The organism is Polynucleobacter sp. IMCC30063 (assembly GCF_021395235.1).
GTDB lineage: Bacteria > Pseudomonadota > Gammaproteobacteria > Burkholderiales > Burkholderiaceae > Polynucleobacter.
The window spans coordinates 57,672-115,342 of sequence record NZ_JAJVCQ010000006.1; the positions used below are offsets into that span (position 1 = coordinate 57,672).

The following is a 57,671-nucleotide window of genomic DNA, read 5'->3' on the forward strand; positions in this document are numbered from 1 at the left end:
GAAAGCGAGCCTTGATTCAAGATGATGACATGATTAGCTTGCAACGCATACGTAATATCATGCAATACCGTAACAACGGTGGTACCCTGCTGGGTTAGGGATTGAATTAAGTCGATAAGATCAGCCTGATGTGGTGGGTCGAGATTAGCGAGGGGTTCATCCATCAGGATAATTTCAGCCTGCACTGCTAAGGCACGTGAAATTAAAATCCGTTGACACTCACCGCCTGACAATTCGTTAATGGGGCGATGGCGCAAGTTCCATGCTTGGGTAGACCGTAATGCTTGTTCGACAATATGGTGATCTGTGGCACTGGGACTACTAAACCATTGTTGATGTGGTAATCGCCCCAGCATTACTAAGTCGTATACCAATAAATCATCACTAATAACTTCGTTTTGTCCAAGCCAAGCAATTTTTTTAGCACGTTCCTTAGCTTGCATGGTGTGCAGGGGTATTGAAAAAATATTTACAGAATTGGTATGCGGTAACAAACCCGCGATTACTTTTAAGAAAGTAGACTTTCCTGCGCCATTAGGCCCAATAATGCTTGTCCATTGCGCTTGTGGAATTGCGGCAGATATATGATGTAAGACTTCGACACCTCCGAGTTTGGCGCTAATATTTTGAGTGTTAATGGCAATCATTTATACCTGCCAACGGGTTGTTTAGCATGCATTAACCATAATAAGTAACTGCCCCCTAGAATTGCTGTTAATAAGCCAACAGGTAATTCTTGGGGGGCGATGAGTGCGCGCGCAAGAATGTCAGCTGCAAGTAATAAGCCTCCACCAACACCGCTCGAAAGCAGTAAGAGCATGTGATGGGTTACGTTAGTTTGCGAGCGTACCAAATGGGGAGCAGCTAGGCCAACGAAAGCGATGATGCCAACTTGGCTCACCGCAGTACCTGTAGCTAAGGCTAAGATGAAAATGAATATCGCGCGCGCTAAGTTCAAATTAATGCCAAGACTAAGTGCTGTTAATTCGCCTAGCGCTAAAGCATCAAGCGCTTTACCTAGAGGCCAAGCTAGAGCACAGCTAAAGATGAGCGCAATACTCATGATGACACATGCAGACCACCCTGCGAAACTAGTGGTTCCCAACATAAATGCTTGCATTGCTTGCAATATTTCTGGGTTCATGATGGAAATAAAGGAACCCAGCGCCCCCAAAATTACACCTACTATTACCCCAGCCAAGAGTAGTCTAAAAGTATGTTGGAAGCCTTTCGCAAGAAAAATAGTGATAAGCACGCCGGCTAGAGCGCCAAAAAAAGCAGCGCTCGTTATGCCAATTCGCATAAACCAATTTTCAGCATATAGACTTGTACTTAACAAGATTAAACTCAATGCAACTCCTAAGGTAGCCCCCGAGGCACTCCCTAATAAATAAGGATCAGCGAGAGGGTTACGAAAGAGTCCCTGGGCAATTGCGCCAGCAAGACCTAAGAGGGCACCGGCTAGCCAAGCAGCGAGCGTGCGCGGTAAACGGATATCAAAAATGATTTGCCATGCGCCAGCGTCGCTAGTATTCAATATAAAAGACTTGATCCCAGTGCTTCCTACGCTCATACCGATGATGAATAAAATACTAGTAGTAACTAGTAAAATAACGCTTAGGCGCCACACTCGGACCCGAGAGGGGAAATTCGCAGCTTGGATAGTAGTCATGGATATTTTGCGCTAATACAGTTAGCCATAATTTGCGCTCCCTCAGCAAGGCGAGGACCTGGACGAGACAGAATATCGGCTTCAGTGGGAGTAAAAGTGCAAATACGTTGCTGACTTACCGCACTCATTTTTTTCCATCCAGGCCTACCTTCAATTTGACCACTTTGTTTATAACCCATCATGATGAGGTCGGGATTTTCTCGCACGATAAATTCGGGATTTAATTTCGGGAAAGGACCCAAAGAACTTGGAATAATATTGGTCAGATGTAAGCGCTTAAGGGTTTCGCCAATAAACGAAGATTCACCCGCGCCAAAGGGTGTACTGCTGACTTCAAAGTAAACTCGTTGACCGTTAGCGGCTTTGGGTAAGGTGCTGGCAATCGTATGCACTTGTGTTAGCAAATTAAGCCAAATCGTTTCAGCATCCTTTGGGGGAGCTCCGAGTATTAAAGTCAGGCGTTGCAAGGCTTGGTGTACATCAGCATAGTCCTTCACATCAAAAGCAATGACCTTTATTCCCAGTGAACGCAAGCGTTCACTGGCGCGCGAATTTTTTCCTACCAGTACTACATCAGGCTTTAAGGCAGCAATGGCTTCAATATTTGGATCTAATCCCCCACCAACAGATGGTAATGATTGAATGCTTTCTGGCCAATTTGAATACCGATCAATGCCTACTAATTTTTGGCATTGTTTTAATACGCAAATTGTTTCCGTTATAGAGGGGAGTAGCGAGATAATTCGTAGCGGAGATTTTTGTAGACTCGTCGTATATCCTTGATCATCAGTAATTTCGATGGCCCATGCGCTTGAAGTAACCATTACTAAAGCAAAAATAAGAAGCCAGTGGACTTTCATGCTGTCCCTTTAATATATATTGGGCAACCTGCCACCATGAGGGTGACGCGTTCACACGCTTGGGCAACTACCTGATTTAATAATCCGAGTTGATCTACAAAGTAACGCGTTTCAGCGCCAAGCGGAATGACACCTTGACCAATTTCATTGCTAACTAAGACTATTGGACCCCTGCAAGCATGAATTGCATTCAGTAGAGCGGAATGCGCCTGCAAAAATGAAGCCGCTAAATCTGAAGGGCTGGCATTATTTTGTTCTGGGGGTGGGCTAAGATAGTTACTTAACCAAAGCGTGAGGCAATCAATCAGCAAAAATCGTTTTGGGTCAGAATATTGTTCAATCACTTTTGCTATCTCGATTGTTTCTTCGATAGTTTGGCAGCGTGGTAATTTTTTCTGACGTAGGAGGCGATGTAACTCAATGCGCACTTTCATTTCGGCATCCCCTGCTTGAGCGGTTGCAATCATCATGACCTCATGCTGTGGATCGCTGATGGACCACTCTGCAGCCAGCTGTTCTGCGCGTGAGGATTTACCACTTTTTTGCCCGCCCAGAATGAGTTCACTACGGGCAATAGTCATAGTCGAGGTAGTCATTGCTGGCGATCTTGTGGCAGAAATAAAGCTGCAGTGGCTTTGGGGTTCGACGCAAACCAAGCATGAAAATAGCTAGCCTGTAGAGAGTTTTTTTGGAAGAGTAATTCGCCAGATGCATTGTTAATTGCTTCCGTTTTTTTTAAACATTGCGTGTGAGCTTTTAATGGACTTATGCAAGTTGAATAATGAAAGGTGTGACCACGTATCTCTTGGCCATATAGGCGTAAAGATTGCAAGCCAAGTCCGCCAAGTCGTTTTTGCATCGTTACGGTACCTGGCAATACACCCCACATAGGATACGGTTGACCGTCAGTAGTTATGAGCGTTTCAAATAAAGCCATCATGCCACCACATTCAGCCCAAATGGGCCGATTGTTTTGCATGTGCATATGTAGTTGACGTTTCAATTCCTGATTATTACCTAATGCTTCTGCATATAACTCTGGATATCCACCCGGCAGCCATACTGCATCACATATTGGCAGAGGATCACCTCGTAAAGGAGAAAAAAACTGAATACGGGCACCTAATTTTTCGAGTACATCTAAATTGGCTTGATAAATAAAACAAAAAGCAGCATCTTTAGCGACCGCAATGATTTTATCGTCAAGTAATTTTTGATTTAACTCTTTTTTTATATTGGTAGGATATTCGACTACTAAACTTGATAAGCGTTGCAAGATCGTTTCACCAAAATTACTGGCTTCGATTGCATTAGCAATCAGGTCCAGTTTTTGTTCAGCATTCACAATTTCTGCACTCATTTTTAGGCCAAGGTGTCTTTCAGGAAAGCCCATTTCGGTATTGGCAAAGATGGCACCTAAAAAATGATGGGGATTGGCGATGGCTGACTCTAGCATGGCTGCGTGCCCAGGAGATGCGACTCGATTAGCTAAAACGCCTGCCCATTTCATATGGGGTTGATATTGTTCTAACCCTAAAGCAAGGGCACCAAATGTGCCAGCCATAGCAGAGGCGTCGATGACTGCCATCACCGGAACATGAAAGCGTATTGCTAAATCTGCGGCACTCGGGTCACCATCGAATAGCCCCATGGCACCCTCTATCAAAATAACGTCAGCAGATTCTGCCGCCTCTCGAAGTCTAGCTTGACAATCATCTTCGCCTGTCATCCAGAGATCAATTTGGTAAACGGGGTTTCGGCTAGCAAGACTTAGCCAAAATGGATCTAAAAAATCTGGACCACATTTAAAAACACGGACCCGCTTACCTTGCTTGGTAAGGAAATGGGCTAAGCCGGCTGTGATCGTCGTTTTACCTTGACCCGATGCGGGAGCTGAAATCAGCAGAGTGGGACATGAATTCGGTTTCATAGATAGGCTATTGACTAGGGGGTGTACCGTACGCCAGCAAAAATATTAGAGCCGGGAGTGAGATAGCCATATGAGAGCTGGTATTGGTTATTTAAGGCATTATTCCAGCGGGCAAATAAGGACCATTTTGGCTGAATTTCATAGCTCGCGAATAAATCAAGCAGGGCATAGGAAGACATGGTCACCGTATTTTTTGCATTGCCATAACGTTGCCCAGCGATCGTTATATTCGCGCCCGCATTTAATTTTCCCCGACGGTATTCGCTGCCTAAATTAGCCAATTGTTTAGCTCGATTAGGCAAAGCTAACCCCGTATTTTGATCTACTGCATTGAGTAAGTCGAGTGCAGCTTTTAAGTTCCAGTATTCAAGTCGCGTATTGGCACCCAATGATGCGCCGGTAATGTTGACTGAGGCAAAATTTGTGGGGCAGTAACCGCTGGCTTGGGTTGTACAAGGCAGGGCTTGAATTAAATTTTGTACTTTATTTTGATAGCCTACTAAGTGAATTTCATAATTACCTGGCTCGTAATGTAGGCCTACTTCGGCGTTGCGATTCGTTTCTGGTTGCACGTTCGGAGTGCCATAGCCAGGATAGTAAAGGTCGTTAAAGGTCGGCGCTCTAAAACCGGTACCGTAGTTCACATTGGCTCGTAAACCTTTAGTTAAAAAATAACCATAAGCTCCGCTATAGGTAAAGATAGGGCCGTACCCCGTAATCGTGTCATTCCGTACCGCTACTGTGGCTAAATTATTGCCACGATTTAATTGATACGATCCTGCAGCTGAATTAGTAGTGCGAGAGGCATTAATATTCGTGGTATTGGCGTATTGCACTAGCCGCTCGACCATTAGCTGTAAATTATCGGGACCAACTTTGATATCGTTTTTCCATAAAAAATCATTTTGTGGAGACTTAATGCTGTCGTTACTATTTGTAGTTAAATTCTGGCCAAAATTTGAAGTATTTGAAAGTTGAATGAAGCTCTGCCAATTTTCCGTAATTTGATTTTTAGAAAAGACAGTAGCGATCGATAAATTATTAACTTGAGAATTGACCTCTGGTAGGGAGACATCGTAATCGTAGCCAGGGTACTGGTAGTTGGTACGGCTGGCCAGTACTTTGACGCCAAACTCTTGACCTTTTTGCCACTCATGCGAAACCTGTCCCGTAGCACCAAGACGGGTATAGCCCGTGCGGGTTGTAGGGTAGCCTGGCGCACAATAATTTTTCGTGGCATTCGCAGCGCTACAGGGGTTTGTAGATGCCACGGTATTGAAGCCCATTGAATTTTCTTGGCTTAAACCAAGGTTATAACGTGTGGGCTTATCGTCACCAACCGAGCCTGATACCGAAGCAGTATTAATAGTGGTGCCATATGTACCATAACCACTTGAGGCACTAAATTGCGCTGGACCATCGCCCCGTTTGGTAAAAATTTGAATGACACCACCAAGGGCATCTTGTCCATAAAAAGTACTTTGCGGTCCAAAGATAATTTCAATATGGTCAATTAATTGAATTGGAATTGCGCTCCAAACTGCACCACCTAAAGTGGATGATTCGGTACGCACACCATCAATTAAAACTAAACTTTGATTATTGCTAGTACCACGTAAATAAACGCTGGCCAGACCACCGGGTCCACCATATGTCGATATTTGTACGCCACGCTGCTGTTGCAAGAGCTCGGGTACGCTCATTTGCCCAGCCTGAGCGATTTCTTCGGGACCAATATAAACATAGTCAGCCAACACATCCGCACCTTTGGTGGGCATACGGGTGGCTGTTACGATGAGTGGTTTAGTGGAATTCGGGGAGTTAATCACCGCTACTGAACTATCTCCTGAAGATTGCGCTTGGGATGGGTTTTGAGCTTGGGCAGCAGTATTCGAAATCAGGCCCGTGATACTCAGCAGCGCCAATAAAATGAAACGAAGAAACGCAATCCTCTCGCAAAATGAAGAAGTAATAAAAGAACAATACTGCATGGTTTAAATCCTGTACTAAGAACACTAAGCCAACTTCCCCGTTAGCCGAGTCGAACAGAATTTTGAGTTGAGAAACAGCACGTCAATAGAGCAGGGCGCGATGCAATGCAAATAACTTACGCAACCATTGCTACGATTGGCGCGCGAAGTTCCCCGTCCGCAAAAATTCCACCTGTCTTGGCCGGTATCCGGGCTGACGAGTTTCAGAAATTTGGCCTTCCCATGTATTGACTCACACAGTGGCTTATTCAAATTCTGCGTCTCAAGGAAGATTGCCTTCAATTGGGACACTCGCTTACCGTTGCGGGGGCAGCACACGTTTGTTTAGTGTTTCCCGTTTAACCTTCATTGCTAGCTTGCACTAGCCAAAAAGGCACCACGACCTAAGCAGTTTACCTGATTGCGTAAAGGGTTTTACAATATCGCTTACAGACCGCTAAAGCCCCCCAAAGGGATTTTCCATAGCGCTTCTGTAGAGCTTGTGAGGGAGATCTAAACTCTAGAATTGATGACCATACTCGAAAACCACCCTGAAAAAAACGTGATTCGCTTGCAGTTGAGTCAAAATGTGATTTTGCAGCATCTTGACCCTAAAAGCATGTCAGAACTTTTGGGTCTCCTTGAGATTGCTGATTTAAAGAAAACTGAAATTTTGCTTCATCAAGGCGACACACAAATGGAGCAGTACTTTGTCTTGGATGGCATCTTAAAGCGAATTGTTTCTAGTGTCGATGCAAAAGAAATGATTTTGCGTTTCGCAATTGAAAAAGATATTGAAACTAGTTACGCTGCCTGGCGACTGAAAACCGCTGCCCCTTACAGCATCGCTTGCGTTACTAAAGCGCGAGTTGCGCGGATGCCCTTAAAAAAATGGGTTGATTTCTTAGATCGACATCAAACTATTAAAGATAGTTTTGAATTTGAAGTTATGCGCCTGATGAGTGAAATCATGGCCCATACTATTACCTTGCATATGCTTGATGCCCCAGGGCGGGTAGAGCGATTTGTGCGGAAGTATGCTTACCTCTTTGAGTTATTGCCCAAAAAAGAGCTTGCGGCCTACCTCAACTTGTCTCCCGAGACCTTGAGTCGCTTAAAAAATAAGCATAAAGAACTTTTTTTGTAGATTCTTGATTGGGCCAAAATAGCCAATATTGGCGATTTCGGACTAACTTGACGTAAGTCAATGCGCCTCATGGCGCCTCAGCCTAATATTCTCGATATTGCATTAAGACCCTTTAGAATTGGGCTTTAAACGCGGGCAAATAGACTAAAAAATATATGACAAATGACACTCAAACCCCAGCATTAACTGACGGCTTTCATCTGGTAATTGATGCCCTTAAACTCAATGACATCCATACTATTTTTGGTTTGGTTGGTATACCCATTACCGACTTAGCGCGCTTGGCACAGGCTGAAGGCATGCGTTTCATTGGCTTTCGCCATGAGCAGCATGCGGGAAATGCCGCAGCAATTGCCGGCTTTATGACCCAAAAGCCAGGTATTTGTTTAACTGTTTCAGCGCCTGGTTTTTTAAATGGACTTACCGCTTTAGCGAATGCTACGACCAATTGCTTCCCAATGATTTTAATTAGCGGGTCGAGCGAACGTGAAATTGTGGATTTACAGCAGGGCGATTATGAAGAAATGGATCAACTCAATAATGCGCGACCCTATGCTAAAGCTTCTTACCGAATTAATAAGGCTGAGGATATTGGTATTGGGATTGCCCGAGCCATACGCGCAGCGGTTTCTGGGCGGCCGGGCGGCGTTTATTTAGATTTGCCAGCAGAGCTCTTGGGCCAATCGATTGATGCTGAAAAAGGAAAAAAATCCTTAGTAAAAGTGGTTGATCCAGTGCCTCGTCAAATTCCTGCTCCCGATGCAATTCAACGGGCAGTTGATCTGATTAAAAGTGCAAAACGCCCCTTAATTTTATTGGGAAAGGGTGCGGCTTACGCCCAAGCCGATGCCGACATTCGGCAATTTGTTGAAATGTCTGGAATTCCATACCTTCCCATGTCAATGGCTAAAGGTTTATTGCCCGATACCCATCCGCAATGTGTTTCTGCGACTCGTTCTTATGTTTTGGCAGAGGCCGATGTGGTGATCCTGATTGGCGCGCGTTTAAATTGGTTATTAGCGCATGGCAAAGGAAAAACTTGGGGTGGTGCACCAAAACAATTTATTCAGATCGATATTTCACCTACAGAAATTGATAGCAATGTTGCCATTGCCGCGCCGCTTATTGGCGATGTGGGTTCGTGTGTGGCTGCGTTGCTAGCAGCGATGGGGCCAAACTTCCCAAGACCAAGTGATGCTTGGATTGGTGATATTACTGATCGTAAAGATAAAAATATTGCCAAGATGGCGATCACCTTGGAACAAAATCCAACGCCAATGAATTTTCATAGCGCTTTGCGCGCAATTCGGGATGTATTGAAAACACGTCCCGATATTAATGTGGTGAATGAAGGCGCTAACACGCTTGATTTTGCTCGCAGCATTGTTAATATGTACCAGCCCCGCAAGCGTTTTGATTCCGGCACCTGGGGCATTATGGGAATTGGCATGGGTTACGCCATTGGCGCAGCCGTTACTAGCGGGCTGCCAGTGGTGGCAATTGAGGGTGATAGCGCTTTTGGTTTTAGTGGTATGGAACTAGAAACAATCTGTCGTTATAACTTACCCGTGACCACCATTGTGTTTAATAACAATGGTGTATATCGTGGCACCGATGTAAATCCTACTGGTGGAGCGGATGTTGCGCCTACCGTGTTTGTAAAAGGTATTCGTTACGACAAAATGATCGAAGCCTTTGGCGGCATTGGTTATAACGTAACGACTCCAGAAGAGTTAACTAAAGCACTCACCGCGGCGATTGCCGCAGGTAAGCCAGCTTTAATTAATGCGGTAATTGATGAGACTGCGGGCACTGAAAGTGGTCGCTTAACGAACCTGAATCCATCTAGCGCTGCAAATAAGAAATAACTATTTTTCACTTAATTGATTTAAACCAAGGAACTGCATGATGACTAAACCATTAGATGGCATTCGGATTATTGACTTCACCCATGTGCAGGCTGGGCCTGCTTGCACCCAGTTATTAGCTTGGTATGGCGCTGATGTTATTAAGGTGGAACGCCCAGGCTCTGGCGATGTTACCCGCAGTCAATTGCGCGATATTCCCGATGCCGATGCTTTGTATTTCACTATGTTGAATGGCAACAAACGTTCATTAACTTTAGATACTAAAACACCAGAAGGTAAAGCTGTTTTAGAAAAAATGATTAAAACTTCCGATGTCATGGTAGAAAACTTTGGCCCTGGTGCGTTAGACCGCATGGGCTTTAGCTGGGCACGTATTCAAGAGTTAAATCCTAAAATGATTTTGGCTTCAGTTAAAGGTTTTAGCGATGGCCATTCTTATGAAGATTTGAAAGTTTATGAAAACGTAGCCCAATGTGCTGGTGGCGCTGCTTCAACAACAGGTTTTTGGGATGGCCCGCCAACCGTATCAGCCGCCGCCTTAGGTGATAGTAATACCGGTATGCATTTAGCGATTGGTATTTTGACTGCCTTGATGCAACGCCAAAAAACTGGTAAAGGCCAAAAAGTATCCTGCTCGATGCAAGATGCAGTCTTAAATTTATGCCGCGTTAAATTACGCGATCAACAACGCCTTGATAAAATCGGCTATTTAGAAGAGTATCCGCAATATCCCCATGGCACATTCTCCGATGTCGTGCCTCGTGGTGGCAATGCTGGCGGTGGTGGACAACCGGGCTGGGTATTGAAATGTAAGGGCTGGGAAACGGATCCTAATGCCTATATTTATTTTACGATCCAGGGTCATGCTTGGGAACCCATTACAGCTGCTATTGGCAAGCCAGAGTGGGCTACAGATCCGGCCTATATGACAGCCCAAGCTCGGCAAGATAAGATTTTTGATATCTTCGCCACAATTGAAGATTGGCTAAAAGATAAAACAAAATATGAAGCAGTCGATATCTTGCGTAAATTTGATATTCCTTGCGCGCCTGTTTTTTCGATGAAAGAATTAGCTGATTCACCCGATTTACGTAAGAGTGGATCAATTGTTGAGGTGGATCACAAAGTGCGAGGGAAGTATTTAACTATTGGTAGCCCAATTAAGTTCTCCGATTTGGAAATTGAAGTTAAGCCTTCGCCAGTCTTGGGAGAGCATACCGATGAAGTTTTAGCCGATCTAGGCTATGGCGCTGAAGAAATTTCCCAATTACACGCCGCTAAGGCAGTTTAAATTGCTTAGTTCATGATCTAACACAAAAAGGCGCCTTTTATAGGCGCCTTTTTTATCAAATATCCACTATGCTCTTGACACAATGAAAACATCAGTAGATTTGGAGCAGTTAGTTGAAGTCATGGGGGATGCCGTGATTGTTGCTGATCGTGCCGGCAAAATTACTCTATGGAATGCTGCGGCCACACGAATTTTTGGTTTTACTGAGGCTGAGGCATTGGGCCAATCGCTTACTTTAATTACCCCCGAGCGTTTACAACATCGCCATAATGTCGGCTTTGATAAATCGATGGAAACAGGCACGACTCGTTATGGCAGTTCCCTGTTAAAGGTTCCCGCGAATCATAAGGACGGCCGCACCATTTCAATTGCTTTTACCGTAGCCATGCTTTTTGATGACGCCCATCAAGTAACAGGGGTGGCTGCGGTCATTCGCGATGATACTGAGCGTTTTTTAGAAGAACGACAACTAAAACAGCGTCTAGCAGCTCTTGAGCCTAAATAGCCTGCAAAATACCACCTCAATCCCTTTATATTAGGCTTCACACGCTTTAACTTACTAAGCTAAAATAGCATTTTTGTAACATTTTAGGATTAAGGCAATGGCAAAAGCGCTGGATGGTGTAAAAATTTTAGATTTCACGCATGTGCAATCGGGTCCGACCTGCACACAATTACTAGCTTGGTTTGGCGCTGATGTAATTAAGGTGGAGCGGTCGGGTGAGGGCGATGCAACGCGCGGACAACTGCGGGATGTTCCCGAAGCTGACAGCTTGTATTTCACCATGCTCAATCACAATAAACGCTCGTTGACGGTAAATACCAAAACCCCCGAAGGGAAAGAAATCCTCGAGCGCTTAATTAAGCAGTGTGATGTGCTTGTCGAAAATTTTGCTCCAGGCGCACTTGATCGGATGGGTTTTACTTGGGAACGTATTCAAGAGCTGAACCCCAAAATGATCATGGCTTCTGTAAAGGGCTTTGGACCTGGTCCATTTGAAGATTGTAAAGTTTATGAAAACGTGGCCCAATGTGCGGGTGGCTCGGCCTCAACTACGGGCTTTGATGATGGGCCGCCTACGGTTACTGGTGCACAAATTGGCGATAGCGGTACGGGTTTACATTTGGCCTTAGGAATTGTGACCGCTTTATATCAACGCACCCATTCTGGCAAAGGTCAAAAAGTATTGGCAGCCATGCAAGATGCGGTCTTAAATTTATGCCGCGTGAAGTTACGTGATCAGCAGCGTCTAGAGCGTACTGGAGTGTTAAAAGAGTTTCCACAATTTCCGAACGGCCACTTTGGCGACGCAGTACCCCGTTCAGGTAATGCTTCTGGCGGCGGGCAGCCAGGCTGGATTTTGAAGTGTAAAGGTTGGGAGACTGACCCGAATTCCTATATCTATGTAGTTGTGCAAGCGCCGGTTTGGGAAGGAATTTGCAAAGTGATCGGTCGTGAAGATTGGATTACTGATCCTGATTACGCTAAACCAGTAGCCCGCTTACCTAGGCTGATGAGTATTTTTGCGGAAATCGAAAAATGGACGATTCAGCACTCGAAATTTGATGTCATGAATACGCTGAATAAATACGATGTACCCTGTGGCCCAATTTTATCCATGAAAGAATTGGCTGAAGAACCTGCTTTGCGGGCCACTGGCACGATTGTTGAGGTAGATCATCCAGTACGAGGCAAGTACCTGACGGTTGGCAATCCAATTAAAATGTCGGATAGCATTACGGAAGTCACTCGCTCGCCTTTACTAGGCGAACATACCGATGAAATTCTCCGCGAGCTGGGCTTTAGCTTAGAAGAGCTGACTGCTTTACGTGCTAAGGAAGTTATTTAACTAATAATTTCATTTGGTAGCTTAATCCAAGGGGTGTTGTATGCGCATAGCCTTAATTGGTAGTCAAGATTTTGGTAAGGCCGCTTTAGAAGCTTTTCTAAAGCGCGGCGATGAAGTTGTCGCAGTTTTTTGTCCGCCTGATAATCCCAAGTCGAGCAAGCCCGAGGTGCTTAAAGAAGCCGTGGTGGCTCTGGGCTTAAAGCCCTTGCAATTTGCTTCGCTCAAATCTCCCGAGGCTGCGCAAGCCTTAGCTGATAGCAAGGCGGAAATTGGTGTGATGGCTTATGTTTTGCAATTTGTACCGCAAGATTTTGTACACATTCCCAAATTTGGCATGATTCAGTATCACCCTTCATTACTGCCCCGATATCGCGGGCCCAGTGCGATTAATTGGGCGATTGCCTTGGGTGAGACTAAAACGGGCTTGACGATATTTCGGCCTAGTGATGGCTTGGATGAGGGCGCTGTTATCTTGCAAAAAGAGGTTGCCATTGGGCCCGATGACACTTTGGGCAAAGTTTATTTTGAGCGCCTCTTCCCATTGGGAGTTGCTGCATTAATGGAGGCCGCTGATTTGGTCGTAGCAGGCAAACATCACGAGCACATTCAAGATGAGTCACAAGCCAATTACGAAGGCTGGTTTGATCAAGCCGCAACACGCATCCATTGGACCTCACACTTACAAGGGGTGTACGATTTGATTCGTGCCGCCAACCCAGCGCCAGGTGCATGGACGACCTTTGGTGGTGAAAAAATTGCCATTTTTGATGCAGCTAAACAGGTGGCCCGTACCTTTTCAGCAGTACGCGGCAAGCCTGGAGTGGTAACAGAAATTAGTGCACAGAGTATTTTTATCGCCTGCCATGGCGGAGAAATAGAAGTGTTAAAAGCTAAGTCAAGCAAAGTAGCGAACGGTAGCAAAGTTAGTGGTGCTGAATTGGCAGCTGGTTTAGGCTTGCAGCTTGGCCAAAGCTTAGATTAGCCCTAGTAAAATTTGTTAGTAAAAAATCAAACAAATTTAGTAGCAAACTCAGTGGTGAAACCGCTTGCGCTCGCTATTTTTTTCATTACTTGGTTTGCCATCTCTTTATCGGTCGTAGGCCAAAGTAAGTTACCTGAGGAAGTAGTTTTTGTCCCCAAAAAATTATTTTTAGGTTCTGTCAGTCTTGAAACTACCATCTTTAAGCCTAGCGGTGATGGTCCATTTCCTTTGGTGATTATTAATCATGGTAAAGCAAATGGATTAACGCAGTTTCAGCCGCGGTATCGACCCCTGTCGCCCGTTCGATTTTTCTTAGAGCGCAATTACATCGTCTTGGTACCAATGCGCCAGGGATTTTCTAAGTCGAGTGGACATTACATGGGCGGTGGCTGTAGCTTGGAGGCGAATGGACTCAATCAGGCAGAAGATGTTCCGCCAGTGATTACGTTTGCGCATCAACTTCCCTACGTCGACAAAACCCGGACTTTAATTGTTGGTCAGTCGCATGGGGGTTGGACCACTCTCGCTTATGGCGCGTCTAAACCCGACCCTTCTGTGAAGGGCTTGATTAATTTTGCTGGTGGCTTAAGAAGAGAAGGCTGCGGCGACTGGCAAAGTGATTTATATAAAACGGCCGGAACTTTTGGTAAGGAAACTACTCTGCCAAGCCTGTGGTTATATGGCGATAATGATAGTTATTTCAGTCGATTTGTTGCCGATAGAATGTTTGAAAATTATCGGTTGGGTAACCCCAATGCTAAATTCATTGCCTATGGTAGCTTTGGCTCAGATTCCCACATGCTTTTTACGAGTAGTGAGGGCAAAGTAATTTGGGCACCATATGTTGATCAATTTTTGGAAGACATTGGGTTACCGAATAAAGTAGTCAATCCACTTTGATAACTTGGGAGACAAAAATTGCTAAATCATTTGATTAATATAGTTCTTGTACTTGCTTTAAGTTTTTTAAGTAGTTTTTGTGTGGCTCAGGCGCCCACAGGCAATACTTTTCCAACTCGTACTGTGACTTTGGTTGTGCCTTTTCCGCCTGGTGGCGGAACCGATGTGGGTGCACGTTTAATAGCGCAAAAATTATCAGCCAAATGGGGTCAATCGGTCGTGGTTGAAAATAAGGGCGGTGCCGCTGGCATGGTGGGCTCTGACTATGTCAGCAAAGCAAAGCCAGATGGCTACACTCTTTTAGTGGGTAATGTTGGCACCTTATCGATTAACCCTTCGCTCTATAAAAAAATGCCTTATGACGCTGAAAAAGCGTTTACACCCATCAGCATGATTGCCGAATTACCCTTTTTTTTGTTGGTTAACCCCAATTTTCCTGCGAAGTCGATTAAGGAATTGATCGCGCTAGCAAAAGCAAAACCTGGCAAAGTCAGTTATGCCAGCTCGGGTAGCGGGGGTGGCCCGCATATTGCTGCTGAAGTATTTGAAAAAATGGCAAACATTCAGCTACTACATGTTCCCTACAAGGGCGGGGGCCCTGCTGCAGCTGACGTGATGGCTGGCCACGTAGACATGTATTTTGCCACGGTACTAGAGTCGCTTGGCGCGGTTAAAACCGGCAAGTTTACGGCACTCGGGGTCAGCACCTTAACAAGATCGCCAGCCCTACCTGACTTACCAACCATTGCTGAGTCGGGCGTACCGGGATATGACTCTGGCTCATGGATTGGGGTAGTGGCACCTGCGGGAACACCGGTCGCAATTATTGATAAAGTTGCTAACGATATGCGCGATGTGATTGCCGAACCCGATACCCGCCAAACGCTGATTCAACAAGGGGCAACTCCATTATCGCTGAGCCCTGCTGCCTTTAAGGCGCGTATTGAAAATGATCGACAGCGCTATAGCAAAGTAATTAAAGATGCGAATATACAAATTGAGTAAAAAAATTGCTTGGCCAAAAGCCCCGAAATTAAACTTCTAAATTATCAATTAGCCGCGTTTTACCTAATTTCGCTGCGGCTAATATAACCAAAGGTGTACTGTCAATAGCGCTTGGAATTAATAAGTCTTTTTGCTGTCGAATGGCGATGTAGTCGGGCTTCCACCCGCGGGCGATTAAGGCCTCTTTCGCTTTTTTTTCAAGAGCCAATAATTGTTTTGGATCGCTTGGCCCTAAACTCAATATTTCTTGGCGTAAAACTTCTAGGGCCATTCTCAACTGCGGCGCTTCTGCGCGCTCGTTTTGAGAAAGATACGAATTGCGAGAAGAAAGCGCTAAGCCATCGTCAGCACGAATAGTTTCAGCGGGAATAATTTGCATCGGCAAGGCAAATTGTTGCACCATTTGCCGAATGATCATTAGTTGCTGATAATCCTTTTTGCCAAAAATAGAGACGCTGGGTTGTACACAGGAAAATAGTTTCATCACCACAGTACACACACCGATAAAAAATCCTGGTCGAAACTCGCCCTCAAGAATATCGCCTAATTGTTGTGGTGGATTAATGCGGTATTCCTGTGGCTCGGGGTACAAATCTTTTTCGTGCGGCGCAAACAAAACATAAACCCCTTCTTTTTCGAGTTTAGCGATGTCGGCATCCATTGTGCGCGGATAGGAATCAAAATCCTCGCCGGGGCCAAATTGCAAGCGATTAACAAAGATGCTCGCTACAACGGGGTCGCCATATTGCCGAGCTAAGCGCATTAAAGAGAGGTGCCCTTCATGTAAGTTACCCATCGTGGGTACAAAAGAAGCGCGATTTTGGCCGCGCAACTGCGCGCGCAGCTCTTGTATATCGCTAATAATTTTCATGTATTTGGCGAATAGGCCAAGCGCACATAAATTGGGGCATAGGGCTCTGCTTGGGTGATTTCGATTAAGGCCTCACGCGAGAGCTCTAACATGGCAATGAAGTTAACGATGATGACTGCCACCCCCATGCCAGTAGCAATGGCTTCTTCAAATAATTCACCAAACTCAACGAAACGGGTATTTTGTAGGCGCCGTAAAATTCGGGTCATAAAATCGCGTACCGATAACTCTTCACGCATAATAGTGTGATGCGCATTAAGATTAGCGCGATGCAAAACGTCACGCCAAGCTATTTGTAAGTCACTAATATTCACATCAGGCCAAACGACGGCTACCGTCGTATCAATGTGACCATGAGCTATTTGAAAGTCGCGACCTTGTTGGGGCATCCGCTCTAATTCTTGGGCAGCCAATTTCATCCGCTCATACTCCAATAAACGGCGTACTAATTCAGCGCGGGGATCTTCAACCTCTTCATCGCTGTCCGCTTTTTTCATTGGCAAAAGCATACGCGATTTAATTTCAATCAACATGGCTGCCATTAATAAGTATTCAGCAGCTAGTTCTAAATTAATATGGCGAATTTGATCAATGTAAATGAGGTACTGTTTAGTAACCTCTGCCATTGGAATATCAAGCACATTGAAATTTTGTTTGCGGATGAGGTACAACAATAAATCGAGCGGCCCCTCGAAGGCTTCTAAAAAAACTTCCAGCGCATCGGGCGGAATATACAGATCGGTGGGGAGCTGAAAAAGAGGCTCGCCATATAACTTGGCAAATGCTGCCGACATGCCATCGGTGACTGATGGTGTGCTGTCGTTTTCGCTAGCGACTGAATCAATCATTCGAGTAGACGTACGCGCGTTGCCTTATTTTTGCTTCCAGGGCGCGACGCTGATCTTCTGCGCTTACGGGTGCTTTATCCCAGAGCAAGGCTCGCCCCTCTTGTTGGCCCGCCTCTAAATTCGGCCGAGCCGTCTTCAGTTGCGTTAAAAAGCGGGTGATATCAGACTGATATTTTTTCATAGGCTACAAATTTTCTGAATATTTTCAATGACTTATGCTATTTAAATTGGCTTTACTACTACTTCAGCCCACCATTATTAACGATTTTAAGATTGCTCAAGGAGCTTATTGATTTGCTGAAACTAAAGCGTCAATTTGGCTGGCTTCTACTCGACTCATTAAATGCTGATAAGGACGAACAGGATGTTTGCTATTTAAGGGCACAGCAATATCGTGCCATTGTTGTGGAGGCAGATTTAAAAATTGTTCGACGTTAATCGCAACGTGGGGAAGCACTGGTTTTAAATAAAGACTTAGAGCACGAAAGGCTTCGAGGGTAACGCTACAGACGGTATGTAACGCTGCTTTATGAGCTGGATCTTTTGCTAGGTCCCAGGGTTTTTGTTCGTCGACAAAAGCATTGACCATATCCGCTAATTCCATCACGAGTCTTAACGCTTTCGCAAATTCACGTTCCTCATAAAGTGTCGCAATAGGTTCGCTAGCAGCGCGAATTTGTTGGAGTAAAACATGTGACATAGCGCCATCATTTACTTGACCAGCAAAATGCTTAATTAAAAATCCTGCGCTACGGCTCGCAATATTGACATATTTCCCAATCAGGTCGCTATTCACGCGGGCAATGAAATCTTGTAAATTAAGATCTAAATCTTCCATGCTGGCATTCAGCTTGGTCGCAAAGTAATAACGCAACCATTCTGGATTAAAGCCAGTTTCAATTACGCTCTGTGCAGAAATTAAGGTGCCACGTGACTTACTCATTTTTTCGCCATCAACCGTCAGAAAACCATGTGCAAAAATATTGGTAGGAGTGCGGTAGCCTGAAAAATGGAGGGTTGCTGGCCAAAAAAGGGTATGAAAATAAAGAATATCTTTGCCAATAAAATGATACTGTTCGGTGGTGGTGTTGGGCCTTACCCAGTCTTCGAAATCCAGCCCCTTTTGTTGGCAGTAATTAAGAAAGCTGGCGTAATACCCAATTGGGGCATCGAGCCACACATAAAAATATTTGCCGGGTGCGTCGGGAATTTCAAAGCCAAAATAAGGGGCATCTCGGGAAATATCCCAATCACTTAATTTACTTTCGCCAGCTTCACCCACCCACTCTTTCATTTTATTGCGCGCCTCTACTTGCAAGGGAGTTTTAACCTGAGTCCATTCACGTAAAAAAGTCTCACAGCGGGGATCAGACAGTTTAAAGAAATAATGTTCCGAGGCCTTGCGAATTGGCGTGGCACCGCTGACTACCGAATAAGGGTTGAGTAAATCTGTGGGCGCATAAGTGGCACCACATTTTTCGCAAGAATCACCGTATTGGTCGGCGGCATTACATTTAGGACAATTCCCTTTAATAAAACGATCGGGTAAAAACATTTCCTTGACGGGATCATAAGCTTGTTCAATCGTGCGCTTTTCAATCAGGCCGGCTTCACGTAACTGCAGATAAATTGCACTTGCGAGAGTTTTATTTTCAGGGCTATCTGTGGTGTAGTAGTTATCAAAGGAAATTTGAAAGGCATCAAAATCACGTTTATGCTCTTGCCAGACTTTGGTAATTAAGGCTTGTGGACTAATGCCCTCTTGTTCAGCACGTAACATAATGGGGGTGCCGTGGGTATCATCGGCACAAACGTAGTGCACTTCATGACCCCTCAGGCGTTGAAAGCGCACCCAGATATCGGTTTGCACGTACTCCACTAAATGACCAATATGAATTTGTCCGTTGGCATAGGGCAGCGCAGAGGTGACCAACATGCGTCGCGGCGAGGGCAAAGGCACCTGCGGTTGGGAAGTCAAATTATGTTGGGGGTTACTCATACAGGGTCAATTCACTTCTCTTCATATCGGGATAAAGCACTAAGTTGCAAAAGCTCAATTATGCTGGGTCAGCAGCAATTTTAGACTGCGGTTAAAGTGATGAGCCATGAGTTCGCAAATCATCCTCTCAAAAGCCACGGTGCCAGTTGTCCAGGAAGTGGGCATTACGGATGAGCTTGGGCGCAAAAAAACCACTTTCATCCCTTGCGAGCGTTCTCTCACGATTTATTTAGATAAGCGTGAGGTTGTGACCTTAATGACCCTTGGAGCCGCGCCAGAGGCCTTAGTGCTGGGATATTTGCTGAATCAACGTTTGGTCGAGTCACCTGATGATATTCACAGCATTCAGGTCGATTGGGAGACTGATTCAGCAGCTATCAAAACCCACCGCAGTTCGGTTGATATCGATGCCCTGACGAGCAAACGGGTCGTAACCACGGGCTGTGGCCAAGGCACCATGTTTGGCAACTTAATGGAGGATATGCAGCAAATTCGTTTGCCTGCTGGCCCGAAGTTGGCTCAAGCGGCCATTATTTCTCTTCTTGAGACGGTGCGTGGCTTGGAGACGATTTATAAACAAGCCGGCTCGGTACATGCCTGTGCGGTGTTTGAGCGTCTCGCTGAAGATCAGCTCAATTTGCTCCATTTTGTTGAGGATGTTGGGCGACATAATGCCGTCGACTCGATTTCGGGTTTACTTTGGCTGGCAAACCTACCTGGACGTGATTTAGTGTTTTATACAACAGGACGGCTCACCTCTGAGATGGTCATTAAGGGTGCGCAGATGGGTATTCCATTTCTTTTAACCCGCTCAGGCGTAACCCAAATGGGTCTGGAGTTAGCCCAGAAAACCAATTTAACCTTACTAGCACGTTGCTCGGGTAAGCATTTTGAGATCTATAACGCTGCTGAACGGGTTGTTTTAGCCAATCCAGCCGGCTAATTTACCCCTTGAGGGTAGGTTGGTTTTACAATGCCGCCATGACTATTAAATCAGATACATGGATTCGGCGCATGGCTGTAGAGGGCATGATTAGCCCCTTCGAGCCTGGCCAAGTGCGTCTTAACGCAGCGGGTCAAAAAATTGTGAGCTATGGCACTTCAAGTTATGGCTACGATATTCGTTGCGCTAATGAATTTAAGATTTTTACTAACATCAACAGTACGATTGTTGATCCAAAACAGTTTGATGAAAAATCATTTGTCGACTTTAATGGCGACGTATGCATCATTCCGCCAAATTCATTTGCCTTGGCACGCACCGTTGAGTATTTCAAAATACCGCGCAGCGTGTTAACTATTTGCGTGGGTAAAAGTACCTACGCACGCTGCGGCATTATTGTTAACGTCACCCCTTTTGAACCCGAGTGGGAAGGTTATGTCACACTCGAGTTTTCCAACACTACGCCATTACCAGCAAAAATTTATGCGGGCGAAGGTTGTGCCCAAGTACTCTTTTTTGAGAGTGATGAGGTTTGCGAAACATCGTACAAAGATCGGGGCGGTAAATATCAGGGTCAGCAGGGCGTAACCTTGCCTAAGGCCTAAGCAAGCTTAATCGATCTCGGTAAGCCATCAGAAAGTCACCATGAAATTTCGCTTTCCAATTATTATTATTGATGAAGATTTTCGCTCAGAAAATATTTCCGGCTCGGGCATTCGCGATCTTGCCGAAGCAATTGAAGGTGAAGGTATCGAGGTTATTGGCCTGACCAGCTATGGCGACCTTACTTCTTTTGCGCAGCAAGCCTCGCGGGCATCTTGTTTTATTTTATCGATTGACGATGAAGAGTTTTTAACTGATTCCGAAAGCACTGAATTACCTGCATTAAATAATTTACGTGCTTTTATTGTCGAGGTGCGCAAGCGCAACGAAGATATTCCGATTTTCTTGTATGGCGAGACGCGCACTTCACGTCATATGCCCAATGACATCTTGCGTGAATTGCATGGCTTCATCCATATGAATGAAGATACCCCCGAGTTTGTAGCCCGGCATATTATTCGCGAAGCCAAGGTCTACCTCGATTCCCTGTCACCGCCGTTTTTTAAGGCACTAACCCATTACGCCTCGGAAGGTTCTTATTCTTGGCATTGCCCTGGTCATTCTGGCGGCGTCGCTTTTCTTAAAAGTCCAGTTGGACGCATGTTTCACCAATTCTTTGGCGAGAATATGTTGCGTGCCGATGTCTGTAATGCGGTAGAAGAGCTTGGTCAACTTTTAGATCATACCGGGCCTGTATTAGCGAGCGAACGTAATGCAGCCCGTATTTTTGGTGCCGATCATTTGTTTTTTGTAACCAATGGCACTTCAACTTCAAACAAAATTGTTTGGCATTCCACGGTTGCTCCAGGCGATGTGGTGTTAGTCGATCGCAATTGCCATAAGTCAGTTATTCATGCCATTACGATGATGGGTGCGATCCCGGTTTTCTTAATGCCAACACGCAACCATTTGGGCATTATTGGCCCCATTCCCAAAGAAGAATTTGAGTGGGCCAATATTCAAAAGAAAATTAATGCCAACCCATTTATTAAAGATAAAAATGTGGTGCCCCGCGTGATGACCTTAACGCAAAGTACCTACGACGGCATTATTTATAACGTTGAAATGATTAAGGCTATGCTCGATGGCAAAGTCGATTCTTTGCATTTTGATGAAGCTTGGTTGCCACATGCTGCTTTCCATCCCTTTTATAAAAATATGCATGCTGTAGGTGATGATCAACCGCGACCGAAAAAGAGCTTGCTGTTTTCTACTCAATCAACTCATAAATTGTTGGCTGGGTTATCGCAAGCGTCCCAAGTTTTAGTGCAAGATGCAGAAGAGCGGAAGCTAGATCGCGAGTCTTTTAATGAGGCGTATTTAATGCATACCTCCACGAGCCCGCAATACGCCATCATTGCTTCTTGTGATGTCTCAGCAGCAATGATGGAGTCACCAGGCGGTACAACCTTGGTTGAGGAGTCGATTGCAGAAGCAATGGACTTTCGGCGCGCAATGCGTGAAGTGGATGCAAAATTTGGTGCGGACTGGTGGTTTCAGGTGTGGGGCCCCGACCAAATTGCGGAAGAGGGTATTGGTGAGCGTGCCGATTGGATCTTAAAACCTCATGCTCAGTGGCACGACTTTGGTAAGTTAGCACCCGACTTCAATATGCTCGATCCGATTAAAGCCACGGTAGTAACCCCCGGCTTAAATATCGAAGGGGTGTTTGGAGAAATGGGAATTCCAGCTGCCATTGTTACCAAATATTTAGCGGAACATGGAGTGATTGTCGAGAAGTGCGGGCTCTATTCTTTCTTCATTATGTTTACGATTGGCATTACCAAGGGTCGCTGGAATACCCTCGTAACTGAACTGCAGCAATTTAAAGATCATTTTGAAAAAAATCAGCCTTTATGGAAAGTCTTGCCTGAGTTCGTTGCCAAATATCCGCGGTATGAGCGTATTGGTTTAAAAGAAATTTGTGCGCAAATTCATGATTTTTATAAAAGCCATGATGTGGCACGGATGACGACGGAAATGTATACCTCGGATATGGTGCCAGCGATGGTGCCAGCTGAAGCCTGGGCCAAGATGGCGCATAAGGAAGTAGATCGAGTATCAATTGATGATTTAGAAGGGCGCGTGACTGCCATGTTGGTGACACCTTATCCACCAGGCATACCCCTGTTAATCCCAGGCGAGCGTTTTAATCGCCGCATTGTTGATTACCTCAAATTTGCCCGTGACTTTAATCAGCGCTTCCCAGGTTTTGAGACTGATGTGCATGGCTTGGTGAAGCGCGAGGTCGATGGAGGTAGCGAATACTTCGTTGACTGCGTAAAAACCACCGCCGTCAAACAACTCAGCTAAGTGAGCTCGCTAAGTCAGCCTGCTAAGTCAGCCTGCTAAGTCAGCCTGCTAAGTCAGCCCGCGCTTGCAGAATGGCAGCAAGCACCTGTTTTGGCGCAGTGCCGCCGAGATGAGCGCGAGCCTCAACAGAACCCTGCACTTGCAATAAAGCAAATACATCTTCAGTCAATAAATGAGCCTGCCCCTGTAAGCCGCAGGCGTTTTGTAATTCAGCTAAGGAGAGCTCACTAAGGGCGCACGACTGATTAACGCAGGCTTTCACGGCAAGAGCTACCGCTTCATGCGCATCACGAAATGGCAAGCCCTTTTTGACTAAATAATCGGCTAGGTCGGTTGCAGTGGAAAAGCCTTGCTCTGCTGCCGCCAACATTACTGGCACATTCACCACAATATGCGGTACTAGCTCGGCAAAAATACGTAGGGTATCTAAGAGGGTATCTGCTGCATCAAAGAGGGGTTCTTTATCTTCTTGATTATCTTTGTTGTAGGCTAAGGGTTGGCTTTTCATCAGCGTTAATAGGGCGATGAGATCACCATAAACCCGACCTGTTTTGCCACGGGCTAATTCAGGCACATCAGGATTTTTCTTTTGCGGCATGATTGAGCTACCTGTACAAAAGCGATCGGGAAGATCAATAAAGCCAAAGCGTGGGCTTAACCAAAGTACTAGTTCTTCGGCTAAGCGAGAAATATGCATCATGCAAGTGGCGGCGACGGCGCAAAACTCAATGGCAAAATCGCGATCAGATACTGCATCTAAAGAATTGCGGCAAAGCCCATCAAACCCAAGCGTTTTGGCAACCTGCATCCGATCAATCGGATAGCTAGTGCCCGCTAAAGCAGCAGCCCCAAGCGGTAATTGATTGAGGCGTTTACGGCAATCGGCCAGCCGACTTGCATCACGACTAAACATTTCATAGTACGCCATCATGTGATGACCAAAGGTAACGGGTTGCGCCACTTGTAAGTGCGTATGACCAGGCATGATGACTGCAGCATGTTGCTCGGCTAAATTGATAAAAGCCGTGCGCAGTTGAGTCAATGCCTCAGCTGTTTCATCGATACTGGCACGCAAAAAAAGTCGCAAATCGGTGGCCACTTGATCGTTGCGTGAACGACCGGTATGGAGTCGTTTGCCAGCATCGCCAGCTAGCTCGATAAGACGAGCTTCAATATTTAAATGCACATCTTCCAAGGCCAGTTGCCACTGAAATTGACCTGCGGTAATTTCACTACGAATCTGTGCCATACCAGCTTCAATAGCCGCTAGGTCTGCTGGGCTAATAATCTTTTGTTGTGCCAACATAGCGGCATGCGCTAAGGATGCCGTGATATCTACTTGCGCAAGACGGTGGTCAAAACCAATCGAGGCGGTATAGCGTTGGACGAGCGCATCAACAGGTTCTGTAAACCTTCCTGACCAGGCTTGGGCTTTATTGGCAAGGGAATTTTTAGATGAGCTCATAAACACAGTATATTGTGGCAAGTTATATTGATATTTTAATGCCGATGCAGACCAAGCCTAACCCTCTCAGTTTAACCATTGCTTCGCGTGAAAGTCGGCTAGCCATGTGGCAGGCCGAATATGTGCGGGATTGCCTGCAAAGCCTCTATCCTGATTGTGTCATCACCATTTTAGGAATGACTACCCGTGGCGATCAAATTTTGGACCAATCACTCTCAAAAGTGGGTGGTAAAGGCCTATTTGTTAAGGAATTAGAGACTGCCCTTGAAGATGGCAGGGCTGATTTGGCAGTTCATTCGCTCAAAGATGTGCCGATGAATATGCCTGAGGGGTTCGAGCTAGCCTGCGTTATGGAACGAGAAGAGGCGCGAGATGCCTTGGTTTCGAATGACTTTAATTCGCTTGATGATTTGCCTAAGGGCGCCATAGTAGGAACTTCAAGCCTGCGTCGCGAAGCGGTGTTACGCGCCGCATTCCCGCATTTACAAATTCAGTCTTTACGGGGTAATTTAGATACCCGTTTAGGTAAATTAGATCAAGGTCAGTACCACGCCATTATTTTGGCGGCTGCAGGCCTTAAACGCTTAGGCTTAGCTTCGCGAATTAAAGCCTTGTTACCGCTTGACCCATTTACACCAGCGGCTGGTCAGGGTGCCTTGGGAATTGAAATTTATTCTCGTAATACCGCGATGCGGGCGATCCTAGCACCCTTAAACGATCCCGCTACTTGGTTGGCGGTAAGTGCCGAGCGCATGGTGTCGCGCCAATTGGGCGGCTCGTGTCAGGTGCCTTTAGCAGCGCATGCGGTATGGAATGGTGCTCAATTAGAGTTACGTTCATTTGTGGCCAGCCCCGATGGGTTGCAAATCTGTGAAGCTGCAGCCAGCAGTCCAGTGGTTGATTTAGTGATGGCTGAAGTGCTAGGCCTTAAAGTAGCTGACGATTTAATTTTGCAGGGTGCGGCCGCATTGATTCCTGCGCCACTGCCCTAGGCTTCTTGGTTTGATTGGCTCATGAGCGATTTAACGATTGCCCCGACCATTATTGTGACGCGCCCTATAGCGCAGGCGCAACAATTAATTGAGCAATTGCAAACTGCCTTATCTGTGGCGTCTAGTGGGATAGCGCAGCAGACTAGCGTGTTAGCTTTACCGCTACTTAAAATTATTCCCAAAACCGATTTTCAATTACAGGTGGATATCCCCGCGGCGATCAGTCAGGCCGATTTGGTCATTTTTGTCAGCCCGAATGCTATTGAGTGTGGCATGCGTTTACTGAGTGCGCCTTGGCACGAATTAGCGCCGATGCAGTTACAAGTTGGGGTGATGGGGGAAAGTAGCAAAAAATCACTCTTGCAACATGGGGTTGATGCCCAGATGATTTTGTTGCCAAAAAATCCACAGCAGTGGGATTCAGAAGGTTTATGGCAGACATTACAAGCAGAGCAAAAAAAACACGATTGGGATTGGGCTGAACGTCGTGTCATTATTTTTAAAGGGGACGGCGGCCGCGAGTGGCTGGCAGAAACCTTATTGGCAGCGGGGGCACAGCTAGAAACTTTTGCGGTTTATAGCCGAGTACCTTTAGAAAAATCAAACCCATTATGGCAAGCAATTCAGGCAAACTCTAGCGATCAAAAACTTTGGCTGCTCACCTCATCTGAGGCTGTGCGTTATTTAGGTCAGCCTGATCAAGATCGGACGACACTGAATTTACAGCAGGCCACTGCTTTATGTCCACATCAAAACATTGCGACGTTAGCTAGCGAAATTGGTTTTGGTGACGTGCGACTCTGCGGGTCTGGCGATGCGGCTTTAATTAAAGCAAGTTTGCAGTGGGTAGAGGAATTAGCAATAGACTAGGTAAAAACAACTCGCTAACTAAAAGCGGATGGCCGTTTAAATAATAGATGGTGCGTCGTGCCCACAATTGCGAGGGAAGGGCGGTATATTTTTTTTGACAAGCCCGCCATAGCGCTTGTCTGCGGCTTAGGTGGGCAACATCTCGCACAGTTTTACTTCTGCGTCCATGCGTATTGGCAAATAAAACTGCACCTAAGGGTTTATTGCCCAATTTTAAAATGAGTCGGTTATGGCCTGATGAACTGCTAGTGGGAATGACACTACGTGCCACAACCACTGGCTCACCCTGAATGCAAAGTAGCACTTCACGCACGCGACAACGCTGCAGGGATTTTTTAAATAAGCGGGATTCTTCGGGCAAAATAGTTTGGACCTCATCGGCCAGCACGATGACTTCCAAACGACGGCCAAAAGCCACTTCAATTTTTTTAGTTAGCGAGCCTGCATCACTAAGCCACCCTTGCCAAGCGGGCGGTGCAAGATGCAGCCCACCCTGGGCGCGTAAATTACCACCAGAATCGACTCGATTCCATGCAGAACGGAGGCGATTGTGGTGAACCAAAATTAATTACTACTATAGGATTTGCGCGGCGCGCCCGATTTGGGCTTCGCAAATTTAGGGCCAGTACGATTATCGGTGGGTCGGGCAGAACGTGATTCTGGGCGGGAGTCTGAACGCGCGGCATAGCCACCCGTGCTGGTTTTGCCAGCATAGCCACCCGTGCTGGTTTTGCCAGCATAGCCACTACCACCTGATTTACCTGCATATGTACCACCAGTTTTGCCAGCGTAGCCACCGCCTCCGCCACCGCTACCAGAACGCCCACCACCAGCACCAGTTCGTCCACCGGGTCTGCCGCCACCGCCACCACCACCTGAACGACCACGACCGCCGCCAGGCCGGCCAGAGCCAGCGTTGGGGTTAGCGGTGGGCTCAAGGCCTGCGATGACAGATGAGGGAATATCTTGTTGGGTAAAGCGCTCAATTGCCCGAATTTTGACGCGATCACGATGTTCAACCAAGGTAATAGCGGTGCCATTGCGACCTGCGCGACCAGTTCTGCCAATCCGATGGGTATAGTCTTCGGGCTTCATGGGTAAGCCAAAATTAATGACGTGACTAATGCGTGGCACATCAATACCGCGCGCAGCAACATCGGTAGCAACCAAAATTTTTGTATGGCCTTTACGTAAGGAATCTAGGCGTCGCATACGCACTGCTTGGGGCATTGCGCCGTGTAAAGCACTGGCTTCATAACCATTCGCCCGCAAGGTATCAGCAATTTTTTCGCTTTCAACTTGGGTGCTAGCAAAGACCACAGCTTGATCTAATTCAGGATCCGAAAGTAAGTGGGCGAGTAAGCGATGCTTGTGCGCCATGTTATCGGCCCAATGTAATTTTTGGGCAATATTGGCATGAACATCACCAGCATGGGCTAATTCAATACGACCAGCTTGTTTAGTTAAGCGGGTTGCCAAGGACATTACCTTGGGATCAAAGGTCGCTGAAAACATGAGGGTCTGTTTGCGGCCACGACATAGTTGATCAATCGCTTCGAGATCTTCGGCAAAGCCCATATCGAGCATCCGATCGGCCTCATCGATGACTAAATGTTGCACATCATCTAAACGAATCGCACGGGTTTTATTCAAATCGAGTAATCGACCGGGAGTGGCGACAACTAAAAGCGCACCTTTAAGCGCTTGTATTTGTTTGCCATAGGGCATACCACCCATGACGATTGCAATGCGGATCCCTTTGATGCCGCGCGATAAATTAATCGCATCAGCAGCAACTTGTTGCGCTAATTCACGGGTTGGGCAAAGCACTAATATTTTCGGTTGTGCGCGCCCAGGTACTGGTGAACCATGGGGGTTACTAGTCACTAATTGATGTAAGAGGGGTAATAAAAAGGCGGCGGTTTTGCCGCTACCTGTTTGACTGCTTACTAGCCAGTCGCCACCACTCATTGCAGCAGGAATAACCTGTGCTTGAACAGGTGTCGCAGCAGTAAAGCCTAAGCCAGTAACATTGTTCAGCAGGGGTTCTGCTAAACCAAAAGAGGCAAACAGAGTTGGCTCTAAGGGATTCTTGCCTTTGCTAGGCGTGTGTGTTGTTTCATTTGTGTAAGTCATGTCTTCACATCCCATTTGGGATGTCTCCGGTTGTGCGCTTCGGTTCTTCTCTAGAGGAGATAGGCGAGCGCGATGGTCTATATAAGGCATCGACCATCAGACAAGCGGCAGCGGGGCTATAAACACAATTTTTAAGCAACTTTGAATTACAGTAGTGCTGAATATGTGAAGCAAAATCGCTGAAAATGTGTAAATTGCTGGGGGCGATGTTTCAAAAAGCCTCTTATTATGGCAGATTTGATCAATTAAAGCAAGGGTTTATCACTCGCAATGAATTGGACTGAGCTCGGTTTAAGTGTTGGTATTGTGAATTTCCCCACCTATCTTTTGGGTACGATCATCATCGTACTTTTACCCGGGCCAAACTCATTGTATGTTTTAACCATTTCTGCACAGCGGGGATGGCGCGCGGGCGCATGGGGTGCGTGCGGGATATTTTTGGGCGACTCGGTATTGATGTTGGCCATTGCTCTTGGTGTGACGAGTTTATTAACCGCTTCACCAATGACGTTTGCGGTGGTGCGTTATGTTGGTGCGGCTTATTTAGCGTGGCTCGGGTGGGGGCTTATTCGCGGCGGGGTAAGACGCTGGCCAAAGGCGCAAGCACTTACACCCAAAGACACTTTTGCGGCAATTCGTTTGGCTCAACTTCATCCTTTATGGGCTGCATTGGCTTTATCGCTGACTAATCCGAAGGCAATTTTTTTCTTTGTTTCATTTTTTTCACAATTTGTTGACCCTACTTTTGCTTATCCAAGCTTGAGCTTTTTCTATTTAGCACTAGTTACTCAAATTTTGAGCATGGCATATTTAGCTATGCTGATTGGTACAGGACAATTTTTTTTACATTTATTTCAAACTCATTTACGTTGGTCAGCAATTTTATGGATGATGGTCGGTGGACTCTTTATTGTGTTTGGCATCCATTTGCTGATTGCTTAGGGCTCGGCTAAGATTAGTAAATACAAAGACCAACAATTACCAAGTTAAGATCAATCAAAATCCATCACAAAGGACAAGTTATGAATGGAGTGAAATTAGAAACAGCCACCTTGGGTGGTGGATGCTTTTGGTGTCTTGAAGCGGTTTACCAGCAGGTACGTGGAGTCACAGCTGTCGTTTCCGGTTATGCAGGTGGCGCAGGAGCCAACCCAACTTATGACGCAGTTTGCGCTGGCCTTACAGGACATGCAGAGGTGGTGGCGGTTGAATTTGATCCGCAGGAAGTCAGCTATCGCGATTTATTGGAAATCTTTTTTGTGATTCATGACCCTACGACCTTAAATCGACAGGGCAATGATATCGGCTCCCAGTATCGTTCGGTGATATATACCAATAATGCGGAGCAAGAGAAAACGGCCCATGAAGTGGTTGCCGAATTAACTCGCGAAAATGCGTATGGCGCGCCCATCGTCACGGAAATTCAAGCTAGCCCGATTTTTTATGCTGCTGAGGCTTATCACCAAAATTATTTTCGAGATCACCCGGCGCAAGGCTATTGCGCTGCCATCATTGCACCAAAGCTGAGTAAATTTAGAGCTAAATTTAAAGCGTTAATCAATCCCACTGCTTAAGTTGCTCAGCAAGCTTACTGCAGCTCACTTTTTACACCACAACGGGGTTTGAACGCTTAGGGAGCTAAACGTGAAATGCGCCAAGCAGGGTTGAAGCTGGGTGCCGCTGTCTTGACTAGCTGATAACGAATGCGATCATGCAAGCGTGATGGGCGGCCTTGCCAAAACTCAATTTCTTCAGCCTGCAGGCAATATCCGCCCCAATGATCTGGGCGTGGAGGGTTATCACCAAATTGCTTTTCAAAGCGCTGCTCTGCCGCCTCTAAAAAATCGCGGTTGGGGATTTCAGTACTTTGGGGGGAGGCCCACGCGCCAATGCGCGAAGCTACTGGGCGCGAATGAAAGTATGCATCGCTTTCGGCGGTGCTAATGCGGCTAACCAACCCTGAAATGCGCACTTGGCGCTCGAGCTCATGCCAGTAAAATAACAACGCAGCTTGAGGCCGCTCGGCAAGCTCCTGGCCCTTCTGGCTTTGGTAGTTGGTAAAAAATGTAAAGCCGGTGATATCTGCACCTTTCAGTAGCACTGTACGCAAGGACGGTTTACCCGTAGCATCGGCGGTGGCCAAGGTCATGGCGTTGGGTTCTGGACACTGCGCGTTCATGGCTTGTTCAAACCAAGTATGAAAGAAAGTGAAAGGATCTGGCGGCACATCAGTTTCAGATAACTGCCCGCGAGCATAGTTTTTACGCAGTTCTGCAATGGTGTTCATGAATTCAGTATAAAGAGAGCTTATGAGTAAGGGAATAAGAGCAAATTTTGCCATCAACCAAGAGACTGGTGAGGCAGCGACCGAAGGCCTTGGGGTTGCGGTAAACCGCCGCTTTGGTGGGGTAGCTAAATTGTATGGCGATACCGCCTATGCGAGGTTTCAACAAGCTACTGTAGTGGTAGCGGGTCTCGGGGGTGTTGGCTCTTGGGCAGCAGAAGCCTTGGCGCGCTCAGCAATTGGTCATTTAGTCTTGATCGATTTTGATCATGTTAGCGAAGGCAATACCAATCGACAATTACCCGCTTTAGAAGGTGAGTTTGGGCGTGAAAAAGTGGCAGTAATGGCCGAGCGACTCATGCGTATTAATCCTGCCTTACGTTTAACTTGCCATGACGCTTTTTTAGAACCAAATAACTTAGATTTATTCATTCCCTTAGGGGCAATCGTTTTAGACGCAACTGACGCTCTTGAAACCAAAATTGCCCTCGCAGCATGGAGCGTGGCAAAGCAACAAGAATTAGTTATGTGTGGCGGGGTGGGCGGGAAAAGAGACCCGAGTTGCTTACGTGCTGATGACTTAGGACAAGCTATTCAAGACCCTTTGCTGGCAAAAATTCGGGCAGATTTGCGTAAAAACCACGGTTTTTCACGAGACTTAAAGAAAAAGATGGGAATTCGCGCCATCTACTCAAATGAGCCTCGAATGGGCAAAGCCATTGGGGGTTTAGCCTGCGCTGGCTATGGTTCAGCAGTAACGGTGACGGCGGGATGCGGTTTTTTAGCTGCTGCCGAGGTTTTGGCCTTAATTAGCCATAGAAAAGCCGCATAAATTTGCTAAACTCCTGACTTACTTAGTATTCTAAGTAGCAAAACTGTCAACAATTCATTTTTTGAGGCGTTGTATGGCTAGCTTCAAATAAAGGCTACTTCATTATGGCCGTTTTTTTTGAATCGAGTGGTTTTTGTTTGAACTTGCAGGAAACTGCTTTTTATTACCTATATAGGAGTTTTACATGAGCAAATTGATCATTGCTTTGGTTTCTGGTTTATTCGCAGTTAGTGTTTATGCCCAACCTGCTAAGCAAGCCCCAGCTGGTGATGCTGTACAGCCTAAGCTTGAAAAAGAGCAGCGCAAAGCTGAAACTGGCAAAGGTTTACCAACTGCTAAAGATTCAACTAAGGTTAAACAAGCCGCAGCTGGCGATGCAGTACAACCTAAACTTGAAAAAGAGCAGCGCAAAACTGAAACTGGTAAAGATTTAACTACTGCTAAAGATTCAACTTCGCAGAAGCAAAAGAAAGCTGGAGATGAAATTCAGCCTAAAATGGAAGATAAAACACGTGCTGCTGAAGGCAAAAAAATGCCTGCAAGTAAGTAATTTCTACCCGTTTTATGTAAAAAACCTCGGTTCGCTGGGGTTTTTTTTCGCCTCAATCCTCCAAAAACTTGGACAAATTTGCTAGAATTTCGCGTTATTTAGATTTCTAAGTAACAAAACTGTCAACGCTTTGCCTAGTAAGACGTTGATTATTAAGCTTCAAATGAAAACTGCTTACCGAAAGCGCTTTATTGTGGTGAGTGGTTTTTAGTGGAGTGGTTTTTATTTGAACCTGCAGGCAACTGCAAATTTCTTACCTATATAGGAGTTTTACATGAGCAAAATTATCGCTGCTTTAGTTTCTGGTTTATTCGCTGTTTCCGTTTTTGCTGCTGAGCCAGCTAAAGATGCAAAAGCTGCACCTGCTGCCGCTGCTGCTAAGCCAGCTGCTGCTGCACCTGCTGCGCCTGCTAAAGATGCAAAAGCTGCTGCACCTGCTGCCGCTGCTGCTAAGCCAGCTGCTGACGCTAAGAAGTAATTTTTACTGCTTTAAAAAACCTCGGTTCGCCGGGGTTTTTTTTCGCCTGCGTTTTCACTTATTTCCCTGAATTTAGTTTTAAAAGCGCCTCCTGCTTGGCGCAAGATCAAAATTGATGGAATTGCATCAGGGATTTCCCTGTCAGAAATTTCGTATTTTGCTGTAGGAAGCTCAAGCAGGAATTTGATTTGAGTTATTGCTTGGCTAGAAATGCGAGCAAAGGCCAAGTAGTTTTTTCATTTCTATAACTTTTGGTAGTTTTAGGCTCTAGTGCTTTTCTCTGCGACTCCCTAGACTCTGCTTCGTTGCTTGCTTAGCAACGTCAGATCGAAAGGAGATCTTTTGCAAACAGAATCACACGGATTAAAACGCCATCTGAAGGTGCGGCATATTCGCCTCATGGCTTTAGGATCGACGATTGGAGTGGGACTCTTTTTGGGTTCAAGTACGGCAATCAAACTAGCTGGCCCCTCTATTTTGTTAAGTTACCTGATTGCCGGAATAGTGGCATTTATTGTTTTGCGTGCTTTGGGTGAAATGGCGGTTCATGAACCAGTCGCTGGTTCATTTGCTGCATACGCGAGCAGTTATGTGAGTCCGCTAGCTGGCTATATGGTCGGTTGGGGATATTGGACCTATTGGATTTTGGTTGGTATCGCTGAAGTGACTGCGGTGGGAATTTATATGGGTATTTGGTTTCCCGATATTCCACAATGGACTTGGGCACTAGCATCCATTGTGTCAATGGGTTTGATCAACTTAATTGCCGTCAAAGTATTTGGTGAATTTGAGTTTTGGTTTGCCTTAATTAAAGTGGTCGCGATTATTGTCATGATTGCTATTGGTGTAGCCGTTATTTTTCTAGGCTATACCAATGAGTGGCAGCCACTCGGTTTGGCAAACCTATGGCAGCACGGCGGTTTTTTCCCCAATGGTATTGAGGGTTTATTACTTTCTCTCGAGATGGTTTTATTCGCCTATGTTGGTATCGAGATGATTGGCTTGTCGGCAGGTGAAGCAGAAAATCCCCGCAAAACAATTCCGATGGCGATTAATTCCTTGGCTTGGCGTATTTTAATTTTTTATCTTGGTGCGTTATTGGTGATCTTGGCCATTTTTCCTTGGAATGAAGTTGGCCAGCAAGGCAGTCCCTTTGTGGTGATGTTTGAGCGCATTGGTTTACGTGAAGCAGCTGGTGTCATTAATTTTGTGGTCATCACTGCTGCCTTATCGTCATGTAATGCGGGTATTTTTAGTGGCGGTCGTTTGCTATATGCCTTATCAGTGAATGGCTACGCTCCAGAAAAATTGGCAGCTTTATCAGTTGGCGGGGTACCCCATAAGGCGGTCATCCTGACAGTTTTGGTAGCGATGGCGGGAGTGGCATTAAATTACTTTGCGCCAGCTGCGGCCTTTCATTACGCCATGGCTGGAGTCACTTTTATTGGCTTAATGGTTTGGGTAGCAATTTTATATACCCAACTGCAATTTCGCCGCTCCTTGTCACCGGCACAAACTACTGCGTTGGCATTTAAAACGCCCTGGTGGCCATTCTCGTCTTGGTTCGCATTGGCATTCATTGGTTTAGTCATCGCCATGATGGCAATGAGTGACTATGCCCGGGCGGCCTTAATTGTAGGACCGTGTTTATTGGGGCTTTATTTTGTCCTGTTTTTCGTATTGGGTTTACATCGTAAAAATCAACTTATTAGGGAGAAAATATGATTATTGGTTTACCACAAGAAGTAAAAAATAATGAATTTCGGATTGGCCTTACACCAAGTAATGTGCGCGCCTTAAGTATGCAGGGCCATACCATTTTGGTGCAGCGTGATGCTGGAAAGCGCATTGGCTATACTGATGAAATGTATCGCATTGCTGGCGCTAAGCTAACTGAAGCCGCTGAAGAAATTTTTGCTAGCGCAGACATGATTGTAAAAGTGAAAGAGCCGCAAGCAGAAGAATGTGCGCTGTTGCGGGAGGATCAAATTTTATTTACCTATTTGCACTTAGCTCCCGACCCATTACAAACCAAGGCGCTATTAGCATCTGGCGCGATTTGTATTGCATATGAAACCGTCACTTCAGGTAATGGCACATTACCTTTGCTTGCACCAATGAGCGAGGTTGCGGGCCGCATGTCGATTCAGGCTGCGGCTCATCATTTAGAAAAATCCCATGGAGGCCCAGGAATTTTAATGGCTGGGGTACCCGGTGTCGCACCAGCGAAGGTGGTAATTTTGGGCGCAGGAGTGGTGGGGCGCAATGCCTTGCAAATAGCGGTTGGTATTGGCGCTGATGTGACCATCTTTGATTGTGATAACGAGCGCTTAAGAGCAATTGATGTGATTTATGGGAACCGCGTTAAATCACTTTACTCTGATCCTAGTATTTTAGAGGATGCCGTCTATCAGGCGGATGCTGTGATTGGCGGGGTACTTTTACCTGGTGCCGCAGCGCCTAAATTGGTCACGCGCAAAATGGTCGGCAAAATGAAATCGGGTGCGGTGGTGGTCGATGTGGCAATTGATCAGGGGGGATGTTTTGAAACTTCACTACCCACTACTCATGCCAATCCTACCTTTGAAGTGGACGGAGTAATTCATTACTGCGTTGCTAATATGCCAGGTGCTGTGGCCAGAACCTCAACTCTGGCCTTAACCAACGCAACTTTCCCATTTGTTGAAGCTTTGGCTAATCACGGTTTAAGTGCCGCCTTAGAGTTCGATCCGCATTTGCGCAATGGCTTAAGCGTTTATCGTGGTAGGTTAACCTCTGCACCTGTGGCGCAAGCACAAAGTTTGAACTATATTTCGGCAGATGAATTGCTTGAGGCTTGCACTTAACTAAAAGGTTAACTCAGATCACTAACTAAAGAGGCTAAGGTTTCGTGAGCGAGGGTTTCAATGTGGAAGGGGTAGCCTTTATGGTCACAGCCCACCATCATTTGTGCTCCCGCTTGCAAAACCTTTTTCATATCGTCGCTGAGCTCAAAGCGCATAAAGTGCACTGCAGACGTTTTTTCTTCAGAGCTGCGCTCTAAATCTTCATCGGCAATCGCGTAAACCCGTGGCTGGCCTTCAATCTCAATGAAGACATGATTTTCAACGCCAAGCAATTTACTCAAGGCAATTTTGCGATCGGCTTCATTGGGATACTCGAGCATCATCGTCGCCTTGAAATTCGAGCCGTTTGGTACCAATGGGTTGTAAGCGTCGAGCTCATCTTGAATGCCCGCGTCATCGAAGGTTTTTTCAACGCGGAGCATTTCTTGAATCTGATAGCGCATCAGAAATTCATTTTCGAAAATCATTGTCAAGTGATCACCTAAATGCACGGTGCGGATACGGCGCTCTTCAATGGCTTTGTGGCGCATTTCTGGGCGCTCCTTGTGATAAGCCTCGAGGCTTAAAAGGCTACTGCGGGTAATCATTCCCATTGTTGATTTATCCTATCTTTCTGCTAGTTTACAGCCCATAGCCCTTAGCCATGAGAGTTAATGGGTGCGCCATAGGAGTCGGAGGCAAACCCAACTCAGCCATCCCTTGCTCGATATGGTGACCAGCCAGTTGGCAATCCGAGCTAATAAAATTAGGCTCTTCTTCCGCCATCCGTTTAAAAACCGGTTTACCGATTTTTTTCGCCATTTCATGAAATTCTTTTTTAACACCCCAAGTGCCAGAGTGGCCTGAGCAACGCTCAACTACATTAACTACAGTACCGGGAATTAAACGCAAAGCTTCAGCAGTTTTTTGTCCCACATTTTGTACTCGTGAATGGCAAGCAAGGTGATAGCTTACATGACCTAATTCAGTCGTGAAATTGGTTTTCAGTAAGCCATCTTTATGGCGTGCGACTAAGTATTCAAATGGGTCCCACATCGCCTCTTTCACGGCTTGCACGGCAGTATCGCCTGGGAACATCAGTGGCAGCTCTTGTTTAAACATCAGGGTACAAGAGGGAATTGGGGTGAGGATCGCATAGCCAGCGCGAGCAAGTTCGGCTAGCTTAGGCATATTCTTTTCTTTATTAGCTGCCACTGACTCTAAATCGCCAAGCTCAAGTTTAGGCATGCCACAACAAGCTTCCTTCTCAACTAGTTCATAGGGTATTTCATTATGTTGCAAAATTTTAATGAGATCTTGTCCAATACCTGGCTCGTTGTAATTGATATAACAGGTGGCAAAGATGGCCACTTTGCCCGGTGTTTTCTTGCCATCAATGACTGGAAAGGTAGATGATTTTGCTGCCAATTGAGGAAAGGTTTTTGTGGCGTATTCTGGAAGCCAGGCGTCTTTATGAACGCCGAGGGCGCCTTCTAACATCAAGCGCGCCAGTCCAGTTTTGTTTACCGCATTAACGGCTTGGGTGACAATTGGAATGCCCGCGAAGAAACCCATTTTGTCGGTGGCCGACAGAACTTTATCGCGAACAGTAGCTTTGTCATCTTGAAAGTTTTTGGCTTTTTGCCGCAACATTAAATGCGGAAAATCAATATTCCAAGGGTGGGGCGGCACATAGGGGCATTTGGTCATGTAGCACACGTCACAGAGGTAGCACTGATCAACCACCGTTTGATAATCGGCTTTGTTCACTTGTTCGAGTTCGCCGTCGGGGGTGCCGTCGATGAGATCAAATAAAGTTGGAAAGGATCCGCAAAGATTGACACAGCGTCGACAGCCGTGGCAAACGTCAAAGACGCGCTCTAATTCAGCATCAATTTTCGTCTGATCATAAAACTCAGGATTTTGCCAATCCAAGGGGTGGCGGGTCGGAGCTTCTAAATTACCTTCAGTCATTGCCATTACTATCCTTCAATATGCTTTTCAATATTGGAGAGTGTATGATTCTTCAGCTTAATAGCCAAATTGTATTAATTAAAGATCTCAATAGTAATTAACTAAATAGTCGAATATGTTTGATTTTTCAGCCTTCATCATTTCAAGCTCGGTCGTCGCTTTGGCTGAAATTGGCGATAAAACGCAACTTCTGTCTTTAATGTTGGCCGCGCGATATCCCAAACAAGCTGGGCCCATTATTGGTGGAATTTTGCTTGCCACCTTGTTTAATCATGCAGGCGCTGCATTGGCGGGTCATTGGGTAGCAGACTTACTGAGCCCCATTGTCATGCAGTGGATTTTGGGGGTCGGTTTTTTATTGATTGGTTTCTGGTTGCTGATTCCAGATCATTTCCATGAAAGCAAAGAGCGGCGCGTCGCGAATCGAGCGTGGCCAGTTTTTATTTTTACCACGACTATTTTCTTTTTGGCAGAAATGGGTGATAAAACCCAAATTGCGACAATTGCGCTCGGCGCTCGTTACGACAGCGTGACTTCAGTAACCTTAGGTACCACAGTAGGGATGATGTTAGCCAATATTCCAGCAGTTTGGTTGGGGCGTAAATTTACCGAGCGCCTACCAATTCAATGGGTGCATGCCATAGCAGCAGTAGTGTTTATCGCCTTAGGGGTGGGCACCTTCATTTTCGCCTAAGCCTACAATACGGTGATGAAAAACGATTTGCCATTAAGCTTTCGCAGGCTTGAATACACCCCTCCACCCTTTACATTTACGCAAGTCGCTTTAGATTTCGCGCTTAATCCTGAGCGCACCATTGTGAAGAGTCGAATTTCAGTTGAACCTACAACCGGTGAGCACACTTCTCTAGTGCTTCAAGGGCAAGACCTAGAATTTATTAGCTTGCGAATTAATGGCACCCCCCATCGTCAATTTGAAATTACGCCCGAATTATTAACCATTCACGCTTTACCAAATCAAGGTAAAGATGCATTTGTTTTAGAAATCATCACCGCTTGTGTGCCAGCTAAAAATACCTCCTTGATGGGACTGTATGTTTCGAATGGTAATTTTTTTACCCAATGCGAGGCTGAAGGATTTCGAAAGATTACTTACTTTTTAGATCGACCTGATGTGATGGCACGCTATCGCGTCACTTTGCGTGCAGTGGAAGCTGATTTTCCGGTATTACTTTCAAACGGAAATTTAATCAGTACCGAGCGCTTAGAAAATGGGTGGCATAGTGCAGTTTGGGAAGATCCTTTTCCAAAGCCTTGCTACTTGTTTGCTTTGGTGGCTGGTAAGTTAGCGTGCGTAGAAAAAAAACTCACTGCGGCTAGCGGTGCTAGTAAGCTACTGCAGGTATGGGTTGAGCCTCACGATTTAGAAAAAACTCAACATGCCTTGGATTCATTGGTACATGCGATTCAATGGGATGAAAAACGATTTGGTTTAGAGCTTGACTTAGAGCGCTTCATGATTGTGGCGGTGAGCGATTTCAATATGGGGGCCATGGAAAATAAAGGCTTAAATATTTTCAACACCAAGTATGTGCTGGCCCAGCCAGAGACAGCAACCGATGCTGATTTTGCAGGCATTGAAAGTGTGGTTGCGCATGAATATTTTCATAACTGGACTGGCAATCGGGTCACTTGTCGTGATTGGTTTCAGTTGTCATTAAAAGAAGGCTTAACTGTTTTTCGAGATCAAGAATTTTCAGCTGATCAAATTGGTAGTGAGTCGGGTAGGGCAGTTAGTCGCATTGCCGATGTGCGCTTATTACGAGCGGCGCAGTTTCCTGAAGATGCTGGTCCAATGGCCCACCCAGTAAGACCTGATGCCTATCAAGAAATTAATAATTTTTATACCGTAACGATTTATGAAAAAGGCGCAGAGGTCGTGCGCATGTACCAAACTTTATTAGGTCGCGATGGTTTTCGTAAAGGCATGGATCTTTACTTTAAACGACATGATGGACAAGCAGTCACTTGCGATGAATTTTTAGCTGCGATGGCAGATGCTAATGGACGAGATTTAAGTCAATTTGAGGCTTGGTATAGCCAAGCTGGCACGCCACGCGTAAAGGTCGGAGAAAATTACGACTCAACTACGCAGCAATATCAATTAACCTTAACCCAAACTTGCACCTCGAAGGCAAGCCAGGCAGAGCTTAAGCCATTTTTAATTCCACTATTAATGCGTTTGTTTGTACCTGTACAAAACTTATCTGCTAATACACGAGCAAATCCACAGCCCAGTCAAATACAACCATGTGGCACAGAACAACTATTAGAATTCAGTGCCAGCTCACAAACTTGGACTTTTTATGATGTGCCCCAACGGCCCATTCTGTCGCTTAACCGTGGGTTTTCTGCCCCCATTATTTTAGATTTTGCACAGAGTGAAACCGATTTATTGATGTTGCTAGCAGGTGACGATGACCCCTTTAATCGTTGGGAGGCGGCACAGAAACTGGCATTAGAATTAATCTTAGCTGGACGTTTGCCTGATGCGCGTCTTCTTGCCGCCTATCGTAGCATTCTGCTTGACGCGGAATTAGATCCCGCATTTAAAGATTTGGTCTTTACCTTACCTGCTGAAAGTTATTTGTACGAGCACTGCGTATCGATTGAGCCTTTACAAATTTATGCAGCGAGGCAGGCGTATCGCCTAGCCCTAGCTAAAACCCTGCAGCCCGATTGGCTCCGTGCTTATCAACAGATGCAAACTTCGGGGCCTTACTCGCCTGATTCAGTTAGTGTAGGCAAGCGTGCTTTAAAAAATCTTGCTTTAAGTATGTTGTTATTAGCGAATCCGCAAGACCTCAGTATTCAGCAATTGGCGCTTGATCAATATCAGCAAGCCAACAATATGACCGATCGTTTTGGTGCTCTCGCTGCCTTGGTATTGCAGGGCGCATCTAAAGCGACAGATTGTTTAGCTGATTTTTATCAGCGCTTTGCTGATAATCCACTAGTGATAGATAAATGGTTTACTTTGCAGGCCATGTGCTCGCTTGATGCCCCCTTAGAGCGAATCCGCAGTTTACGAAATCATCCTGCTTTTAAAATGACTAACCCTAATCGGGTGCGGAGCTTAATACATGCTTTTTGTCTAGCTAATCCAGCAGGGTTTCATCAATGGGATGGTAGCGGCTATGCTTTTTGGGCAGAAACTGTGCAAGCGCTTGATTTAATTAATCCGCAAGTAGCAGCCCGCTTAGCGCGCGCTGCTGACCGTTGGCGTTCTTTTGCCGAGCCTTATCAAAGCAAGATGCGGGCAGCTTTAGAGCAGGTGGCAGCAAACGCTAATCTTTCGGCTGATGTGCGAGAGGTAGTGAATAAAGCTCTAGAATAAGCAGATGAATTTCAAATCCTATTTAGCCGCATTCCGTCTTCAAGATCAAGCTTTGCCAGTGGGATTACAAGAGCTATTGTTGGCGCTAAGCCAAGCTTGTATCGGCTTGAGTCAAGCAGTTGCCCAAGGCCCCCTCATTGGCTTGTTGGGCACGGCTGGTACTGACAATGTGCAAGGTGAGATACAACAAAAGCTAGATATCATTGCCAACGATGCCTTAATTGCAGAGCTGAGCGGCTGTAGCGCTCTAGCAGGTATTGCCTCAGAAGAAATGGAGTTGCCCATTACCGTGGGGTCGGGTAGCGGGGATTATTTAATTTTATTCGATCCGCTGGATGGCTCTTCTAATATTGATGTGAATGTATCGATTGGTACGATTTTTTCTATTTTAAAAAAACCTACTCCTAATGTGCCACTAGAGCCAAATGATTTCTTGCAAGCAGGTTCGCAGCAAGTCGCTGCGGGATATGTGGTGTATGGCCCACAAACAACTTTAGTAATGAGCTTAGGCGCGGGCGTTGACCTTTTCACGCTGGATCCATTAACAGACCAATTTATTTTAATAAAACAGGGCATCAGCATTCCACAAGCTGCCAAAGAATTTGCCATCAATATGTCGAATCTACGGCACTGGGCTAAACCAGTGCAACGCTATATTGAAGAGTGTCTAGCTGGCACAACTGGGGTGCGGGCAAAAGATTTTAATATGCGTTGGATCGCCTCGATGGTGGCCGATGTGCATCGAGTCTTGATGCGCGGCGGTGTATTTATGTACCCATGGGATCAGCGTGAGCCCAATAAGCCAGGAAAGTTGCGGTTAATGTATGAAGCAAATCCACTGAGTTTTTTAGTGGAACAAGCCGGCGGGCAGGCAATTGACGGTAAACAGCGAATTTTAGAAATTCAGCCGACTGCGCTTCATCAGCGGGTATCAGTAATGCTGGGCGCGGCCGAAGAAATTGAACTGTTGCGTGCTTATCATTTACCCCTAAGCTAAAATTTCTATTAGAGTTAAGCCGGAATAGCTCAGTTGGTAGAGCAGCGCATTCGTAATGCGAAGGTCGGAGGTTCGATTCCTCTTTCCGGCACCACCTGTTAGTACCATTTAGCACCAATTTCAATATACTAGTGCCAAGAGAGTTGATCACCGTATTAAATAATTAGGCTGAAATAATTAGGCTGCCGTTTTAATCTGCGATAGAAAAGGAAATAGACATGAAAGCCTTTGCACTTTTTTTCACCCCATTATTTTTAGTGGCCTGCGCTGGGGCCAATGTCAAGCCGATCGTCGATATGCAGGGCGTTAATCAGGCTAAATACGATACCGATTTACAGCAGTGTCAGGCTTATGCAACTCAGCAAGATGGGGCAGCAAAGTCTGGTCTTACTGATGCGGCGATGGGAGTAGCTGCTGGCGCTTTATTGGGGTTAGTGGCAGGCGGCACGGGCTCTAATATTGCTCAGTCTGCCGGAGTTGGTGCCATTGTTGGCGGTGGCTATGGACTTTATCAAGGCAATAAGGCGCAAGAAGCCGTGGTGACTAATTGCCTAAAAGGTCGTGGTTATAAGGTCCTCAATTAAGTAGGGGTTTTTACTAAGTATTGCCCCCCGCCAGCCACAGAAGTTTTTTTTATTGATGCTGGTCAACAGAAGTTTGCATTTTTTAAAGAAAAATCAGCGCATCAGTTCTTAACAGTCAAGGTAAGATTGGGAACTAACATTAATGGAGGGGATTCATGAAACAACAAAATCGGTTATTTTTAGCTATTAGTGTCGCAGTAGCAACTATTAGCATTAACCCAGCTTGGGCAGCTTGGGAACCTACTAAACCAGTTGAATTTATTATTCCTGCCGGCCCAGGTGGCGGGGCCGATCAAATGGCACGCATGATTCAAGGCATCATTACTAAAAATAATTTGATGAAACAATCAGTTATTCCAGTCAATAAAGCAGCTGGCGCAGGTGCAGAAGGCTTCTTGGCAATGAAAGAAGCTAAAGGCGACCCCCATAAAATTGTTATTACGCTTTCTAATTTATTCACTACGCCTTTGGCAACCGGAGTGCCATTTAATTGGCGCGATATGACGCCAGTAGCGATGATGGCTTTAGATCAATTTGTTTTGTGGGATAACGCGGAAAAACCGTATAAAACTGCGAAAGAGTTTATTGATGCGGCTAAGGCTGCCGGCCCAGGTAAATTTAAAATGGGGGGTACCGGCTCTAAACAAGAAGATCAAATTATTACCGTTGCCTTAGAAAAGGCTACCGGCGCTAAATTTACCTACATTCCTTTCAAGGGGGGTGGTGATGTGGCAGTGCAGTTAGTTGGTAATCACATTGACTCTTCCGTCAATAATCCGATTGAAGCAGTAGCGCAATGGCGAGCAGGCAAATTACGGGCCTTGTGCGTATTTGATGAAAAGCGCATGCCCTATAAAGAAAAAATTACTCCTACTCAATCTTGGTATGACGTACCTACTTGTAAAGAAGTTGGCGTACCAACCGACTATGTGATGTTGCGCGGTATTTTTATGTCGCCTGGAGTATCCCAAGATCAAGTTGATTACTTCATTGGTGTTCTCAAAAAGGTACGCGAGACGCCAGAGTGGAAGAAATTTATGGCTGACGGCGCCTTTAACCAAACCTTTATGACTGGTCAGGAATATGTAAATTGGCTTGGTAAAAATGAGGCTTTACACGTCAAGCTCATGAAAGAAGCGGGCTTTATCGCGCAGTAATCATTGTTAGTCAATAAGGCTTCTACTGCGATATTTAGAAGCTTTATTTTATTTAAATACTTTATCTTTAATCGATTGAACTATGTCTGAACCTGCAAAGCAAGAAATGGTCGTTAGCGTTAGAACGATGGAAATTATTACTGCCTTACTATTTTTAATATTTGGATTTGTGGTGATGACTGGCAGTATTAAGTTAGGTGCATCGTGGGGCAGTGATGGACCACAATCGGGCTACTTTCCTTTTTACATTAGCTTAATTATTTTGCTGTCAAGTACGGTTACTTTGTATCAAGCAGTATTTCAAAACAAGCAAAAAAAAGACGACGCTTTTGTTGAAAAAGAGCCGTTCCGTCAAGTGATGGCGGTTTTTCTTCCAGCCCTTGTTTTTGTCTTGGGCGTGCAACTCATTGGCATTTATGTGTCAGCTGCAATTTACATTGCCGTATTTATGGTTTGGCTAGGTAAGTACGCTTACTGGAAGGCGATTGCCGTTGGTGTGGGGGTGAGTGTGGCCTTATATGTCCTCTTTGAAATCTGGTTTCAGGTACCACTACCGCATGGCTCTTGGTTTAACCCCTTAGCCTTTTTAGGTATGCAATAAAAATTTACATAGATAGTTGCACGGCATTTTTAGGAGTTTACGTTGGAAGAAATTAATTTATTGTTTCAGGGTTTTGCGGTTGCAATGACACCGTTTAATTTATTGCTGATGCTCGTTGGCGTAACGTTGGGCGTGATCATTGGCGTATTACCAGGTTTAGGTGGCGCCAACGGCATTGCGATTTTATTGCCGCTCACCTTTACGATGCCACCTACCTCAGCCATCATCATGCTCTCGTGTATTTATTGGGGCGCTTTGTTTGGCGGGGCAATTACTTCGATCTTATTTAATATTCCTGGCGAACCATGGTCGGTGGCAACGACATTTGACGGTTATCCAATGGCGCGTAATGGAAAAGCAGGGGCTGCCTTAACCACGGCTTTTACTTCTTCATTTGTGGGCGCATTTTTTGCCATTGTGATGATCACTTTCTTGGCGCCATTGGTGGCGAAGTTTGCTTTGCAATTCGGGCCACCTGAATTTTTTGCTGTTTATTTTTTAACCTTTTGTAGCTTTGTGGGTATGAATAAAGGCTCACCGTTTAAAGTGATTTCCGCCATGATGCTGGGTTTTGCCTTGGCTACGGTTGGCATGGACACAGTTACTGGTCAATTACGCTTAACTTTTGGCAATCCTGAATTAATGCGTGGTTTTGATTTCTTAATTGCGGTGATCGGCTTATTTGGCATTGGCGAAATTCTTTTATCGATGGAAGAGGGCCTGTCATTTTCTGGGGCAACCGCCAAGATTCGTAGTCAAATTGTTTGGGAGACTTGGAAGCAGTTACCCAAATATTGGGCTACTTCCTTACGCAGTTGTTTAATTGGTTGCTGGATGGGTATTACGCCTGGTGGGGCAACTCCCGCCTCTTTTATGTCTTATGGCGTGGCAAAACGGGTTTCTAAGCGGGGCGAAAACTTTGGCAAGGGTGAGATGGAGGGTATTATCGCTCCCGAAACAGCGGCCCATGCAGCTGGCACTGCCGCCTTGTTGCCAATGCTTTCTTTGGGCATCCCAGGTTCGCCCACGGCAGCCGTGTTATTGGGTGGCCTATTAATTTGGGGTTTGCAGCCGGGTCCCTTACTGTTTGTCGAGAAACCAGACTTTGTTTGGGGCTTAATTGCCAGTATGTATTTGGGTAATTTGGCAGGGTTATTTGTCGTTTTAACCTGCGTACCTTTGTTTGCATCGATTTTGCGTATTCCCTTTTCGATCATTGCACCCGTCATTATTGTGATCTGTGCGGTCGGGGCTTATACCGTTCATAACGCGAATTTCGATGTTTGGTTGATGATGGGTTTTGGTGTCTTGGGCTATCTTTTTAAGAAGCTAGATTACCCAATGGCACCGATGGTTTTGGCGTTAGTGCTGGGTGACCGAGCTGAAGATTCCTTCCGCCAGTCGATGTTGCTCTCCCAGGGTAGCTTAGAGATCTTTTTCTCAAATTACCTAGTTGGTACCATTACGGCCCTCGCCTTAGGCCTCTTAATCTGGCCTTTAATTGGCAAATTCACCAAAAAACGCGCTGTAAAAGCGGGTATTAGCTAGTTAATCCCCCCCAACAAGACCCAGCCTCCCCCATCAGCGCCCTACAGACAATAGCCCCTCAGCGGGGCTATTGTCCTTTATCTATATAGGTATATCCCCTAGGTGGTTTATCTGCAAAATCTGTAAAATTTTGTTGACAAGTCGAAGTGTAATTTTTATATTACACATGTAGTCGAAGTGGTTTTACAGTTTCATGCAGTTGGCTTTAGTCATAAAACCCTCGTGCGGGTTTGGCACGAAAGTAGTTCGTCTTTCTAGGGGAGACAAAAACAATGTCAAACGGAAATGTAAGCCTTACGGGCTTAAACGACGCTGAATCGGAAGAGTTGCACCGCAATCTGATTCAAGGGACCCAGTTTTTCGGCATGATCGCAGCTCTTGCCCATTTACTGGCTTATATCTACTCGCCTTGGCTTAAATAAAAAGAGGAGATCAATATGATTTACGGAAAAATGTGGACCGTTGTAAAACCCACTGTTGGCATTCCTATTTTTATTGCAGCTGTAGCGATTAGCTCTTTCTGCGTTCACTTAGCAATTGTTTCTAACACCACTTGGGTCAAAGCTTTTTTACAAGGCAATGCACCGATGATGGCGAGTTCAGCAGCAACGATGGCAGCACCCATGGCAGCACCCATGGCGGCAGCACCTGCAGCGAAGAAGTAAAGTACTTTAGCTTTTCGTGCAAGGCTGGGATCGCACATCCCAGCCTTTTTCATTGCAGCGCTAAGGTAAAATTTTTTAGATGAACCGAGTTACCAAAAAGTTAATTCAAGGTTGGTCTGAGCTAGGCTCACGTTATTTACCTTTTGCTGATGCCGCCTCAGCCGATTTACCCTTATCTCGCCTCTTACGACTATCCCTGTTTCAAGTTTCAGTTGGTATGGCTCTAGTGTTGTTAGTTGGCACCCTAAACCGCGTAATGATTGTCGAGCTGCATGTGCCCGCCTCAATTGTTTCGGTGATGATTTCATTACCAATTCTGTTTGCCCCCTTTCGTGCCTTAATTGGCTTTCGTTCAGATAACCACCAGTCGGCATTAGGGTGGAGAAGGGTGCCTTATATTTGGATGGGCACCTTAGTGCAATTTGGCGGCTTGGCGATCATGCCATTTGCTTTGTTAGTTTTATCCGGCGGTGGTCAATCTAGTCAAGCGCCGGTCTGGATTGGTTGGGCGGCCTCGGGCTTAGCCTTTTTATTTGTTGGCGCAGGCGTACACATAACGCAAACGGTAGGGCTTGCTCTGGCTACCGATTTAGCGCCTGTTGAAGCGCAGCCGAAGGTTGTGGGTTTAATGTATGTCATGCAACTGTTCGGCATGATTATCAGCGCCTTAATTTTTGGTTTAGCACTCGAACAATTTAGCCCTGCACGCTTAATTCAGGTAATTCAAGCCTCGGCAGTGATCACCATCGTGTTGAATGTGATTGCGTTATGGAAGCAAGAAACCCGAGCTCAAGTGCGTAGTCGCGTTAATCAGACCGAGCCTTCATTTATGCAATCATGGCGCACCTTTACGACCGGTGGTCATGCCGTACGCCGTTTGGTCGTAGTAGGTTTTGGCACCATGGCTTTTAGTATGAATGATGTGCTGTTAGAGCCCTATGGTGGTGAGTTGTTGAAAATGAGTGTGAGTGCAACCACTGCCTTAACTGCAACCTTAGCCATTGGCGGGTTATGGGGCTTTACTTGGGCCTCTAGGGTCTTAAGTCGCGGCAGCGATCCTTTTCGGATGGCAACGCTGGGTGCTTATGTCGGTATTCCCGCATTTATTTTTGTCATTGCAGCTGCGCCTTTGCAGGCCACCATTGTCTTTATTATCGGTACTTTTTTAATAGGCTTTGGCGGTGGTCTCTTTAGTCACGGCACCCTTACGGCGACGATGAACTTTGCGCCTGCCGACCAGCGGGGCTTGGCTTTAGGAGCCTGGGGTGCTGTTCAGGCTTCGGCAGCAGGGATTGCGGTCGGCTTGGGCGGGGTGATTCGCGATCTCGTAGTGGCCTTAGAAAATGCCAAGCTTCTACCAGAGGCCTTAAATGGCCCGGCAATTGGCTATTCCTTGGTTTATGCTTTGGAAATTGTCTTATTAATCGCTACAATTTTGGCAATGCTGCCGCTTTTACGGACCCGAAGTAGTTGTACCTAAGCTATTTTCTTATAAAATAGCTTAACCCTATCATAAGGAGACTTAACATGAGCGTTGTGCAAATTTTGTTTATTGTCTGGTTGGTTGTTTCAGTGATCACAATCATGCGAATGGTGAAACCCAATCGAAAATAATTTGAGTTTCACATACATTCAATTAAGTGAATGTTGAATGCCTCATTTTGTTAATGGCTTTGTTACGATGAAACGATTGCGTTCCTTTGCTGCAGTCTGCACAGCAATTGCATTGCTTGTCGGTAGCTTGTCGCCCGCTGTAGCTGCCATGCGAACAGGAAGTGCATCGGCCACCAGCCTGACAATGGAAATTTGTCAGGCGCAAGGGGATAAAGTAGCGGCGTTAACGATTGATCTTAGTACTACCGCAGAGTCGGCGCCGAGCAATCCTCTTGGCATGAATCACGATTGCCCACTTTGTATCATGTCCCATGCCCCAGTTGCAATTAATATCAGTATGGCAACGTCGGTTGTGCCAGTTGGCGCGCTTACACAAGCTTTTCCTGCGCTCTTTTATGTTTCACCCAAAACACTTTTTGTTTGGACTTCTCAGCCCGCTCGGGCACCCCCTACCCAGATCTAAAACTTGACCTCTTGGCCTAAAGCCTAGAGGTTTCTCTTGCTTTTATTGCGCTCTGTTGCGCATTGATGGCAAGTAGGCTTAATTTAGTTTCTGGGAGTTTGCAATGCATTTCCGTCATTTTCAGGGGGCGCGACACTTCAAAAAGCGCACCTTACAAACTGTAGCCATAAATAGTGCAGGTTTTCTGTGGACTGTAGGGTACTTTTGTCTAGCGCAAGCGCAAATTGCGCCACCACCCGATTACGATCAAAAATTAAGTGGCGTGACAGTTAACGCTACCCGTTCAGATACACCATTAGATCAAATTCCCTTAAACACCACCATTCTGACCAAGGAGGTTTTGGAGTTAGCGCCAGATCAAACCATCGATCAAATTTTAAAAAATCAGCCAGGTGTCTTTTTAAATGATCAGCCTTATTACGAGAAAGATCCAACGGGCCAAAGTTTGAACGTACGTGGTTTAGGCAATGCTCGTACTTTGGTATTGGCAGATGGGTCGCCCTTAAATGATGCTTTCTACGGCACGATTATGTGGAATTTAGTGCCACTTTCTTCGATTGATACGGTTGAGTTTATACGTGGGGGTATTTCAAGCTTATGGGGTAACTGGGGTATGGGTGGGGTAATTAATATGAATACCCGCACACCTAAAAATAGCCAGCAAGAAGTCTCGGCCAATTACGGTACTTTCAACACTGTGAACCTAGCAGCATCGAAAGATATCATGGCTACCGAGAATATGCAGTTACGCATATCGGCCGACTATTTAAATACTGGCGGCTACACGAATATCGCGACGATCTCCCCAGCCGCAGCAAATAGTGTTAAGCCTGGCATGGGGGCAGCGGCCGCACAAAATTCCAACGTCCGTTTACAAAGCTACTTTAAGGCTGGTAGTGATACAAAAGGGTTTGTGCGGATAGGTTATGGCACGATGGCTGACTACTCTAATGCCATGAGTATCGCTACCAATTTAAAACAAACTACCGATATTGCTGCTGGTACGACGACCAAATTAAGTGAGAGCGATAAGGTGCTTGTTAATTTGTTTTATCAAAATACGGCTTTTAATAAACAAAATGGTTCTAATGCCGCAGTAAGTTCGGTTTTTAATGCACAGAAGTTGGCCACTAACACCCCTTACATTAGTTCAAATTACTATGACCCATATTCCACTACAGGTGCTGGAGTGCAATACATTAAGGATATGAAGGGCTTGGTAGACCAAGTTTTAGTAGGGGTAGATGGACGGAATATTTCTGGTTCTAACTTAACTAATAATTTAACCACTACTGGCGCTGTAAGCTCAGTAAATTATGCCCAGGGGCAGCAGAATTTTTATGGCGTAATGGGACAAGCGAAATCAACTACTAGCTTCATTCCACTACAAACTACCTTAGCTTTACGGGTCGATAACTGGAGCAGTTCAACCCCGACCTATTACAACACTGGTCCCGATGGTAAAAACGCGAGCTATCAAAATATCTCGAATCAAAATAAAACCATTTTGAGTCCGAATTTAGGTTTTTTATACGAGTTATCTAAAGAGTGGAACTTACGCAGCTCTATTTATCAAGCCTATCATGCACCAGGCTTAAATAACACCTTAAGATCTTATGCCTCATCAAGCGGGGGCAATAATTTTGCTAACCCAAATTTAACTGTTGAAATTATGAAAGGCTTTGAAGCTGGCACAGATTACCGTTGGAAAGAAGGCTTTTTGCAGCTAACCGCTTTTACTAATCAAATAACTAATGCCATTACGACCTACAACTTAAAAGCCAATAATGCGACAGACGTGGCCTTAGCCCAGCAATTGTGTGGCGCGGCAAAGGGCAGTAATCCGTTGAAAGCAGCTGCAGGCAATTGTGTTTCAACTAGTATTAATTACTATACGAATAATCAAAATCTGCAAAGTCAGGGCTTAGAAATGCAGTTTCATCACAATCTCTCCCCTCAATGGGCTGTAGATGCTGGTTATTCACTCACTAATACCGTTTTAACGGCAAGCTCGACAAGCGATCCAACCGGCAGTCAAGTCGCCGGCGTACCGCAGAATATTGGCAATCTTGGAGTAACTTGGTTTCCAGTGCCTAAGGCGAGCATCACTACCACCATGCGCTATGTGGGAAACTCGTGGATGGATACCGCCCATACCTTACCTGTACCAGCCTATGCAATCTTTGGATTAAGGGCTAATTACGAAATCAATCAAGCCATTACTTTATATGCTACTGCAGTCAATATGTTAAATCGGCAGTACATTACTTTTGGCTCGGGTAGCAATAACAATAGCTATGTGCTGGGAATGCCGCAAGCATTCACAGTTGGTGGCAAGTTTACTTTTTAGTCGATCGGTGATGATGAAGAGAATAGTAATTGTGAAAGAAGCTATTTTGAAATTGACCTATCCAGCTTCCTGCAGAATCTTGATTTGGACGCTCTGCTTGCTTAGCGATGGGACCTTTGCGCAAATGCCCGAACATGATCATAGTCAAATGATGGATAAAGCGTCACATCAGATGATGCACCCGCAGATGGAAGTCTGCAAGGGGACTAGTCTTGAGTGTGCCAATGCAGCAACACCATTTTTAACGAGCGCGGGACAACTCTTTTTAATTTGGACTGCAGGCGGCGCTGTATCTCTATCCCATTCTGCTGATTTAGGTATGACATTTAGTACGCCAGTAGAAATTGCTAACCATCAAAAGAAGCTTGACGTAGGCAGCGATGCAAGGCCGCAAATAACGGTTGACCCAAAAGGCAATATATTTATTGCCTATGCTTTTTTTAAAGATAGTAATTGGAATGCGCAAATTAATACCGCGCGTTCGACAGACAGTGGTAAAACGTTTACTCAAGCACAAGCGCTGATTCAGGGTGGGGCTAGTGAACGATTTCCGATCTTGGCGGCTGATGCCAAGGGCAAGATTCATCTTGCCTGGATTGATAAGCGCGTGGTCCAGGCTGCGAATAAGCAGGGCAATAAAAAATTGGGTGGTTCGATTGCTTATGCTAGCTCAATCGATGGCGGCGTGAGCTTTCAAGCTGAAACCATTGTGAATCAAGAAAGCTGCGAATGTTGTCGCATAGGCATGGCCTTAAACCCGCAACAATTTCCTGTATTGGCCTATCGGGGAATATTTCCAGGTGGGGTGCGTGATCAGGCGACCCAAGTTCTCTCTTTCAAGCAGCAGACCTCACAGGGCTTACCGACGAAAGCGAATGATGGTGTAGGCCCAATTCAGCGGGTGGCGATCGACCATTGGAAAACGGATGTTTGTCCACACCATGGGCCAGCAATAGCGATTGCAGATACTGGAACAACACATGTTGCTTGGTTTACCCAGGGGAGTGCGCGACAAGGTGTCTTTTATGCCAATTCGAATAATGAAGGCAAAACTTATTCACCGCCACGTCAGTTAGGTAATGCGAATAGGAATGTTGCTCGCCCATATTTATTAACTATAGGCAAAGAAGTATGGCTGGTGTGGAAAGAATTTAATGGCGAAAAGGCAATTATTTATCTGCAGTACTCAAAGGACGATGGCAAGACTTGGTCGATTGCTAAACCGATTGCTGAGGCAGTAGGCTATACCGATCATCCTTTACTCATTAATCAAAACAAAAACGTATTTTTATCCTGGCTGACGCGCGCTCAGGGTTATCAACTGTTATCGATTGGACAAGCCGAATGAAGCGTTATTTATCAATGCTAGCAGCCACATTTTTTATGCTGCAAGCCGTGCAAGCAAGTGAGTCAGTAAAGGCCTATCAAAATGGCACCTGGGCACAGCTCAGTAAAGCTAACTTAGGTGAGCCACTAGCAGTACACTTTTGGGGAGTGACTTGTGCGCCTTGTATGGCAGAAATGCCCCAATGGGGTAAATTTCTCAGTCAAAATAAACAAGCTAAAGTGATATTTGTGCAAGTCGACGATGTTCCGCCAGAGATGGTGCAAAAAATGTTACAGCGGGCAAAGTTACAGAACGCAAATAATTTTTCTGTTTTTCAACCCTTTGATGACGCGATGCGTTATGAGGTTGATCCTCAATGGCATGGCGAAACGCCAATTACCATTTTAATTAATAAAAATGGGCAGTGGCAGCGCAAAACAGGGCCGATTCAATTCGCCGCATTAAAGGCTTGGTTTTTAAAACAGTAATGATTAATCGAAACTAATTATATTTAAAACAATTTTATTTACAGTATTTTTATCTCAGGAGAAGCAAATGAATTCAGCAAATCAAAGGCAACGAATGATGCAAGTAGTAATGTTTGTCAGCGGTATAGCACTAGCCTTTAGTGTTGCCGCACAAGATGCGCAAGTCGGTAAAATAAAAATTGAGGGTGCTTACACTCGCACCACTGTACCTGGTCAAAAAGTAGCCGGCGGTTTTATGAAAATTATTGATCAAGGCGCAGCTGATCAATTAATTAGCGCTAGCACACCCGTAGCTGATGAGGTGCAATTGCATACGATGTCGATGGAAGGCAATACGATGCAAATGCGCCAAGTGAAGGCGATTGATGTACCTGCTGCTGGAACAGTTGAATTAAAGCCTGGCGGCCTTCACTTGATGCTGATTGGCATTAAGACGCCGTTAAAGGCGGGCGACTTCATTCCCGTGAAATTAAAATTTGCTAAAGCAGGCGAGGTAGAGGTGAAACTACCCGTGCAACCAATGGGTCACACGGGGGCGCATTAACTATTGAACTTGGGTCAGGTATTTGCTAGCCCAAGTTCAAATCTGTGACTGCACCTTTGCTGGCGCTGCTAGCAAGGTAAGCATACTTGGCTAAAAGGCCGCGGGTGTAGCGGGGCTTGGGTTGCTTCCAAGCGGCGCGACGTTTAGCAATTTCAGCTTCGCTCACATTGAGTTGAATGAGTAATTTATTGGCGTCGATCGTTACTGAGTCACCTTCTTCAATTAAGGCAATCGTGCCCCCAACAAATGCTTCTGGGGCAACATGACCAACGACCATTCCCCAAGTGCCTCCCGAGAAGCGGCCGTCGGTAATTAAGCCTACTGATTCACCTAGGCCTTGGCCTACCAGGGCGGAGGTTGGCGCCAACATTTCGCGCATACCTGGGCCGCCCTTAGGGCCCTCATAACGAATGATCATGACATCGCCCGGTAGAATTTTTTGCGCCATGATCGCAGCCATTGCATCATCTTCCGAATCAAAAACGCGGGCTGGACCCGTTATAGATGGATTTTTTAGTCCGGTAATTTTTGCTACACAGCCCTCAGGTGAAATGTTGCCTTTTAAAATTGCTAAATGGCCGTGCGGATATAAAGGGTTGTCGAGCATGCGGATCACGTTTTGATCAGCGCGCGGCACTGAAGGCACATCTTTTAATACTTCAGCAATGGTTTTGCCGGTAATGGTCATGCAATCACCATGGAGTAAGCCCCCATCGAGCAAAATTTTCATTACTTGGGGAATGCCACCAGCTTGATGTAAATCGGTCGCTAAATAATTGCCTGATGGCTTCATGTCAACGATGACGGGTACGCGTTTACGAATGCGCTCGAAATCATCAATCGTCCATTCAATTTCTGCTGCACTGGTAATGGCCAAGAAATGCAAAACTGCATTGGTTGAGCCGCCAACTGCCATGATCACACTGACGGCATTTTCAATTGATTTTTTAGTAATGATGTCGCGGGGGCGCAAATTATTTTTAATCGCCTCAACTAGAACAATGGCTGACTCATGGGCGCTGGCGACTTTTTCAGCGTCTTCATTGGCCATGGTTGAGGAGTAGGGCAAGCTCATACCTAGTGCTTCAAATGACGAGCTCATGGTATTGGCGGTATACATGCCGCCGCAAGAACCGCTTCCAGGGCAGGCGTGTTGTTCGACGCCTTTGAGATCAATTTCGCTTAAGCGACCAGAAGTAAATTCACCTACTGCTTCAAATGCGGAAACAATATTGAGCTCTTTGCCTTTGTAGTGACCGGGTTTAATCGTGCCACCATAGACATAAATACCTGGCACATTGGTGCGCGCTAAGGCCATCATGCCGCCGGGCATATTTTTATCGCATCCTCCAATCACCACGACCCCGTCTTGCCATAAGCCGTTGACGCAGGTTTCAATGCTATCGGCAATGACTTCACGTGAGACCAGGGAATATTTCATTCCTTCAGTGCCCATGCCAATACCATCTGACACAGTAGGGGTTCCAAATACTTGGGCTTTAGCACCCGCTTCCTCAAGCGCTGTAATCGCCGCATCGGCTAATTTCTGTAAGCCACTATTACACGGGGTAATAGTCGAATGGCCATTGGCTACCCCGACCATGGGTTTGACAAAGTCCTGCTCTTGGTAGCCCATGGCGTAGTACATTGAGCGGTTGGGCGCGCGGGCCACACCCTCTGTAACCGCACGTGAACGGGAATTAAGGGGACGGTCGGCGCTATTACTTTTAGGGCCAACAGGACTTTTATTTGTCATATCACTTCTCCAAAATATGCAATTTAGGCATGCAAAAGACGCCAAAAGTAAGACTTTACAAGATTTATGCTGGGTTTATCCCTAGGGCTAGTATCTTTTAGATAAAATTATTGTTTAAATCGTCTGTTAATCATGAGCAAGAATAAGGTACCAACGATTCGTTCTTTGGCATTTATTGAGGCCAGGGAAAGGCTTGGCCTCAGCACGGAAGCATTGGCACTCAATGCCTGTCTTTCAAAAAAGCAAATTGAGCAAATTGAGAATGGTGAGCACAGTGCGTTTTACTCGCCCACCTTAAAATTGCGCTCAGCTCAAAGAGTTGCCACCATTTTGGGCCTAGAGAAGGCGGATTATCTTGAAGTGGAAATTGAAGCCCCTCCACCCCCAGTTGCAGTCATATCAGAACCAGCAACAACACCAGCAACAACACCAGCAACAACACCAGCAACAACACCAGCAACAACACCAGCAACTCCTTCTCCTCCTCCAACTCTGGCGCCCACCCCTGCACCATTCTTAGAAATGGAAAAGGCGTCAGCTCCGATTTTAAAAGTGGGTACTGCACCCACCGATTTACAAATAAAAGATAAGCAGAGAAAATTATTTTTGTTTGCTAGCATGGCGGCGGCGCTTGTTTTTGCGATTATTAATTTTGGCCATGATTTTGCTATCGAAACTGCGCCAGTTTCTTTGACGCCAGTGCCTCCCGCAGTTGTACCCTCAGCGCCACTAGCTACTGCACCCGAATTAATTCAAGAGCCCGCTGTTTTAACACCTGAGCGAACGCCCGTTACCATGGTGGAAGCTAGTTCCAAAACTGCAGCTGTAACCAGTGATGTGGCTTGCCCAAGGCCAGAAAATAACCCTGTAATGTATAAGACTAGTACACCAAGCAAGGCCGGCGATATGGTATATGTGCAAAGCTTAAGTCAGCAAGTGGTTTGTGTCATCGACTCAGCCGGCAAAGAACAGAGCAAGACACTCGAGGCGGGCGCCTCGTATTCATTTTATGGTGCACCACCATTCAAACTATTGACAGCAAATCTTGCGCAAACCGAGATTTTTTTTCAAGGCCTACGCGTAAGACCGAGCAACCCTGAAGCAAAAACGCTTATCTTAGAAGAGACGAAGTTTTAGATTGCCGATTCGTTCGCTTCACCAGTACGAATGCGGATGACTTGTTCAACTGAGGTGACAAAAATTTTGCCATCACCAATTTTGCCAGTATGTGCTGCTTTCGTAATCGCCTCGATAACGCGCTCGACTGAATCATCTGCAACGACAACTTCTACTTTTACTTTTGGTAAAAAATCAACCACATATTCTGCGCCCCGATACAGTTCAGTATGGCCTTTTTGCCGGCCAAACCCTTTAACTTCAGTAACAGTTAGGCCAGTAACGCCAACGTCTGCCATGGCTTCGCGTACTTCGTCAAGCTTGAACGGTTTAATGATGGATGTAATCAGCTTCATCTAATTCTCCTCAATAGATGGGGTAATCATACCCTTAGATGGGCTAACTTAGGCGCGAAAAGCTGAAGTAATGGGATAACGCCAATCGCGACCAAAGGCGCGGTTAGTGATGCGGACGCCTGGTGGTGCTTGGCGTCGTTTATATTCATTGAGCTTGATGAGACGTGTTACCTTTTCAACACTAGCAGCCTCGTAGCCCGCGGCAACGATTTCCGCCAGCGATTGGTTTTGTTCCATATAGCGTTCCAATATAGCGTCGAGCACCTCATAACTGGGTAAGCTATCTTGATCAGTTTGGTTATCGCGTAATTCGGCTGATGGTGCCCGCGTGAGAATACGTTCAGGAATAATTGGAGTAAGTTGATTGCGATAATGGCAAAGTCGATAGACCAAGGTTTTAGCAATATCTTTAATCACCGCAAAGCCTCCGGCCATATCGCCATAAAGCGTGCAATAACCGACTGCCATCTCACTTTTATTGCCCGTAGTTAAAACTAAGCGACCCGTTTTATTCGAGAGCGCCATTAATAATGTGCCGCGTACCCGCGCTTGAATATTTTCTTCCGTAGCATCGGGTGATAAGCCAGTAAATTGTTCTGCTAAGGCTGCTTCTAATGCAGCCACTGGCTTGCTGATCGGAATTTCATCGTATTGCACGCCGACATTGTTAGCGAGTTCACGCGCATCTAGCCATGAAATATCTGCCGTATATGGCGATGGCATCATCACTGCGCGCACTTGATCAGCACCCAGCGCATCTACGGCAATAGCGAGTACCAAGGCAGAATCAACACCCCCAGAAAGACCGATGATCACGCCAGAAAAATGATTTTTTTGGACGTAATCACGCACCCCCATGACTAAGGCTGCATACACTTGGGCCTCTATTGAGCTCATGTTTTTGTCATTAGCAGTAAGCGCAGTGACATCAGCTTCGGGCTCTCCAAGTGAAGTGATGTTGACTAACCCCAGACCGGTTTCAAATTGGGGCATCGTAAAGGCAGTTTGACCATGAGAGTTCAAGACAAAAGAGCCCCCATCAAATACCAATTCATCTTGCCCACCCACCATGTTGACGTACGCTAAGGGTAGTTTAGTAAGGTTAACTTGCTCCCGCAGCACATTCAGGCGTAAGGTATTTTTTTCCAGGTGGTAGGGTGAGGCATTTAACACCGCCAATAAGCGCGCACCTGCATTTTTAGCCTGGAGTGCAGGGCCTTCATGCCAAGCATCTTCACATAAGAGTAAGCCAATAGGGAACCCATCCACCTCAAAGATACAAGGCTGATTGC

General features: G+C 45.8%; 55 protein-coding genes, 1 tRNA gene, 1 pseudogene and 1 riboswitch (2 of these 58 cut by a window edge). Of the genes and pseudogenes, 37 read left to right on the forward strand and 20 right to left on the reverse strand.

Going from position 1 to position 57,671, the window contains the following annotated elements; genetic code table 11:
• The 6 genes in view from LZG75_RS11090 to LZG75_RS11115 are tightly spaced (at most 14 nt apart) and all read right to left on the reverse strand, a layout consistent with a single transcriptional unit that may run on beyond the window.
• On the reverse strand, positions 1 to 647 hold the 5' portion of the coding sequence (locus tag LZG75_RS11090; protein ID WP_233937560.1) for an ABC transporter ATP-binding protein. It extends 118 nt beyond the left edge of the window; the window shows 647 of its 765 coding nt (coding positions 1–647); it begins with the start codon at positions 645 to 647; the stop codon falls past the left edge of the window.
• A complete protein-coding gene (locus LZG75_RS11095; RefSeq protein ID WP_233937561.1) occupies positions 644 to 1,672 on the reverse strand; it encodes an iron ABC transporter permease in 1,029 nt (342 codons plus the stop codon). The genes LZG75_RS11090 and LZG75_RS11095 overlap by 4 nt, the downstream gene beginning before the upstream one ends.
• The gene (locus LZG75_RS11100) at positions 1,669 to 2,532 is read right to left on the reverse strand and encodes an ABC transporter substrate-binding protein (protein ID WP_233937562.1); all 864 of its coding nucleotides are present in this window, start codon (positions 2,530 to 2,532) and stop codon (positions 1,669 to 1,671) included. Before LZG75_RS11100 ends, LZG75_RS11095 begins: the two co-directional genes overlap by 4 nt.
• Positions 2,529 to 3,128, reverse strand: coding sequence for a bifunctional adenosylcobinamide kinase/adenosylcobinamide-phosphate guanylyltransferase (locus LZG75_RS11105; protein ID WP_233937563.1), 600 nt, complete (start codon positions 3,126 to 3,128; stop codon positions 2,529 to 2,531). Before LZG75_RS11105 ends, LZG75_RS11100 begins: the two co-directional genes overlap by 4 nt.
• Positions 3,125 to 4,462 carry a cobyrinate a,c-diamide synthase gene (locus tag LZG75_RS11110; RefSeq protein WP_233937564.1) on the reverse strand — a complete coding sequence of 446 codons (1,338 nt, stop codon included), beginning with the start codon at positions 4,460 to 4,462 and terminating at the stop codon, positions 3,125 to 3,127. Before LZG75_RS11110 ends, LZG75_RS11105 begins: the two co-directional genes overlap by 4 nt.
• Positions 4,463 to 4,476: 14 nt before the next feature.
• Positions 4,477 to 6,387, reverse strand: a complete 1,911-nt coding sequence (locus LZG75_RS11115) for a TonB-dependent receptor domain-containing protein (protein WP_233937565.1) — start codon at positions 6,385 to 6,387, stop codon at positions 4,477 to 4,479.
• A 227-nt stretch (positions 6,388 to 6,614) separates the two neighbouring features.
• A riboswitch (cobalamin riboswitch) is annotated at positions 6,615 to 6,849 on the reverse strand.
• Positions 6,850 to 6,961: 112 nt separating this feature from the next.
• Between LZG75_RS11115 and LZG75_RS11120 the strand changes: the two genes are divergently transcribed.
• The 8 genes from LZG75_RS11120 to LZG75_RS11155 all read left to right on the forward strand — a co-directional run bounded on the left by LZG75_RS11120 (position 6,962) and on the right by LZG75_RS11155 (position 15,475).
• Positions 6,962 to 7,579 (forward strand): Crp/Fnr family transcriptional regulator, encoded by a 618-nt coding sequence (locus LZG75_RS11120; RefSeq protein ID WP_233924751.1) that lies wholly within the window; start codon positions 6,962 to 6,964, stop codon positions 7,577 to 7,579.
• A gap of 155 nt (positions 7,580 to 7,734) precedes the next feature.
• A complete protein-coding gene (oxc, locus tag LZG75_RS11125) occupies positions 7,735 to 9,447 on the forward strand; it encodes an oxalyl-CoA decarboxylase (RefSeq protein WP_233924750.1) in 1,713 nt (570 codons plus the stop codon).
• Between the two features lie 40 nt (positions 9,448 to 9,487).
• Entirely contained in the window at positions 9,488 to 10,738 is a 1,251-nt protein-coding gene (frc, locus tag LZG75_RS11130) for a formyl-CoA transferase (protein ID WP_233924749.1), read from the forward strand.
• Positions 10,739 to 10,820: 82 nt separating this feature from the next.
• Positions 10,821 to 11,243, forward strand: a complete 423-nt coding sequence (locus tag LZG75_RS11135) for a PAS domain S-box protein (RefSeq protein ID WP_233924748.1) — start codon at positions 10,821 to 10,823, stop codon at positions 11,241 to 11,243.
• A gap of 97 nt (positions 11,244 to 11,340) precedes the next feature.
• Positions 11,341 to 12,588 carry a formyl-CoA transferase gene (gene frc, locus LZG75_RS11140; protein ID WP_233924747.1) on the forward strand — a complete coding sequence of 416 codons (1,248 nt, stop codon included), beginning with the start codon at positions 11,341 to 11,343 and terminating at the stop codon, positions 12,586 to 12,588.
• A 40-nt stretch (positions 12,589 to 12,628) separates the two neighbouring features.
• Positions 12,629 to 13,570 carry a methionyl-tRNA formyltransferase gene (locus LZG75_RS11145; protein ID WP_233924746.1) on the forward strand — a complete coding sequence of 314 codons (942 nt, stop codon included), beginning with the start codon at positions 12,629 to 12,631 and terminating at the stop codon, positions 13,568 to 13,570.
• Positions 13,571 to 13,621: 51 nt separating this feature from the next.
• The gene (locus LZG75_RS11150; RefSeq protein ID WP_233937566.1) at positions 13,622 to 14,470 is read left to right on the forward strand and encodes a prolyl oligopeptidase family serine peptidase; all 849 of its coding nucleotides are present in this window, start codon (positions 13,622 to 13,624) and stop codon (positions 14,468 to 14,470) included.
• 81 nt (positions 14,471 to 14,551) lie between these two features.
• A complete protein-coding gene (locus tag LZG75_RS11155; RefSeq protein WP_233937567.1) occupies positions 14,552 to 15,475 on the forward strand; it encodes a tripartite tricarboxylate transporter substrate binding protein in 924 nt (307 codons plus the stop codon).
• Positions 15,476 to 15,503: 28 nt separating this feature from the next.
• On the opposite strand, the gene panC is transcribed toward LZG75_RS11155, so the two are convergent.
• The 4 genes and pseudogenes from panC to metG form a co-directional block, all read right to left on the reverse strand.
• Positions 15,504 to 16,346, reverse strand: a complete 843-nt coding sequence (gene panC, locus LZG75_RS11160; RefSeq protein WP_233937568.1) for a pantoate--beta-alanine ligase — start codon at positions 16,344 to 16,346, stop codon at positions 15,504 to 15,506.
• The gene (locus LZG75_RS11165; RefSeq protein ID WP_233924742.1) at positions 16,343 to 17,194 is read right to left on the reverse strand and encodes a ScpA family protein; all 852 of its coding nucleotides are present in this window, start codon (positions 17,192 to 17,194) and stop codon (positions 16,343 to 16,345) included. Before LZG75_RS11165 ends, panC begins: the two co-directional genes overlap by 4 nt.
• On the reverse strand, positions 17,187 to 17,375 hold the full coding sequence (locus tag LZG75_RS11170) for a DUF3460 family protein (RefSeq protein ID WP_233924741.1): 189 nt from the start codon (positions 17,373 to 17,375) through the stop codon (positions 17,187 to 17,189). Before LZG75_RS11170 ends, LZG75_RS11165 begins: the two co-directional genes overlap by 8 nt.
• Before the next feature lie 108 nt (positions 17,376 to 17,483).
• Positions 17,484 to 19,193 (reverse strand): annotated as a pseudogene (gene metG, locus LZG75_RS11175) (methionine--tRNA ligase); the annotation flags it as partial.
• Between the two features lie 106 nt (positions 19,194 to 19,299).
• On the opposite strand from metG, the gene LZG75_RS11180 reads away from it, so the two are divergent.
• Genes LZG75_RS11180 through LZG75_RS11190 form a run of 3 tightly spaced genes read left to right on the forward strand, consistent with a single transcriptional unit; the run spans position 19,300 to position 23,052 of the window.
• The gene (locus LZG75_RS11180; protein WP_233924740.1) at positions 19,300 to 20,136 is read left to right on the forward strand and encodes a formate dehydrogenase accessory sulfurtransferase FdhD; all 837 of its coding nucleotides are present in this window, start codon (positions 19,300 to 19,302) and stop codon (positions 20,134 to 20,136) included.
• Positions 20,137 to 20,174: 38 nt separating this feature from the next.
• Entirely contained in the window at positions 20,175 to 20,741 is a 567-nt protein-coding gene (dcd, locus tag LZG75_RS11185) for a dCTP deaminase (RefSeq protein ID WP_233924739.1), read from the forward strand.
• Positions 20,742 to 20,781: 40 nt separating this feature from the next.
• A complete protein-coding gene (locus LZG75_RS11190) occupies positions 20,782 to 23,052 on the forward strand; it encodes an arginine/lysine/ornithine decarboxylase (RefSeq protein WP_233924738.1) in 2,271 nt (756 codons plus the stop codon).
• Between the two features lie 40 nt (positions 23,053 to 23,092).
• Here the strand turns inward: LZG75_RS11190 and argH are convergent, their stop codons facing one another.
• Positions 23,093 to 24,517, reverse strand: a complete 1,425-nt coding sequence (gene argH, locus LZG75_RS11195) for an argininosuccinate lyase (protein ID WP_233937569.1) — start codon at positions 24,515 to 24,517, stop codon at positions 23,093 to 23,095.
• A 38-nt stretch (positions 24,518 to 24,555) separates the two neighbouring features.
• Between argH and hemC the strand changes: the two genes are divergently transcribed.
• Both hemC and LZG75_RS11205 read left to right on the forward strand, forming a co-directional pair.
• Positions 24,556 to 25,509 carry a hydroxymethylbilane synthase gene (hemC, locus tag LZG75_RS11200; RefSeq protein WP_233924736.1) on the forward strand — a complete coding sequence of 318 codons (954 nt, stop codon included), beginning with the start codon at positions 24,556 to 24,558 and terminating at the stop codon, positions 25,507 to 25,509.
• 21 nt (positions 25,510 to 25,530) lie between these two features.
• Positions 25,531 to 26,379, forward strand: a complete 849-nt coding sequence (locus tag LZG75_RS11205; RefSeq protein WP_233937570.1) for a uroporphyrinogen-III synthase — start codon at positions 25,531 to 25,533, stop codon at positions 26,377 to 26,379.
• Here the strand turns inward: LZG75_RS11205 and LZG75_RS11210 are convergent.
• On the reverse strand, positions 26,336 to 26,941 hold the full coding sequence (locus LZG75_RS11210) for a chorismate lyase (RefSeq protein WP_233924733.1): 606 nt from the start codon (positions 26,939 to 26,941) through the stop codon (positions 26,336 to 26,338). The genes LZG75_RS11205 and LZG75_RS11210 overlap by 44 nt on opposite strands.
• 2 nt (positions 26,942 to 26,943) lie before the next feature.
• Positions 26,944 to 28,515 (reverse strand): DEAD/DEAH box helicase, encoded by a 1,572-nt coding sequence (locus tag LZG75_RS11215; protein ID WP_233937571.1) that lies wholly within the window; start codon positions 28,513 to 28,515, stop codon positions 26,944 to 26,946.
• A gap of 270 nt (positions 28,516 to 28,785) precedes the next feature.
• Here LZG75_RS11215 and leuE point away from each other — a divergent pair, with 270 nt between their 5' ends.
• Together leuE and msrA are read left to right on the forward strand one after the other, a co-directional pair.
• The gene (leuE, locus tag LZG75_RS11220) at positions 28,786 to 29,457 is read left to right on the forward strand and encodes a leucine efflux protein LeuE (RefSeq protein WP_233937572.1); all 672 of its coding nucleotides are present in this window, start codon (positions 28,786 to 28,788) and stop codon (positions 29,455 to 29,457) included.
• 80 nt (positions 29,458 to 29,537) lie between these two features.
• Positions 29,538 to 30,089, forward strand: a complete 552-nt coding sequence (gene msrA, locus LZG75_RS11225) for a peptide-methionine (S)-S-oxide reductase MsrA (protein ID WP_233937573.1) — start codon at positions 29,538 to 29,540, stop codon at positions 30,087 to 30,089.
• 56 nt (positions 30,090 to 30,145) lie between these two features.
• On the opposite strand, the gene pdxH is transcribed toward msrA, so the two are convergent.
• On the reverse strand, positions 30,146 to 30,802 hold the full coding sequence (gene pdxH, locus LZG75_RS11230) for a pyridoxamine 5'-phosphate oxidase (protein WP_233937574.1): 657 nt from the start codon (positions 30,800 to 30,802) through the stop codon (positions 30,146 to 30,148).
• 22 nt (positions 30,803 to 30,824) lie between these two features.
• Between pdxH and LZG75_RS11235 the strand changes: the two genes are divergently transcribed.
• From LZG75_RS11235 to LZG75_RS11245, 3 genes are all read left to right on the forward strand, one after another.
• Positions 30,825 to 31,631 (forward strand): ThiF family adenylyltransferase, encoded by an 807-nt coding sequence (locus LZG75_RS11235; RefSeq protein ID WP_233937575.1) that lies wholly within the window; start codon positions 30,825 to 30,827, stop codon positions 31,629 to 31,631.
• Between the two features lie 184 nt (positions 31,632 to 31,815).
• Complete coding sequence (locus LZG75_RS11240) at positions 31,816 to 32,181, forward strand: hypothetical protein (RefSeq protein WP_233924726.1); 366 nt, start codon at positions 31,816 to 31,818, stop codon at positions 32,179 to 32,181.
• 274 nt (positions 32,182 to 32,455) lie between these two features.
• Positions 32,456 to 32,659 (forward strand): hypothetical protein, encoded by a 204-nt coding sequence (locus LZG75_RS11245; RefSeq protein ID WP_233924725.1) that lies wholly within the window; start codon positions 32,456 to 32,458, stop codon positions 32,657 to 32,659.
• 11 nt (positions 32,660 to 32,670) lie between these two features.
• Here LZG75_RS11245 and LZG75_RS11250 read toward each other — a convergent pair whose 3' ends face one another.
• Positions 32,671 to 32,886: a hypothetical protein gene (locus tag LZG75_RS11250; protein WP_233924724.1), complete on the reverse strand. Its 216-nt coding sequence runs from the start codon at positions 32,884 to 32,886 to the stop codon at positions 32,671 to 32,673.
• Positions 32,887 to 33,058: 172 nt separating this feature from the next.
• On the opposite strand from LZG75_RS11250, the gene LZG75_RS11255 reads away from it, so the two are divergent.
• Positions 33,059 to 34,384 carry an amino acid permease gene (locus LZG75_RS11255; RefSeq protein ID WP_233924831.1) on the forward strand — a complete coding sequence of 442 codons (1,326 nt, stop codon included), beginning with the start codon at positions 33,059 to 33,061 and terminating at the stop codon, positions 34,382 to 34,384.
• Positions 34,381 to 35,505 (forward strand): alanine dehydrogenase, encoded by a 1,125-nt coding sequence (gene ald / locus LZG75_RS11260; protein ID WP_233937576.1) that lies wholly within the window; start codon positions 34,381 to 34,383, stop codon positions 35,503 to 35,505. The genes LZG75_RS11255 and ald overlap by 4 nt, the downstream gene beginning before the upstream one ends.
• 8 nt (positions 35,506 to 35,513) lie before the next feature.
• Here ald and LZG75_RS11265 read toward each other — a convergent pair whose 3' ends face one another.
• Together LZG75_RS11265 and LZG75_RS11270 are read right to left on the reverse strand one after the other, a co-directional pair.
• On the reverse strand, positions 35,514 to 36,098 hold the full coding sequence (locus LZG75_RS11265; protein ID WP_233924722.1) for a DUF3501 family protein: 585 nt from the start codon (positions 36,096 to 36,098) through the stop codon (positions 35,514 to 35,516).
• Between the two features lie 28 nt (positions 36,099 to 36,126).
• The gene (locus LZG75_RS11270) at positions 36,127 to 37,464 is read right to left on the reverse strand and encodes a heterodisulfide reductase-related iron-sulfur binding cluster (protein WP_233937577.1); all 1,338 of its coding nucleotides are present in this window, start codon (positions 37,462 to 37,464) and stop codon (positions 36,127 to 36,129) included.
• 109 nt (positions 37,465 to 37,573) lie between these two features.
• On the opposite strand from LZG75_RS11270, the gene LZG75_RS11275 reads away from it, so the two are divergent.
• The 16 genes from LZG75_RS11275 (at position 37,574) to LZG75_RS11350 (ending at position 53,151) form a co-directional block, all read left to right on the forward strand.
• On the forward strand, positions 37,574 to 38,152 hold the full coding sequence (locus LZG75_RS11275; protein ID WP_233937578.1) for a TMEM165/GDT1 family protein: 579 nt from the start codon (positions 37,574 to 37,576) through the stop codon (positions 38,150 to 38,152).
• A gap of 15 nt (positions 38,153 to 38,167) precedes the next feature.
• On the forward strand, positions 38,168 to 40,813 hold the full coding sequence (pepN, locus tag LZG75_RS11280) for an aminopeptidase N (RefSeq protein ID WP_233924719.1): 2,646 nt from the start codon (positions 38,168 to 38,170) through the stop codon (positions 40,811 to 40,813).
• 4 nt (positions 40,814 to 40,817) lie between these two features.
• On the forward strand, positions 40,818 to 41,810 hold the full coding sequence (locus LZG75_RS11285; RefSeq protein WP_233924718.1) for a class 1 fructose-bisphosphatase: 993 nt from the start codon (positions 40,818 to 40,820) through the stop codon (positions 41,808 to 41,810).
• 18 nt (positions 41,811 to 41,828) lie between these two features.
• A tRNA-Thr gene (locus LZG75_RS11290) sits at positions 41,829 to 41,904 on the forward strand.
• A gap of 124 nt (positions 41,905 to 42,028) precedes the next feature.
• Positions 42,029 to 42,394 carry a glycine zipper family protein gene (locus LZG75_RS11295; RefSeq protein WP_233924717.1) on the forward strand — a complete coding sequence of 122 codons (366 nt, stop codon included), beginning with the start codon at positions 42,029 to 42,031 and terminating at the stop codon, positions 42,392 to 42,394.
• Between the two features lie 155 nt (positions 42,395 to 42,549).
• Complete coding sequence (locus LZG75_RS11300; RefSeq protein ID WP_233937579.1) at positions 42,550 to 43,551, forward strand: tripartite tricarboxylate transporter substrate binding protein; 1,002 nt, start codon at positions 42,550 to 42,552, stop codon at positions 43,549 to 43,551.
• A gap of 82 nt (positions 43,552 to 43,633) precedes the next feature.
• Positions 43,634 to 44,152, forward strand: coding sequence for a tripartite tricarboxylate transporter TctB family protein (locus tag LZG75_RS11305; protein WP_233937580.1), 519 nt, complete (start codon positions 43,634 to 43,636; stop codon positions 44,150 to 44,152).
• 42 nt (positions 44,153 to 44,194) lie between these two features.
• Positions 44,195 to 45,700, forward strand: a complete 1,506-nt coding sequence (locus LZG75_RS11310; protein ID WP_233937581.1) for a tripartite tricarboxylate transporter permease — start codon at positions 44,195 to 44,197, stop codon at positions 45,698 to 45,700.
• Positions 45,701 to 45,972: 272 nt separating this feature from the next.
• On the forward strand, positions 45,973 to 46,122 hold the full coding sequence (pufB, locus tag LZG75_RS11315; RefSeq protein WP_233924713.1) for a light-harvesting antenna LH1, beta subunit: 150 nt from the start codon (positions 45,973 to 45,975) through the stop codon (positions 46,120 to 46,122).
• 15 nt (positions 46,123 to 46,137) lie between these two features.
• The gene (locus tag LZG75_RS11320) at positions 46,138 to 46,365 is read left to right on the forward strand and encodes a light-harvesting protein (protein WP_233924712.1); all 228 of its coding nucleotides are present in this window, start codon (positions 46,138 to 46,140) and stop codon (positions 46,363 to 46,365) included.
• A gap of 79 nt (positions 46,366 to 46,444) precedes the next feature.
• Entirely contained in the window at positions 46,445 to 47,845 is a 1,401-nt protein-coding gene (locus LZG75_RS11325; protein ID WP_233937582.1) for a PucC family protein, read from the forward strand.
• A 171-nt stretch (positions 47,846 to 48,016) separates the two neighbouring features.
• A complete protein-coding gene (locus LZG75_RS11330) occupies positions 48,017 to 48,442 on the forward strand; it encodes a DUF2946 family protein (RefSeq protein WP_233937583.1) in 426 nt (141 codons plus the stop codon).
• Between the two features lie 103 nt (positions 48,443 to 48,545).
• Complete coding sequence (locus LZG75_RS11335) at positions 48,546 to 50,792, forward strand: TonB-dependent receptor (protein ID WP_233937584.1); 2,247 nt, start codon at positions 48,546 to 48,548, stop codon at positions 50,790 to 50,792.
• 79 nt (positions 50,793 to 50,871) lie between these two features.
• Positions 50,872 to 52,140, forward strand: a complete 1,269-nt coding sequence (locus LZG75_RS11340) for a sialidase family protein (RefSeq protein ID WP_233937585.1) — start codon at positions 50,872 to 50,874, stop codon at positions 52,138 to 52,140.
• Complete coding sequence (locus LZG75_RS11345) at positions 52,137 to 52,607, forward strand: TlpA disulfide reductase family protein (protein ID WP_233937586.1); 471 nt, start codon at positions 52,137 to 52,139, stop codon at positions 52,605 to 52,607. The genes LZG75_RS11340 and LZG75_RS11345 overlap by 4 nt, the downstream gene beginning before the upstream one ends.
• 67 nt (positions 52,608 to 52,674) lie before the next feature.
• Entirely contained in the window at positions 52,675 to 53,151 is a 477-nt protein-coding gene (locus tag LZG75_RS11350) for a copper chaperone PCu(A)C (protein ID WP_233937587.1), read from the forward strand.
• A 25-nt stretch (positions 53,152 to 53,176) separates the two neighbouring features.
• Here the strand turns inward: LZG75_RS11350 and ilvD are convergent, their stop codons facing one another.
• A complete protein-coding gene (ilvD, locus tag LZG75_RS11355; protein WP_233924704.1) occupies positions 53,177 to 54,907 on the reverse strand; it encodes a dihydroxy-acid dehydratase in 1,731 nt (576 codons plus the stop codon).
• Positions 54,908 to 55,039: 132 nt separating this feature from the next.
• Here ilvD and LZG75_RS11360 point away from each other — a divergent pair, with 132 nt between their 5' ends.
• Entirely contained in the window at positions 55,040 to 56,044 is a 1,005-nt protein-coding gene (locus LZG75_RS11360) for a RodZ family helix-turn-helix domain-containing protein (RefSeq protein WP_233937588.1), read from the forward strand.
• On the opposite strand, the gene glnK is transcribed toward LZG75_RS11360, so the two are convergent.
• The gene (glnK, locus tag LZG75_RS11365; RefSeq protein WP_233924702.1) at positions 56,041 to 56,379 is read right to left on the reverse strand and encodes a P-II family nitrogen regulator; all 339 of its coding nucleotides are present in this window, start codon (positions 56,377 to 56,379) and stop codon (positions 56,041 to 56,043) included. The genes LZG75_RS11360 and glnK overlap by 4 nt on opposite strands.
• A 48-nt stretch (positions 56,380 to 56,427) precedes the next feature.
• On the reverse strand, positions 56,428 to 57,671 hold the 3' portion of the coding sequence (locus LZG75_RS11370; protein WP_233937610.1) for an NAD+ synthase. 385 nt of this gene lie beyond the right edge of the window; only the last 1,244 of its 1,629 coding nucleotides appear in the window; its start codon lies off the right edge, out of view; its stop codon occupies positions 56,428 to 56,430.

Bases quoted from the DNA above. Each gene is read 5' to 3' on its own strand.
- LZG75_RS11095 (WP_233937561.1), bottom strand. From the start codon at position 1,672: ATGACTACTATCCAAGCTGCGAATTTCCCCTCTCGGGTCCGAGTGTGG.
- LZG75_RS11100 (WP_233937562.1), bottom strand. From the start codon at position 2,532: ATGAAAGTCCACTGGCTTCTTATTTTTGCTTTAGTAATGGTTACTTCA.
- LZG75_RS11105 (WP_233937563.1), bottom strand. From the start codon at position 3,128: ATGACTACCTCGACTATGACTATTGCCCGTAGTGAACTCATTCTGGGC.
- LZG75_RS11110 (WP_233937564.1), bottom strand. From the start codon at position 4,462: ATGAAACCGAATTCATGTCCCACTCTGCTGATTTCAGCTCCCGCATCG.
- LZG75_RS11120 (WP_233924751.1), top strand. From the start codon at position 6,962: ATGACCATACTCGAAAACCACCCTGAAAAAAACGTGATTCGCTTGCAG.
- oxc (WP_233924750.1), top strand. From the start codon at position 7,735: ATGACAAATGACACTCAAACCCCAGCATTAACTGACGGCTTTCATCTG.
- frc (WP_233924749.1), top strand. From the start codon at position 9,488: ATGACTAAACCATTAGATGGCATTCGGATTATTGACTTCACCCATGTG.
- LZG75_RS11135 (WP_233924748.1), top strand. From the start codon at position 10,821: ATGAAAACATCAGTAGATTTGGAGCAGTTAGTTGAAGTCATGGGGGAT.
- frc (WP_233924747.1), top strand. From the start codon at position 11,341: ATGGCAAAAGCGCTGGATGGTGTAAAAATTTTAGATTTCACGCATGTG.
- LZG75_RS11145 (WP_233924746.1), top strand. From the start codon at position 12,629: ATGCGCATAGCCTTAATTGGTAGTCAAGATTTTGGTAAGGCCGCTTTA.
- panC (WP_233937568.1), bottom strand. From the start codon at position 16,346: ATGAAAATTATTAGCGATATACAAGAGCTGCGCGCGCAGTTGCGCGGC.
- LZG75_RS11165 (WP_233924742.1), bottom strand. From the start codon at position 17,194: ATGATTGATTCAGTCGCTAGCGAAAACGACAGCACACCATCAGTCACC.
- LZG75_RS11170 (WP_233924741.1), bottom strand. From the start codon at position 17,375: ATGAAAAAATATCAGTCTGATATCACCCGCTTTTTAACGCAACTGAAG.
- LZG75_RS11180 (WP_233924740.1), top strand. From the start codon at position 19,300: ATGAGTTCGCAAATCATCCTCTCAAAAGCCACGGTGCCAGTTGTCCAG.
- dcd (WP_233924739.1), top strand. From the start codon at position 20,175: ATGACTATTAAATCAGATACATGGATTCGGCGCATGGCTGTAGAGGGC.
- LZG75_RS11190 (WP_233924738.1), top strand. From the start codon at position 20,782: ATGAAATTTCGCTTTCCAATTATTATTATTGATGAAGATTTTCGCTCA.
- argH (WP_233937569.1), bottom strand. From the start codon at position 24,517: ATGAGCTCATCTAAAAATTCCCTTGCCAATAAAGCCCAAGCCTGGTCA.
- hemC (WP_233924736.1), top strand. From the start codon at position 24,556: ATGCCGATGCAGACCAAGCCTAACCCTCTCAGTTTAACCATTGCTTCG.
- LZG75_RS11205 (WP_233937570.1), top strand. From the start codon at position 25,531: ATGAGCGATTTAACGATTGCCCCGACCATTATTGTGACGCGCCCTATA.
- LZG75_RS11215 (WP_233937571.1), bottom strand. From the start codon at position 28,515: ATGACTTACACAAATGAAACAACACACACGCCTAGCAAAGGCAAGAAT.
- leuE (WP_233937572.1), top strand. From the start codon at position 28,786: ATGAATTGGACTGAGCTCGGTTTAAGTGTTGGTATTGTGAATTTCCCC.
- msrA (WP_233937573.1), top strand. From the start codon at position 29,538: ATGAATGGAGTGAAATTAGAAACAGCCACCTTGGGTGGTGGATGCTTT.
- pdxH (WP_233937574.1), bottom strand. From the start codon at position 30,802: ATGAACACCATTGCAGAACTGCGTAAAAACTATGCTCGCGGGCAGTTA.
- LZG75_RS11235 (WP_233937575.1), top strand. From the start codon at position 30,825: ATGAGTAAGGGAATAAGAGCAAATTTTGCCATCAACCAAGAGACTGGT.
- LZG75_RS11240 (WP_233924726.1), top strand. From the start codon at position 31,816: ATGAGCAAATTGATCATTGCTTTGGTTTCTGGTTTATTCGCAGTTAGT.
- LZG75_RS11245 (WP_233924725.1), top strand. From the start codon at position 32,456: ATGAGCAAAATTATCGCTGCTTTAGTTTCTGGTTTATTCGCTGTTTCC.
- LZG75_RS11255 (WP_233924831.1), top strand. From the start codon at position 33,059: ATGGCTTTAGGATCGACGATTGGAGTGGGACTCTTTTTGGGTTCAAGT.
- ald (WP_233937576.1), top strand. From the start codon at position 34,381: ATGATTATTGGTTTACCACAAGAAGTAAAAAATAATGAATTTCGGATT.
- LZG75_RS11265 (WP_233924722.1), bottom strand. From the start codon at position 36,098: ATGGGAATGATTACCCGCAGTAGCCTTTTAAGCCTCGAGGCTTATCAC.
- LZG75_RS11270 (WP_233937577.1), bottom strand. From the start codon at position 37,464: ATGGCAATGACTGAAGGTAATTTAGAAGCTCCGACCCGCCACCCCTTG.
- LZG75_RS11275 (WP_233937578.1), top strand. From the start codon at position 37,574: ATGTTTGATTTTTCAGCCTTCATCATTTCAAGCTCGGTCGTCGCTTTG.
- pepN (WP_233924719.1), top strand. From the start codon at position 38,168: ATGAAAAACGATTTGCCATTAAGCTTTCGCAGGCTTGAATACACCCCT.
- LZG75_RS11285 (WP_233924718.1), top strand. From the start codon at position 40,818: ATGAATTTCAAATCCTATTTAGCCGCATTCCGTCTTCAAGATCAAGCT.
- LZG75_RS11295 (WP_233924717.1), top strand. From the start codon at position 42,029: ATGAAAGCCTTTGCACTTTTTTTCACCCCATTATTTTTAGTGGCCTGC.
- LZG75_RS11300 (WP_233937579.1), top strand. From the start codon at position 42,550: ATGAAACAACAAAATCGGTTATTTTTAGCTATTAGTGTCGCAGTAGCA.
- LZG75_RS11305 (WP_233937580.1), top strand. From the start codon at position 43,634: ATGTCTGAACCTGCAAAGCAAGAAATGGTCGTTAGCGTTAGAACGATG.
- pufB (WP_233924713.1), top strand. From the start codon at position 45,973: ATGTCAAACGGAAATGTAAGCCTTACGGGCTTAAACGACGCTGAATCG.
- LZG75_RS11320 (WP_233924712.1), top strand. From the start codon at position 46,138: ATGATTTACGGAAAAATGTGGACCGTTGTAAAACCCACTGTTGGCATT.
- LZG75_RS11325 (WP_233937582.1), top strand. From the start codon at position 46,445: ATGAACCGAGTTACCAAAAAGTTAATTCAAGGTTGGTCTGAGCTAGGC.
- LZG75_RS11330 (WP_233937583.1), top strand. From the start codon at position 48,017: ATGCCTCATTTTGTTAATGGCTTTGTTACGATGAAACGATTGCGTTCC.
- LZG75_RS11335 (WP_233937584.1), top strand. From the start codon at position 48,546: ATGCATTTCCGTCATTTTCAGGGGGCGCGACACTTCAAAAAGCGCACC.
- LZG75_RS11345 (WP_233937586.1), top strand. From the start codon at position 52,137: ATGAAGCGTTATTTATCAATGCTAGCAGCCACATTTTTTATGCTGCAA.
- LZG75_RS11350 (WP_233937587.1), top strand. From the start codon at position 52,675: ATGAATTCAGCAAATCAAAGGCAACGAATGATGCAAGTAGTAATGTTT.
- ilvD (WP_233924704.1), bottom strand. From the start codon at position 54,907: ATGACAAATAAAAGTCCTGTTGGCCCTAAAAGTAATAGCGCCGACCGT.
- LZG75_RS11360 (WP_233937588.1), top strand. From the start codon at position 55,040: ATGAGCAAGAATAAGGTACCAACGATTCGTTCTTTGGCATTTATTGAG.
- glnK (WP_233924702.1), bottom strand. From the start codon at position 56,379: ATGAAGCTGATTACATCCATCATTAAACCGTTCAAGCTTGACGAAGTA.